Source organism: Janthinobacterium sp. LPB2021202312-11-4, from assembly GCF_037049705.1.
Lineage (GTDB): Bacteria > Pseudomonadota > Gammaproteobacteria > Pseudomonadales > Pseudomonadaceae > Aquipseudomonas.
This window is the reverse complement of the sequence record NZ_JBAGKV010000001.1, coordinates 343,063-399,302: the sequence shown is the minus strand read 5'-3', so window position 1 is coordinate 399,302 and position 56,240 is coordinate 343,063. Positions and strand designations below refer to the sequence as shown.

Below are 56,240 nucleotides of genomic sequence, written 5' to 3'. Positions count from 1 at the left end.
GGATTCTCGATGGCGCGCGGCGGCTGGGCTATGAATGCCCGCAAAGCTGCCGTAATGGCAATTGCCACGTCTGTGCGGCGTTGCTGGTGGAAGGCCGGGTCGAACAGGCCGGCGATGTGCGCGATCACGGCGAGTTCTACACTTGCATAGCAGAGCCGCTGGAAGACTGCATCGTGCTGTGGGATGGCGTGCTCGCGCTGGGAGAATTGCCGGTGCGCAGCCTGTCGTGTCAGGTCATTGAATGCAGGGACGTCGGCGGGGATACCTTTCGGGTTCACCTGCGGGCGCCGGCCGGCAAGCCGCCGCGCTATCACGCCGGGCAGTACTTGATGATCGAGCGCGAGAACGGCGAGAAATCGGCGTTTTCCCTGGCTTCGGCACCCCATGCCGGACGCGACCTGGAAATCCACGTGCTGGCGCGCGAAAGCAGTGCGCTAAGCCTGATCGAGCAGTTGCAACGCAACGCCATGGTGCGCATCGAGCTGCCGTTCGGCGACACCCACCTGGCTGAACTGCCGGACGGTCCGCTGGTGCTGATCGCTGCCGGCACGGGCATGGGCCAGATCCACAGCCTGATCGAGCATTGCCGCGCCAGCGGTTTCAAACACCCGGTGCACCTGTATTGGGGCGTGCGCCGCCCCGAAGATTTTTATGACATCGAACATTGGGACGAATGGCTGAAACTGCCCAATCTGTTCCTGCATAAAGTCGTCAGCGATCAATGCGGCTGGGAAGGGCGTTGCGGGATGCTGCATGAGGCGGTGTGCGAGGACTTCGCTGACCTGAAGTCGTTGCATGTGTACGCCAGCGGCTCTCCGGCGATGGTCTACGGTACGCTGGACGCCTTGGTTAACGCCGGGATGGATGCGCATCAGATGCGCGCCGACGTCTTCGCTTACGCCCCTCGCGCTTAAATCGTTATAACTCCCTATATAGCCGATCGGTATTTATAGATTTATATAAATGCCGGTAGGTTATATGTCATTCAGGCAATAAGTTAAGAAATGTGCCATGGCACTTAAATTGCCTTAAAACATATGTGCCTTATTGTTACAGCGGTGCGTTCTATTAAGTAATTCTTTACCCGCGGGGAGCTGAACGCTATTCGCCATGAGTGTCATTGAATCTGCTTTGTTGAATCTGGCTTACCCTCCGCGGCTCGATCTGGGGCCGCAGCTTACGCACGAACAATTGCTCAGCTCGATGCAATCGACCATGGCGCGCCACAAGGGTGGGCCGGTCTGGCTGTTTGCGTACGGCTCGCTGATCTGGCGCCCGGAATGCCCGGCCGTGGAGCGGGTGCGCGGTCGAGTGCATGGCTACCATCGCGGTTTGTACCTGTGGTCCCACGAACATCGCGGCACCCCGGAAGTCCCGGGGCTGGTGTTTGGCCTGGATCGCGGCGGCTCTTGCAGCGGCTTTGCTTATCGCTTGCCCGAAGAACAACTCGAAGCGTCGCTGTATGCGTTGTGGCAGCGCGAGATGCCATTCCCGTCCTATCGCCCACACTGGCTCAACTGCCGTCTTGAAGATGGCAGCCAGGTGCAGGCATTGGGATTTGTGTTGGAGCGGCACCTGCCCAGCTATGCCGGCAACTTGCCGGATCACGTGCTGAGCCAGGTGTTTGAAAGCGCTTGCGGGCGTTACGGCACCACTCGCGATTATGTCGAGCAGACCGCCAACGCCCTGCGTAGCCACGCCATGCCAGACAAGAATCTGGAGGCGCGGCTCAAGCGCTGCAAATCAAAATCCGATCAGGCGATTGCTTCTTCGCGGGTCTGACTGGCGACTTGCTTGTGCCACAGGGTCGGTGCCAGGCACACCATCGCCAGGATGCACGCGCCGATCAGCAGCACGAAACCGCCGTCCCAGCCGAAGTGGTCCACGGTGTAGCCCATCGCTGCACTGGCCGCGACCGAACCCCCCAGGTAACCGAACAGACCGGTGAAGCCCGCCGCCGTACCGGCGGCTTTCTTCGGCGCCAGTTCCAGCGCTTGCAGGCCGATCAACATCACCGGGCCGTAGATCAGGAAGCCAATCGAGAACAGCGCGATCATGTCGACGGTCGGGTTGCCGGCCGGGTTCAGCCAGTAGACCAGCGTGGCCACGGTCACCAGCGCCATGAACACCATGCCGGTCAGGCCACGGTTGCCACGGAAGATCTTGTCCGACATCCAGCCGCACAGCAGCGTGCCCGGAATCCCCGCCCACTCGTAGAAGAAGTACGCCCAGGACGTCGTGTCGACGGTGAAGTGCTTGGCTTCTTTGAGGTAGGTAGGCGCCCAGTCCAGCACGCCGTAGCGCAGCAGGTAAACGAAGACGTTGGCCATGGCGATGTACCAGAGCATTTTGTTGCGCAGCACGTACTTGACGAAGATTTCCTTGGCGCTGAATTCGTCTTCGTGGCTGGCGTCGTAGCCTTCCGGGTAATCGTTCTTGTACTGCTCGATCGGCGGCAGGCCCACCGATTGCGGGGTGTCGCGCATGGTCACGAACGCAAACACCGCCACGCCCAGCGCCACGGCTGCCGGGACGTAGAACGCCGCGTGCCAGTCATTGAACAAGCCCATGCCCAGCAGGAACAGCGGGCCGATCAAACCGCCACCGACGTTGTGCGCCACGTTCCACACCGACACCACGCCGCCGCGTTCCTTCTGCGACCACCAGTGCACCATGGTCCGGCCACTCGGCGGCCAACCCATGCCCTGGGCCCAACCGTTGATGAACAACAGGATGAACATCATGGTCACGCTGGAGGTTGCCCAAGGCGCGAAACCGAAAATGAACATCACCCCGGCCGACACCAGTAAACCGAACGGCAGGAAGTAACGCGGGTTGGAACGGTCGGACACCAGCCCCATCAAGAACTTCGACAGCCCGTAGGCAATCGCGATGGCCGACATCGCCAGGCCCAGTTGACCACGGGTGTAACCCTCGTCGATCAGGTACGGCATGGCCAGGGAGAAGTTCTTGCGCAGCAGGTAATAACCGGCGTAGCCAAAGAAAATCCCGGCGAAGATCTGCCAGCGAAGGCGTCGGTAAGTGCTGTCTATTTTTTCTTCAGGCAGGGGCGCCTGATGTGCGGCAGGTCGAAAGAAAGCAAACATTCAAGAGCTCCAAATTTCTTGTTTTGACTGCGGATGCGAATGTTACAGTTTCGTTACCGAAAATAGCACCGGTTCGCATTGGCAAAACAGCGGAAATGTGCGGGATCGCGTGTTCCTTTATGAACATGTCGCTCAGGCGTAACTGTAGGGCGGTGTGGGAAAGGTTGCCTAAGCGCCTTTTTGCGGTTTTTCGCTCCGAAGTAGGACGTAGCTTTGGGAAATGTCCTGCGAGGAAAGCGGAAGTCATCACGTTCTGCGAATGGCTTTCGACCCTTAACCTTTGTCCTGTTGCCAGGTTTGGCATTTCGGTCGCGATGGGGTGGGGTTATGCGGTGGTGGGTATGTATCTTTTTGCTGGGTGTATGGGGATGTGCGCAGGCCAGTGAGGTGTTTCTGATCCCGGAGAGCAATCCAAAACCGGTTTATCCCAGGGCGCTGTACAGGGCCGGCGTTACCGGGGACGTTCGGGTCAGGTTCACGGCCAATGCCGATGGTTCGGTGAGCAAGATCAGCATTTTACAAAGTGACCATCCGGACCTGGCCGAGGCCGTCAGGGTCGCGATCGAGCAGTGGCGGTTCAAGCCATGGACGGTTGAGGGCGACAAACCCGCCGAACAGGACGTGGTGGCGCCAATGGTGTTTCGACTCGACCTGGACCTGCCGATTCATGCCAATGCGTGGCTGAAGACCCTGAAATGCCGCGAGGTTTATGGCAATGCCAGTCGGCACATGGAGTCCGCCTGGGTCGACGCGACCGTGTTCAATTACACCCGCGCTTATCTGTCGAACGTGTTTCACACCCAACAATTACCCAACGAGCAACGTTTGGCCCTGATCGCCAAGCTCAACAAACGCGTGCCCGGTATTGTCCGGCGTTGCGGCGGCAGTCCTTCGCTCAAGTACATGAGTTTGTTGCCGCAGGAGATTCAGAAATTGTTTTAGCGGGAGCGGTCCGGCCGGACGGGCCAGACCGTTTCACGGTTTCAGCGCACCTGCACCACCACTTTGCCGACCGCTTTGCGCTGGCCGAGGTCGTTGATTGCCTGCGCCGCATTGCTCAGCGGATACACCTGGGACACCAGTGGCTTCAACTTGCCTTCGGCGAACCAGCCAAACAATTGCTGGAAGTTCGCCGCGTTGTCCTGGGGCTGGCGCTGGGCGAAGGAGCCCCAGAACACGCCGACCACTGACGCGCCTTTGAGCAGGGCGAGGTTCACCGGGAACTCTGGAATGCGTCCGCTGGCGAAACCGACCACCAGCAAGCGACCGTTCCAGGCGATGGCGCGCACGGCCTGGTCGAACAGGTCGCCACCGACCGGGTCGTAGATCACGTCGGCACCGTGGCCGTCGGTCAGGCGTTTGATTTCGTCCTTGAGGCTGGTTTCGCTGTAGTTGATCAGTTCATCGGCACCGGCAGCCTTGGCCACGGCGAGTTTTTCCGCGCTGCTGGCAGCGGCGATCACCCGGGCGCCCATGGCTTTGCCGATTTCCACGGCGGCCAGGCCAACGCCGCCGGACGCACCGAGCACCAGCAGGGTTTCACCCGGTTGCAGGTTGGCCCGTTGCTTGAGGGCGTGCATCGAGGTGCCGTAGGTCATGCTGAACGCGGCGGCGGTGTTGAAATCCATCGACGGCGGGATTGGCAGTACGTTGTAGCCCGGCACGGCGACTTGCTCGGCAAAGCTGCCCCAACCGGTCAGGGCCATGACCCGGTCACCGACCTTGAGGTGGCTGACCTTTTCGCCCACCGCGCTGACCACGCCCGCCGCTTCGCCGCCCGGGGAAAACGGGAAGGGCGGCTTGAACTGGTATTTGCCCTCGATGATCAGCGTGTCCGGGAAATTGACCCCGGCGGCGTGCACGTCCAGCAGGATTTCGTTCTTCTTCGGGGCAGGACTGGCGACGTCTTCCAGCACCAGCGATTCGGCGGGGCCGAAGGCTTTGCATAGCACGGCTTTCATCAGGGCTATTCCTTTGGGAGTGATGGCCGATAAGTGTAGGTGTGTGAGTCATCGGGTCAACGAGCATGCCCGGCCCTGATAGTCCGCCATAAGCTTGTGCTTGCGCGGCGGGTCGTTATGCTAGGCCGCAAACCGGATAAGGAGCGAATTGTGAAAGCGTGGATCATGTTGATGCTGGCCCTGTCTCTGCCCATGGCAGCCATGGCCGAAGAAGCCGCTAAAGAAGGTGAGGCACCGAAAGTCAGCTACCTGACCCTGAGCCCGCCGTTTGTTGGCAACTATGGCCTGGACGGCACGCCGAAGTTGAAAGTCTTCAAGGCTGACGTGGCGTTGCGCGTGACCGGCGAAGAAGCGACCAAACTGGTGAAGGCCAATGAACCGTTGATTCGCAATCAACTGGTCGCATTGTTCACCCAGCAGACCACCGAGGCGATGAACAGCGTCGAGGGCAAGGAAAAGCTGCGTCAGGAAGCCCTGAAACAAACCCAGCAAGTGATGAACGACGAAACCGGCAAGCCAGTGGTTGAGGATCTGTTGTTCAACAACCTGATCATCCAGTAATCCTGGATGCGTAGGCGCAAAGCTTGCTCGCGATGACCTTCTCAAGAACGCCATCGCCAGCAAGCCGTACGCCATACATTCAAGACGCCAGGCTCTTGCGAAACCGCATCAGCGCAATCGCAAAGAACACCAGCCCAATGGCAGTCAGCGCCAGCAAGTCCGGCCAGACCACGCTCAGCCCGGCATCGCGAAACAGAATCGCGGCGCTAAGGCTGACAAAGTGTGTCGACGGCGAACCCTGCATCACCCATTGCAGCCATTGCGGCATGCTGTCCAGCGGCGTACTGCCACCGGATAGCAGCAACATCGGGATGATCACCGGAATCGCCAGCAGGCCGAACTGCGGGGTCGAGCGGGCCAGGGTTGCAAGAAAAATCCCCAACGCCGTACTGGCGAACAGATACACCGCCGTCACCAGCAAAAACAAAGCCATCGAGCCGGCCAGCGGCACGCCCAACGCACCTTTGACGATCACTTCCAAAGAAATCCAGGTGCACAGCACCACCACCAGCATGTTGCTCCAGACTTTCGCCAGCATGATTTCCAGCGCGGTCAGCGGCAGCACCAGCAAATGGTCGAGGGTGCCGTGTTCGCGCTCGCGCAGCAGTGCCGTGCCAGTGAGGATGATGGCTAGGATGGTGATGTTGTTGACGATCTGAATCACCGCCAGAAACCAGCCGCCCTCAAGGTTGGTATTGAACAGCGAACGCGTGGTCAGCAGCGCCGGCGCCTTGCTGGCCGGGTCGGTCTGGCCGCTGTAGGTCAGCAGTTCACGCTGGAAAATCCGCCCGATGTAACCCGCGCCCATGAACGCCTGGCTCATTGCCGTGGCATCGACGTTGACCTGCACCGCCGGTTGGCGCCCGGCGAGCAAATCGGTCTGGAAATTCGCCGGCACGTTGATCACGAAGGTGTACTGGCCGCTGTCCATGACCTGATCGAGTTGCCCGTATTGCAGCAGCACCGGGCGCTGGAACTCCGGTGGTTGCAGGGCCTGGGTCAGTTCCCGCGAGAGGTGGCTGTGATCTTCGTCGACGATGGCCACGCTGGCGTTGTGCACGCCGATGACGGAGCCGGCGGCCGGCATGTAGATCGCCACGGTAAAGGCGTAGAACAGAAACAGCAGCAACACACTGTCGTGGCGCAGGCTGGTCAGTTCCTTGAGGCCCAGCCGCAAGATATGCGCAAGCTTGTGCATCAGGCCTCCTGCTTTTTCAGCATGACCAGGCTCAGCCCGGTGAACCCGAGGAAGAACCCGAACAGCGCCAGGCATTGCGGCCATAACTGGCGCAGGTCCAGCGCTTTGGTGAAGGTGCCGACGGCGATGTCGAGGAAGTACCCGGCCGGGAACAGCATGCCCATCACCGCCGCTGCGCCATCCAGTGACGAGCGCGGCACGATCAGCCCGGAAAACTGGATGGTCGGCAGGCTGGTGATGATCATGGTGCCGAGGATCGCGGCGATCTGAGTGCGGGTGAACGCCGAAATCAGCAGGCCCATGCTGGTGGTGGCCAGCACGTACAGCAAGCCGCCGAAGGCCAGGGTCACGCCGCTGCCCTTGAACGGTACGCCAAACAACCAGCGGTTCATCGCCACCAGCACCGCCAGGTTCACCAGACTGATTGCCAGATACGGCGCTTGTTTGCCCAGCAGGAATTCCAGTCGGGTCAGCGGCGTGGCGTAAAAATTGGTGATCGAGCCCAACTCTTTCTCGCGCACGATTCCCAGCGCGGTGAGCATGGCCGGGATGAACGCGAGGATCAGCGCCATCACGCCCGGGCCGATGGCGTTAACGCTGACCACGTCCTGGTTGTAGCGGAATCGTGTTTCCAGTTTGGCCGCCGCTGGTCGATGAAGCGCGGGGCTGCTTTGCTCGGCCAACTGCTCGATGTTCGCTTGGTGCACCGCTTCCACATAGTTGCGGCTGGTCTCGGCGCGAAACGGCATGCCGCCATCCAGCCACGCCGCCACGGTGGGTTGGCGCCCGGCGTACAAGTCGCGGCCAAAGCCTGGGGGGATCTCCAGCGCCAGTTTGATTTCCGAGCGTTGAAGCCGCCGATGCAGTTCTTTGCTGTCGCGGATCGGTGCTTGTTCGGCGAAGTAGCGCGAGCTGCGGAAGGCTTCCAGATAGGTGCGGCTTTGCGGCGTCTGGTCTTGATCGAACACGGCGAAGGCGAGTTTTTCCACGTCCAGGGAAATCCCGTAGCCGAAGATCACCATCATGAAAATCGCCCCGAGCAGGGCGAACGCCATCCGCACTTTATCGCGCAGCAGTTCCTTGCCTTCGCGACTGGCCACCGCCACCAGGCGCCCGACGCTGAAACCGCGTTCCTTCATAGGCGTGGCGGGCGTGACCGGTGCGTCGGCGGACGCTTGCGGCGTGGGCGTTTCTGCCGGGCCTTGGGCCTGTTCCAGACAGGTGACAAACGCTGCTTCCAGGGTCTGGCCCTTGAACTGTTGTTGCAGCGCCGTCGGGGTGTCGCAGGCCAGCACCTTGCCAGCGTGCATCAGCGAAATGCGGTCGCAGCGCTGGGCTTCGTTCATGAAGTGGGTGGAGAGGAAAATCGTCACGCCTTGTTCGCGGGACAACTCGATCAGCAAGCGCCAGAAGTCATCCCGCGCGGCGGGATCGACGCCGGAGGTCGGTTCGTCGAGGATCAGCACTTCCGGGCGATGCAGCACCGCTACCGCCAGGGACAACCGTTGACGCAAACCCAGCGGCAGGGCGCCGGACTGTTGATCGGCGACGTTGACCAGGTTGAAGCGCTGGATCAGTTCGTCGATGCGTTGGGCGCTTTCAGCTTTAGGCAAATCGAACAGTCGCGCGTGCAAATCCAGGTTCTGCCGCACGCTCAACTCGCCATACAACGAGAAACTTTGCGACATGAAGCCGACCCGTTTGCGGGTGGCCAGGTCCTTGGCGTTGACCGGGTTGCCCAGCAGCGTGGCGCTGCCTTCGCTGGCCGGCATCAGCCCGGTGAGGACTTTCATGGTGGTGGTCTTGCCGCAGCCGTTGGAGCCGAGAAAACCGAAAATCTCCCCGCGACCGATGGCGAAGCTGACCTTGTCCACCGCTGTGAATTCGCCGAAACGCAGCGTCAGGTCGTGGGCTTCGATGGCGATGTCGGTGTTGGCAGCGGTTCGCGGTGGAATCACCAGTGGCTGGTTGTCGTGGCCGCTGTCGCCCTGAAAGTGGGTGAAGGCTTCGTCGAGTTTGCCGCTGGAGGTTACGGCGGCCAACTCGCGGCTCAGGCCCGTGGCGATCAGCTTGCCGCCGTCGAGCATCAGGCAATGTTCGAATTGCTCGGCTTCTTCCATGTACGCGGTGGCGACCAGCAGCGTCAGTTGCGGACGTTGGCGGCGCACATCGTCCACCAATTCCCAGAAGCGCCGACGGGACAAGGGATCGACGCCGGTGGTCGGTTCGTCGAGGATCAGCAAATCGGGTTCATGGATCAGCGCGCAGCAGAGCCCGAGCTTCTGCTTCATGCCGCCCGAAAGTTTGCCCGCCGGGCGGTCGGCAAAGCGCAGCAGATCGGTGGCCAGCAGCAGGCTGTGCATGCGCTGATTGCATTCAGCTTTCGACAGGCCGAACAGGGTGGCGAAAAAGTGGATGTTCTCGCTGATCGACAACTCGGGATACAGGTTGCCGCCCAAGCCCTGGGGCATGAAGGCGATTTTCGGATAAAGGCTGTTGCGATGGCGGCGATCCTGGATCGAGCCGCCCAACACTTCCAACTGACCTTGTTGCAGGGTTTTCACCCCGGCGATCAACCCCAGCAGGCTCGACTTGCCGGCGCCGTCCGGGCCGATCAAACCGCAGCGGGTGCCGGCGGGCAGGCTGAAGGTGATGTCGGTCAGGGCCTGCTGTTTGCCGTAGCGGTGATTAATGCCGGTGGCTTGCAGCGCCAGGTCGGTCATTGCAGGTTGGCCGGCCAGCTAATAGGCGCGGTGCGCACATAACCGGCGCCGGGCATACCGGGTTTGGCCTGGGGCAGGGCGCTTGGGTCGGTCAGGCGAAGTTTGACGCGGAACACCAGTTTCTGGCGTTCGTCGCGGGTCTCGACTTCTTTCGGCGTGAACTGCGATTTGCCGGCGACGAAGGTGATTTTGGCGGGCTGCGGGTGGTCGGGCAGGGCATCGAGCAGGATGCGTGCTTCATCGCCAACCGCCACGCGTCCGGTGACGGAGGCCGGGAGGTAGAGGTTCATGTATTGGTCGTTGGGGTCGATCAGCAGCAACACCCGTCCGCCCGCGCCGAGCACTTCGCCGGGCTCGGCCATGCGCAACTGGATCACGCCATCGATGGGTGCCCGCAGGCTGCTGTCGTCGATTTCGCTGGTCAGCATCGCGACTTGGGCCTGGGCCGCACCAATCGCCGCGCCGACCGCCGAAACCTGGGCCCGTGCCGCTGCGACTGCCGCACTGCCGGTGTCCAGGCGCGCTTGCTGTTGATCGATGATCTGGCCGCTGACGAAACCGTGCTTGAACAGTTCCTGGGAACGCTTGAGCTCTTGTTGGGCGAGCAGTTGTTCGCTTTGGCGCAGTTGCACATTGGCCTGGGCGGCGGAGAGGTTTTCCCGGGCGCGCAGCACCTCGGCTTCGGCCTGATTGCGCTGGGCTTCGAGGGTGCGAGTGTCCATGCGGGCAAGCAGTTGGCCCTTGCTGACCTTGTCGCCTTCATCCACCAGCACCTCGGCCAGGCGCCCCGGGGTTTTGCTGGCGATCTGCACTTCGGTGGCTTCGAGGCGACCGTTGCCGACATACAAGCCTTCGGGCAGACGGTCATGCATCGACTTCCAGTAACCGAATCCACCGGCGGCCAGCAGCAGAACCACTAACGAGCTGGCGAACAAAATCGAAGAGCGACTGTGTGTAGACATGCGGGCTTCCTGCGGCTGTTGCGTCCTAGTCTGGTGGATCAAGCGCCGGGGCGGGTTGATGCCAGTCAACATGCATAGAACTCTATGCGGGAGTCACCTGTAGGAGCTGCCGAAGGCTGCGATCTTTTGATCTTGATCTTCAGCGATGCTGGAATCGCCAAGATCAAAAGATCGCAGCCTTCGGCAGCTCCTACAGGGGGGCAAGCGTAACCCTATTGGGCAGGTAATAGAGGATGACTGGCCGGTTCTGCTATTTTTTTAGCGTAATTGCAGCACTGCGGCCCATTGCTCGGCGGTCACGGGCATCACCGACAGCCGCGAGCCTTTTTGCACCAGCGGCATCTCGGCCAGGGCCGTTTGCTGTTTCAGATAATCGAGCTTCAGGACTTTCGCGAAGGTTTCGACGTGGGCCACGTCGATGGCGCTCCAGGCGTTTTTCTCTGGGGTGGCCTTCGGGTCGAAGTAATGGCTCTCAGGTTCAAGGGCCGTCGGGTCCGGGTACGCCGCTTCGACAATCTTGCCAATCCCGGCAATGCCAGGCTCCGGGCAACTGGAGTGATAGAAGAAAAACTCATCGCCGACCGCCATCGCACGCAGGAAGTTGCGCGCCTGATAGTTGCGAACCCCGTCCCAGCGCGCCTGGCCAAGCCTGGCGAGGTCGCTGATCGAGAGTTCGTCTGGCTCGGATTTCATCAGCCAATAGGCCATGGGTTTTGCTCCTTGCGAGGTGATTGGGCAAGTTGTCGGGCGATTTTATGACAAACCGACGGTCGGTTGACGCCAGTGTTTGCGTGTCGGTTCACGTTGTCGCAAAATGCCGGCCTTCTAAGCTTGACGCTGCTGCACGGCCTACAACGGAAACCGCTGCTGTCATCGTGTTGATGTGCCTTTGGGGGGCAATCGATGAAACGCAAACCGGATTTACTATGGATTTTGGTTATTTTGTTTGGCCTCGGCGTCGTGACCACCGGCTATGCCCAAAGCCTGTGGAACAACAAGGCTGACGCACCGATCGAAATCGCACAGCAACAGCCGTCGGCCTTCAAGCGCTGACTTCCGGACGCCGCACCCGTAGGAGCAAAGCTTGCTCGCGATGACGGCGTCACATTCAACCTCCATGTACCGGACAGACCGCTATCGCGAGCAAGCTTTGCTCCTACAGTGCAGCGCTTGCGAAATACCACGCCTTGTCGGTCACCGTTCCTTGTAACGGCACATCCCAGCTCGCTTGAGCCAATCGTTCGACCTTCTGGCATTCATGGGCCAGCCCCAACAGCGTCGGCTTGCGCCAGGTTTTGCGTCGCGCCATATAGGCCAGGCTGCGGTCGTAGAAGCCGCCGCCCATTCCCAAGCGTCCACCGACATCGTCAAACCCGACCAATGGCAACAGCACCAGGTCCAGCGTCCAGACCTTGCGTTGCCGGGCGAGGTTGGCCCGAGGTTCGAGGATACGGAAACGGTTGGGCTTGAGCTTTTCCCCTGGGCGAATGCGCTGGAACACCATTTTGGTTCGCGGCCAGGCGCTGAGCACCGGCAGGTAGGTGTCTTTGCCCCGACGTTGCGCGGCACGCAGCAGCAGGCGCGGGTCGATTTCACCGTCGGTGGGCAGATAAAGGGAGATATGTTTGGCGCGGCGAAACTGCGGGTGCTGGGCCAATTGCTTATAGAGCCCGCGAGCGGCTTGGCGCTGCTGACTGGGTGTCAGTGCGCGGCGGGCCTTGCGCAGCATGCGTCGAAGTTGCGGGCGGGGAAGCAGCGCAGGTTCGGTCATGGATTCGGGCTTCGGCTGTGCGGGTACACAAAGCGTACCCGTAAAAAAGCCGATGCCGGTATTTAAACCGGCATCGGACTGGAATCAGGCTCCCCGGATGAACCGCTGCTGACTTAGCCCTTGAACCCGAAAGTTCAAGGTGGAAGAAGCAGTAGGCTTTAAGGCTTTCCGTCTAGCGGACATGCACACCAGCCCAACGTGCAACTTCCAGGGTAGTGCGAATCGGCTCAGGGACATCGTCAACTGGCAAGCACCCCAGGGAGTGACGCGAGTATACCCCAAGCATTCGCACGAATCAGCCCTTGGTGACGTCCGGATCAGTCGCCAGCACCAGATCGACGCGGTCCAGCAGGTCGCGAACCTGCTCACGGGTCGAACCGCTGGCCTGTACGTCCGGGCGTTCTTCCTTGTGCAACAGGTCGTGGGTGATGTTCAGCGCGGCCATCACGGCGATGCGGTCGGCGCCGATGACTTTGCCGCTGCTGCGGATTTCACGCATCTTGCCATCCAGGTAACGGGCGGCGCTCACCAGGTTGCTGCGCTCTTCCTGGGGGCAGATGATCGAATATTCTTTGTCGAGGATCTGCACGGTAACGCTATTGCTTGAACTCATGAGTCTTGCTCCAGGGCCTTGAGGCGCGAAATCATCGATTCGACCTTACGCCGGGCGATTTCGTTTTTTTCAATGAGGTGCGCGCGTTCCTCGCGCCAGGTCTTTTCCTGAGCTAATAGGAGTCCGTTTTGACTCTTTAGTTGCTCGACTCGGCTAATTAGTAATTCGAGTCTGGCCATCAGCGCTTGCAGATCGGTGTCTTCCATTGTGTCCACTGAATAGGTGTCTGATGGGTGGCAGGTTCTGTAGGAAACTGCCGACGCGTCGGGCGCACTAGTTTCATACAGCCCCAGGCGGGTGGACAGCCTTTAATAGTCTTGGCGAGTCTGTCGATGTAGGATACAAGGCCTTCATTCTAGACATAGCGCCGTCTGGCGCCTAGCTGCCCATGCCCATTCAGAATTCCCCGTACCAAGCCTTCGCCACCCTGCTGACTTCCAGCGGTCATAACGTCTCGCCTGCCGAACTGCATGGCCTGTTGCTCGGCCGCAGTTGCGCCGGCGCCGGTTTCGCAGCCGACAGCTGGCTGGCCGATGCCGCCGAACTGCTCGAAGGCGAGCCGCAAGACAACGTCCGCAACGCCCTGATCGGCCTGCAAGAGATGGTCAAGGGTGAGCTGACCGGCGACGACATGACCGTCGTCCTGTTGCTGCCCACCGACGATGCCCCGCTGGCCGACCGCGCCGCTGCGCTGGGCCAATGGTGCCAGGGCTTCCTCGCCGGTTTTGGCCTGACCTACCGCGACAACGCCCTGAGCACTGAAGCGACCGAGGTCCTGCAAGACCTGGCCGCCATCGCCCAGGTGCAAGACGCCCTGGAAGAGTCCGACGACGGCGAAAGCGACTACATGGAAGTCATGGAGTACCTGCGCGTCGCGCCGCTGCTGCTGTTCACTGAAACCAAAAAGCCTGCCGAGCCGGCTGCCGCCAAACCGTCGTTGCATTAATCGCCTGCCAGGGAACGCCATCTGCCCATGATTCATATCCCGAAATCGGAATACAGCCGTCGCCGCAAGGCCTTGATGGCGCAGATGGAACCCAACAGCATCGCGATCCTGCCCGCCGCCGCCGTGGCCATCCGCAACCGCGACGTCGAGCACGTCTACCGTCAGGACAGCGATTTCCAGTACCTCAGCGGTTTCCCCGAGCCTCAAGCCGTCATCGTGCTGATGCCCGGCCGTGAGCACGGCGAATACCTGCTGTTTTGCCGCGAGCGCAATGCCGAACGAGAACTGTGGGACGGCCTGCGCGCCGGCCAGGAAGGCGCGATCCGCGACTTCGGCGCCGACGACGCGTTCCCCATCACTGATATCGACGACATCCTGCCGGGCCTGATCGAAGGGCGCGACCGGGTGTATTCGGCCATGGGCAGCAACCCGGAATTCGATCGGCACCTGATGGACTGGATCAACGTGATCCGCTCTAAAGCGCACCTCGGCGCCCAGCCGCCGAACGAATTCGTTGCCCTGGATCATCTGCTGCACGACATGCGCCTGTATAAATCGGCGGCAGAAGTGAAGGTGATGCGCGAAGCCGCACGGATTTCCGCCCAGGCGCATATCCGCGCGATGCAGGCCAGCCGCGCCGGTTTGCATGAGTTCAGCCTGGAAGCCGAGCTCGATTACGAGTTCCGCAAGGGCGGGGCGAAGATGCCGGCGTATGGCTCGATCGTCGCGTCGGGGCGCAACAGCTGCATCCTGCATTACCAGGAGAATGACGCGGTGCTCAAGGACGGCGATCTGGTGCTGATCGATGCCGGTTGCGAGATCGACTGCTACGCCAGTGACATCACCCGCACCTGGCCGGTCAACGGCAAATATTCAGTCGAACAGAAGGCGATCTACGAGCTGGTGCTGGCCTCGCAAGAAGCCGCATTCGCCGAAATCGCCCCGAACAAACACTGGAATCAGGCCCACGAAGCCACGGTCCGGGTGATCACCGCCGGTCTGGTGAAGCTGGGCCTGTTGCAGGGCGACGTTGACGAGTTGATTGCCAGCGAAGCCTATAAAGCGTTTTACATGCACCGCGCCGGCCACTGGCTGGGCATGGATGTGCATGACGTCGGCGAGTACAAGGTCGGCGGCGAATGGCGCGTGCTGGAGGTCGGCATGGCGCTGACCGTGGAGCCGGGCATCTACATCGCCCCGGACAACCCGAACGTGGCGAAGAAATGGCGCGGCATTGGCGTGCGCATCGAGGACGACGTGGTAGTGACCAAAACCGGTTGTGAAATCTTGACCAACGGCGTGCCGAAAACGGTCGCCGACATCGAGGCCTTGATGGCCCAAGCGCGGACACAAGCGGCATGAGTCGAGTCAATCTGGCAATCATCGGTGGCGGTCTGGTCGGCGCGAGTCTGGCGTTGGCGTTGCAGGCCGGGGCCAAGGCCCGCGGCTGGAAGATCATCCTGATCGAACCGTTCGCCCCCGGTGACACCTATCAACCGAGCTACGACGCCCGTTCTTCGGCGCTGTCCTACGGTGCCAAGCAGATTTACCAACGGCTGGGCGTGTGGCAGGACATCTCCCGCCGCGCCGAGCCGATCAAGCAGATTCATGTGTCCGACCGTGGGCGTTTTTCCACGGCGCGACTGTCGGCGATGGAAGAGGGCGTTCCGGCGCTGGGTTACGTGGTGGAAAACGCCTGGCTCGGCCAATGCCTCTGGCAAGGTCTGGACAAGGAAGTGGTCACATGGCGCTGCCCGGCGGAAGTCACCCGCATGGAACCCCTGACCGACGGCTATCGCCTGACCCTCAACGACGAAACCACGCTGGAATGCGACCTCGCGGTGCTCGCCGATGGCGGCCGTTCCGGTCTGCGCGAGCAACTGGGGATCGGCATCAAGGCGCGTCCGTACAACCAGAGTGCGCTGATCGCCAACATCACCCCGAGCGAAGCCCACAACGGCATGGCGTTCGAGCGGTTCACCGATGAAGGCCCGATGGCTTTGCTGCCATTGCCGGACAACCGTTGCGCCTTGGTCTGGACGCGCTTGGGCATGGACGCGCAGCGGTTGGCGGCCCTCGATGAAAAGAGCTTCCTCAGCGAGTTGCAAGGCGTGTTCGGTTATCGTCTCGGCACGTTGAAACAGGTCGGTGCGCGGCATTTGTACCCGCTGACCCTGATCGAAGCCGAAGAGCAGGTGCGTCCGCATCTGGCGATCCTCGGCAACGCGGCCCACAGCCTGCACCCGATTGCGGGCCAGGGTTTCAACCTGTCGTTGCGCGATGCCCAGGCCCTGGCCGATGCGTTGCTGGCCAGCGAGACTGCGCCGGGCGACTTCGCCACATTGCAGGCCTATCGCGAACGCCAGCGCATGGACCAGAACCTCACCGTCGGCTTCTCCGATCAGGTCACCCGGTTGTTCGGCAGTACCCAGCCGCTGGTGTCCCTGGGCCGCAACATCGGCCTGCTCGGCCTCGACCTGTTGCCGCCGGCCAAACGCTGGTTCGCCCGCCAGGCCATGGGTTTGGGTACGCGTCCAGATGCTTAAGTGGCTGACCGCAAAATTCGGCAAGGCGCGGTTGATGCGCTGGGTCATGACCTTCTACCCGCCTTACATCGGCGCCGGGGTTCGGGTTCGGCACATCAGCGATGATTTTCGTGACATCCAGGTGTCCATGGGCCTGGGCTGGTACAACCGCAATTACGTCGGCACCCAGTTTGGCGGCAGCCTGTATTCGATGGTCGACCCGTTCTACATGCTGATGCTGATGGAAAACCTCGGGCACCGTTACATCGTCTGGGACAAAGCGGCCGACATCGACTTTATTTCGCCGGGCAAAGGCCCGGTGTTCGCGCGCTTCAGCATCGACGAGACCTTGCTCGACGAGATCCGCCGGCAGACGGCGAATGGCGACAAATACCTGCCGCAGTTGCAGGTCGATATTCACGACGGCGCCGGCACTTTGGTGGCGCGGGTCGAAAAAACCCTTTACGTGCGGCTCAAGCCGCAAGCGAGACAGGCTTAAAGCATGGACATGCGCGCAGATCTGCTGATTGTCGGGGCCGGAATGGTCGGCAGCGCCCTGGCGCTGGCGTTGCAGGACAGTGGGCTGGAAGTCCTGCTGCTGGACGGCAGCCCGATGAGCGTCAAACCCTTCGATGCACACGCGACGTTTGAGCCGCGAGTCAGTGCCTTGTCGGCCGCCAGTCAGCGCATCCTTGAACGCCTCGGTGTGTGGGAAGGCATCGCCAACCGGCGCAGCAGCCCGTACACCGACATGCAGGTCTGGGATGGCAGCGGCACCGGGCAAATCCACTTCTCGGCGGCCAGTGTGCACGCCGAGGTGCTGGGGCATATCGTCGAAAACCGCGTGGTTCAGGATGCTTTGCTCGACCGCTTGCACGACTGCGATCTCGGGATGCTGGCCAACGCACGCCTGGAACAGATGCGCCGCTCCGGCGATGACTGGCTGCTGACCCTGGCCGATGGCCGCACCTTGCGCGCGCCGCTGGTGATTGCGGCGGACGGCGCCAACTCGGCGGTGCGGCGCCTGACCGGTGTCGCGACCCGTGAGTGGGACTATATGCACCACGCGATCGTGACCAGCGTGCGCAGCTCCAAACCCCATCAGATGACCGCTTGGCAGCGCTTTACCGATAACGGGCCGCTGGCGTTTTTGCCCTTGGAGCGCGACGGTCAGCAGGATTGGTGTTCGATCGTCTGGTCCACCACGCCGAGCGAAGCCGAACGCTTGATGGCACTGGATGACGAAAGCTTCTGCCGCGAGCTCGAACGGGCCTTTGAGGGTCGTTTGGGCACAGTGATCAGCGCCGATCCACGCCTGTGCGTGCCGCTGCGTCAGCGCCATGCCAAGCGTTACGTGGCTGAAGGCCTGGCGCTGATCGGCGATGCGGCGCACACCATCCACCCGTTGGCCGGGCAGGGCGTGAACCTGGGCTTTCTCGATGCCGCCGTTCTGGCCGAAGTGCTGCTGCAGGCGGCTGAGCGCGGGGAGCGCCTGGCGGACGTGAAAGTCCTCAGCCGTTACGAGCGTCGGCGCATGCCGCATAACCTGGCGCTGATGGCGGCGATGGAGGGCTTTGAACGGTTGTTCCAGGCCGATCCGCTGCCGGTGCGCTGGTTGCGTAATGCCGGGTTGAAGATGGTCGAGAAAATGCCCGAGGCCAAGGCGTTGTTTGTGCGTGAAGCGCTGGGCTTGACCGGGGATTTACCGGCGCTGGCCAAGGCCTGAGCCTTTCGCTGGGGCTGATGGCAACCATCCCCCGTAGGAGCTGCCGAAGGCTGCGATCTTTTGATCTTGCTTTTTAAGATCAAGATCAAAAGATCGCAGCCTTCGGCAGCTCCTACGGGGCAGTGATGAGCCCCGCCATTTTTGAGTCATGCAACATCTGGTAACTCCTCCGCGAACTGTTCGATTGAGAAGGTAAATGTGAGTCCTTATCATTTGGCCTCATTTTTCAATCGAGAGACCGCTCCCATGTTGGCACCGAAGCGTCTATTGACCGCACTGGCCCTGACCCTGATCGGCAGCACCGCCGCCCAGGCCGCCGACGAGGTGGTGGTCTACTCCTCGCGTATCGACGAGCTGATCAAGCCAGTCTTCGATGCCTACACCGCGAAAACCGGTGTGCAGGTGAAATTCATCACCGACAAGGAAGCGCCGCTGATGCAGCGCATCAAGGCCGAAGGCGAAAACGCCACCGCCGACCTGCTGCTCACCGTCGATGCCGGCAACCTCTGGCAGGCCGAGCAGATGGGCATCCTCCAGCCGTTCACCTCCAAGACCATCGACACCAACATCCCGCTGCAATACCGCGCGTCTTCTCACGCCTGGACCGGCCTGAGCCTGCGGGCGCGGACCATTGCCTACTCCACTGCGCGAGTGAAACCGGGCGAATTGACGACTTATGAAGGTTTGGCCGACAAGCAGTGGGAAGGTCGCTTGTGCCTGCGCACGGCGAAGAAGGTCTACAACCAGTCGCTGACCGCCACCATGATCGAAGTCCACGGCGCCGATAAAACCGAGCAGATCCTCAAGGGTTGGGTAAGCAACCTGTCCACCGACGTGTTCTCCGATGACATCGCGGTGCTGGAAGCGATCAACGCCGGGCAGTGCGACGTCGGTATCGTCAACACCTACTACTACGGCCGTCTGCACAAACAGAAGCCGGATTTGGCGGTGAAGCTGTTCTGGCCGAACCAGGGTGACCGTGGGGTGCACGTCAACCTGTCGGGTATTGGCCTGACCAAACACGCACCACACCCGGAAGCGGCCAAGGCGTTGGTGGAGTGGATGACCACGCCTGAGGCGCAGAAGATCTTTGCGGATGTGAACCAGGAATTCCCGGCCAACCCGGCGGTTGCACCTTCGGCGGAAGTGGCGAGCTGGGGCAAGTTTGTCGCCGATACGTTGCCGGTCGAGATTGCCGGCAAGCGTCAGGCCGAAGCGATTCGGATGATGGACCGGGCGGGCTGGAACTGAGTCTGCCGCTTTAAAGATCAAAAGATCGCAGCCTTCGGCAGCTCCTACGGGGTGTACATCATCCCAATGTAGGCGCTGCCGAAGGCTGCGATCTTTTTTGCGGTTAACACCTATTCTGTTGATTCACCCCTGAGAGCTTCCCTTGGCCCACCCCGCCCAACGCCGTTGGTATCCCCTGGTCTTCGCCATCGCCGCGCTGGTCCTTTTGCCCCTGAGCGTGCTGTTTCTCTCCTGGCAAACCATCGATCAACAGATCTGGTCCCACCTCTGGGACACCCAGATGCCACGCCTGCTGGGCAACACCCTGACCCTGGTACTCGGCGTCGGTGTCGGCGTGACGCTGTTGGGCGTGAGCCTGGCCTGGCTCACCAGCCTCTGTGAATTCCCTGGCCGGCGCTGGCTCGACTGGGCGCTGATGCTGCCGTTCGCGATTCCCGCCTATGTATTGGCCTTCGTCTTTGTCGGCCTGCTGGACTTCGCCGGCCCCGTGCAAACCTTGCTGCGTGAATGGTTTGGCGCCGGGCTGCGATTGCCGCGAGTGCGCTCTACGGGGGGCGTGATCCTCGTGCTGGTGCTGGTGTTTTATCCCTACGTTTACCTGTTGGCGCGCACCGCGTTCCTGGCCCAAGGCAAAGGGCTGATGGAAGCCGCCCGGGTGCTCGGGCAATCGCCGTGGCAAGCGTTCTGGCGGGTGGCATTGCCCATGGCGCGGCCGGCCATCGGCGCCGGCGTGGCATTGGCGTTGATGGAAACCCTGGCGGACTTCGGCGCGGTGTCGGTGTTCAACTTCGACACCTTCACCACGGCGATCTACAAAACCTGGTACGGCTTTTTCAGCCTCTCGACCGCCGCGCAACTGGCGAGCCTGTTGCTGCTGGTGGTGATGGTCGTGCTCTACGGCGAGCGCCGGGCCCGGGGTGCGAATCGTGCGAGCAACGAGCGGCCACGGGTCAAGGCGCTGTATCACCTGCGCGGTTTCAAGGCGTTGGCGGCGATGAGTTGGTGCGGGCTGGTGTTTGCCTGTGCTTTTGTCATTCCGATGCTGCAACTGATTGTGTGGTTCTGGCAACGCGGGCGTTTCGATCTGGACGAGCGTTACGCCGGGCTGATCGTCCACACCTTGTACCTGGGCGGCATGGCGGCATTGATCACCGTCAGCGTGGCCTTGCTGCTGGCGTTTGCCCGACGTCTGGCGCCGACCCGGGTGATCCGTTCCGGGGTCAGCCTGGCCAACCTCGGCTACGCCTTGCCCGGTTCAGTGCTGGCGGTGTCGATCATGCTGGCGTTCAGTTACCTGGACCGCGAACTGGTGATCCCGCTGTCGAGTTGGCTCGGCGGCGCGGGCAAGCCGTTGCTGCTGGGCAGCCTGTCGGCGTTGTTGCTGGCGTATCTGGTGCGCTTTATTGCGGTGGCGTACGGGCCGTTGGAAAGCAGTCTGGCGCGAATACGGCCTTCTTTGCCCGAAGCAGCACGTAGTCTTGGGGTCAGTGGGCCACGACTGTTTTTCAAAGTGTATCTGCCACTTTTGCTCCCTGGCACCTTGAGCGCTGCGTTGCTGGTGTTCGTCGATGTGCTCAAGGAAATGCCCGCCACCCTGCTGATGCGCCCGTTTGGCTGGGACACGCTGGCCGTACGCATCTTTGAAATGACCAGTGAAGGCGAGTGGGCGAGAGCATCGCTGCCAGCGCTGACCCTGGTTTTGGTCGGGCTGTTACCGGTCATCGGATTGATTCGACGTTCGGCGCATCGAAACGCCTAGGTGCCAGTCCTACACCATGCGGCTACAATGCGCGGCATTCGGTGCGGTCCGTCTGACAGATCAGGTAGCTGAAATCGGCTGTAGGCCTTCTATTTCAAGGCTTTCAACCCGTGCAGTGCCTGTCCGCACCCTCGCCACGCCCGGAAGGAGAAACCCATGGGACAGCGTACGCCTCTGTATGACCTTCATCTCGCCCTCGGCGCGAAGATGGTCGATTTTGGCGGTTGGGATATGCCATTGCATTACGGCTCGCAAGTCGAGGAACACCATCAGGTGCGCCGCGATTGCGGGGTTTTCGATGTATCCCACATGACCGTGATCGATGTCAGCGGCCCCCAGGCCAAGGCCTGGCTCCAGCATTTACTGGCCAATGATGTCGAACGCCTGCACAGCCCCGGCCGTGCGCTCTACAGCACCATGCTCAACGAGCGTGGCGGCATCGTCGATGACATGATCGTCTACCGTCTCGAGGACGGTTATCGCCTGGTGGTCAACGCTTCTACCCGGGATCAGGACCTGGCCTGGATGCAGGCGCATCTTGATGGCTTCGACGTAAAACTCCTGGAGCGTTCCGAGTTGGCGATGCTGGCCATTCAAGGCCCGCAAGCCCGGCACAAGATTGCCGAGCTGGTCACCCAGTCTCGCGGCAACCTGATCCAGATCCTCAAGCCTTTCGAAGGTCAGCCCGACGGCGACTGGTTCATTGCCCGTACCGGTTACACCGGCGAGGATGGTCTGGAAATCGTTTTGCCCGCCAGTCAGGCGCCCGGTTTCTTCAACGATCTGGTCGGCGCGGGCATTTCCCCGATCGGCCTCGGCGCCCGGGACACCCTGCGGGTCGAAGCCGGGATGAACCTCTACGGTCAGGACATTCATCAAGATGTCTCACCGCTGGCCTCCAATATGGCCTGGAGCATTGCCTGGGAACCGGCCACTCGCCGGTTCATCGGTCGCACAGCGCTGGAAGCCGAGCGGGCCGGTGGGGTGAAGCACAAACTGGTCGGTCTGGTCCTTGAAGAGCGCGGGGTTTTGCGTGCGCATCAAGTCGTCCGTATCGCCAATGTTGGCGAAGGGGAGATCACCAGTGGTAGTTTCTCTCCTACGCTTAGCAAGTCGATTGCACTGGCGCGCGTGCCGATGGCGACTGCCGACCGCGCAGAAGTGGAAATCCGTGGCAAGTGGTACCCGGTCCGAGTGGTCAAACCGACCTTCGTCCGCCATGGCAAAACATTGATTTAACCCTTTTCTGGCGGGCAACGACCGCTGACATTTTTCTTGAGGACACAGAACATGAGCGATATCCCTGCCGACCTGCGTTTTGCCGAAAGTCACGAATGGGCCCGCCTGGAAGCCGACGGCACCGTCACCGTGGGCATCAGCGATCACGCTCAGGAAGCCTTGGGCGATGTGGTGTTCGTTGAGCTGACCGAAGTCGGCACCGTGTTTGCCGCCGCCGATCAAGCCGGTGTGGTTGAGTCGGTTAAAGCCGCCTCCGACATCTACTCCCCGATTGCCGGTGAAGTGATTGCGGTCAACGAAGACTTGAGCGCCAGCCCGGAGTCGCTCAACTCCGACCCGTACGGCGCGTGGATCTTCAAGCTCAAGCCAAGCAACGCGGCTGATCTGGAAAAACTGCTCGACGCCGCCGGCTACAAAGCCGCTATCGGCGAATAATCTTCGCCCCGCGTAGGAGCTGCCGAAGGCTGCGATCTTTTGACTTTCTAGATCAAAAGATCGCAGCCTTCGGCAGCTCCTACGCTTGTTTACGGCTTCAGTACGGCTTTGACCGCTGCCACCGATCGCTCGACGTCTGCCTTAGTCATCGACGTAAACATCGGCAACGACACAATCAGGCGACCCACGCGCTCCGCCACCGGGAACATGCCTTCCTTGAACCCGCGTTCGCGGTAAAGACTCAGCAGGTGAATCGGCGGGTAGTGATAACCGATGCCGACGCCCAAGGCCTGCATCTGCTCCATGAACGTGGCCCGTGCCGGTTGGCCGTCCTGGCGCTCAGGCAGCACCAGTTGGAACAAGTGCCAGTTGCTGTTCTCGAAATCCGCCGGCGGCAGTTGCGCGCCGTATTGCGCTTCGAAATCCTCACCAAAACACGCGAAATAATGCCGGGCCAGCTCGCGGCGATGGGCTGTGATCGCTTCGATGTGCGCGAACTGCCCCAGGCCAATGGCCGCCGCCACATCGGTCATGTTGAACTTGCCGCCCAGCACGTCCACATCCAGACCATCGAAACCATTGCGGGTAACGCCCTGCAAACGGTACTTCTCCGCCAGTCGCACCTCCTCCGGCGTGTTCAGCACCAGACAACCGCCCTCTGACGAGGTGACGTTTTTGTTCGCCTGAAAACTGAATGACACGAAGTCGCCGGTGGCGCCGATGCGTTGGCCGTTCCAGCTCGAACCCAAGGCTTGCGCGGCGTCTTCGACAATCCGCAGGCCGTGTTTTTTGGCGATTGCATACAACCGGCTCATATCAACCGGCAAACCGGCCAGGTACACCGGGATGATCGCCTTGGTGCGCGGGGTGATCGCGGCTTCCAGTTGATCGAGGTCGATATTGCGGGTGACCGGATCGATGTCGGCAAACACCGGCGTGGCGCCCACTTCCAGAATCACGTTGGCGGTGGCGACCCAGGAAATCGGCGTGGTGATCACCTCATCCCCCGGCCCGATGCCGGCGATGCGCAGGGCGATTTCCAAGGTGCAGGTGCCGGAATTGAACGTGCGCACCGGGCGCCCGCCGAAGAACTCCGAGAGTTGCGCTTCAAAGGCCTGGACCTTGGGGCCGCTGGTGATCCAGCCCGAACGCAATACATCACCGACCGCCGCAATCGTGGCTTCGTCGATGACGGGTTTGGAAAACGGCAGAAATGGCAGTTGGCTCATAAACAGTAGACACCCGATAGCGGACGTTAGGGAGACGGCGAACATGATGAGCCGGATCGAGCGGCGGCGCCACGCCATCCGCTCGGGTATCGACTGCTATGCTGGTTTGACCGTGTTGCATCGACGCTGAGCGCCAGTCAAGAGAGAGCCCGTCATGTCCCAGTTGCCGTCCTTGAGTCAGTTACGCGACCCCAATGCTTTCCTGCGCCGCCACTTGGGCCCCGATGCCGCCGAGCAGCAGGCGATGCTCGACAGCCTCGGCCTGGGTAGCCGGGTCGAGCTGATCGAGCAGACCGTACCGCCGGGCATTCGCCTCAACCGTGAACTGGACCTGCCGCCGGCCCTCGACGAGGAGGCTGCGCTGGCCAAGCTGCGCGGCTATGCCGAACAGAACCAGGTCTGGACCAGCCTGATCGGCATGGGCTATCACGGCACCCTGACGCCTACCGTTATCTTGCGCAACGTCCTGGAAAATCCCGGTTGGTACACCGCATACACGCCGTATCAGCCGGAGATTGCCCAGGGCCGGCTCGAAGCGTTGCTCAATTTCCAGCAACTGACCATCGACCTTACCGGCCTGGAATTGGCCAACGCCTCGCTGCTGGACGAAGCCACGGCGGCGGCGGAAGCCATGGCCCTGGCCAAGCGCGTAGCCAAGTCCAAGAGCAATCTGTTTTTCGTCGATGAGAACTGCCATCCACAGACCATTTCCGTGGTCCGCACCCGGGCCGAAGGCTTCGGTTTCGAGTTGATCGTCGACGCTGTGGATAACTTGAAGCAGCACCCGGTGTTCGGCGCGTTGCTGCAATACCCCGACACCCACGGCGAGATCCGCGATCTGCGGCCGTTGATCGATCACCTGCATGCCCAGCAGGCGTTGGCCTGTGTCGCGACCGATCTGCTGAGCCTGTTGTTGCTGACACCGCCGGGGGAATTGGGCGCCGACGTGGTGTTCGGTTCGTCCCAGCGCTTTGGCGTGCCCATGGGTTACGGCGGCCCGCATGCGGCTTTTTTTGCCAGTCGCGATGAGTACAAACGGGCGATTCCGGGGCGAATCATTGGCGTGTCAAAGGACGCTCGCGGCAACGTCGCCCTGCGCATGGCCCTGCAAACCCGCGAGCAACATATTCGCCGGGAGAAGGCCAACTCGAACATCTGCACCGCTCAGGTGTTGCTGGCCAATATCGCCAGTTTCTACGCGGTCTATCACGGGCCGGAAGGGCTGAAACGGATTGCCCAGCGTGTGCATCGGCTGACTTGCATCCTCGCCACCGGCCTGGAGCGCCACGGCATTACCCGCCTCAACAGGCATTTTTTCGACACCCTGACCCTGGAGGTCGGCGGCGCCCAGACCGCGATCATCGAAAGCGCCCAGGCCGCGCAGATCAATGTGCGCATTCTCGGGCGCGGGCAATTGGGCCTGAGCCTCGATGAAACCTGCGACGAAACCACGGTGACGAAGCTGTTTGATGTGTTCCTCGGTGCCGATCATGGGCTCAACGTCGACGAACTTGACGCCGAAACCCTGGTTTCCGGCATTCCCGAGGGCTTGCTGCGCACCACGCCTTACCTGCGTCACCCGGTGTTCAGCGCCCATCACAGCGAAACCGAGATGCTGCGCTACCTCAAGCAACTGGAGAACAAAGACCTGGCGCTGAACCAGTCAATGATCCCGCTGGGCTCCTGCACCATGAAACTCAACGCCACCAGCGAGATGATCCCCATCACCTGGCCGCAATTCGCCAACCTGCATCCGTTTGTTCCGAGGGAGCAGGCTGTGGGTTACGCGCTGATGATTGAGGAACTGGAGCGCTGGCTCTGCGCGATCACCGGTTTCGACGCGATCTGCATGCAGCCCAACTCCGGCGCCCAAGGCGAATACGCCGGGCTGCTGGCGATCCGCAAATACCACGAGAGTCGCCATCAGGGCGCTAGGGATATCTGTCTGATCCCGTCCTCGGCCCACGGCACCAACCCGGCCTCGGCGCAAATGTCCGGGATGCGGGTGGTGATCGTCGAGTGCGATGAGGCGGGTAACGTCGATCTGGAGGACCTGAAAGACAAAGCCTCAGCGGCGGGGGACAAACTCGCTTGCCTCATGGCGACGTATCCCTCGACCCACGGTGTGTATGAGGAAGGCATCAGCGAGATCTGTGAAGTTATCCACAACCACGGCGGTCAGGTTTACATGGATGGCGCCAACCTCAACGCCCAGGTCGGTTTGGCGCGGCCGGCGGACATCGGCGCCGACGTGTCCCATATGAACCTGCACAAAACCTTTTGCATTCCCCACGGTGGTGGCGGACCGGGCATGGGGCCGATTGGCGTGCGCGCGCACTTGGCGCCGTTCGTGGCCAATCACCCGGTGGTGCCGATCGACGGGCCGCAACCACAGAACGGCGCGGTCAGTGCCGCGCCGTGGGGCAGTGCGAGCATTCTGCCGATCAGTTGGATGTACGTCGCCATGATGGGGCCGCAACTCGCGGATGCCAGTGAAGTGGCGATCCTGGCGGCGAATTACCTGGCGCAGCATTTGTCCGGTGCCTTCCCTGTGCTCTACACCGGGCGTAACGAGCGGGTGGCCCATGAATGCATTCTGGATCTGCGGCCGCTCAAGGCGTTGACTGGCATCAGCGAAGAGGACGTGGCCAAGCGTCTGATGGATTACGGCTTCCATGCGCCGACCATGTCCTTTCCGGTGCCGGGAACCTTGATGGTCGAACCGACCGAGAGTGAATCCAAGGCTGAACTGGACCGGTTTATCGGCGCGATGCTGAGCATCCGCGCCGAAATCACCGAAGTGCAAAACGGTAACTGGGACGCCGAGGACAACCCGTTGAAGCGCGCCCCGCATACCCTGGCCGATATCACCGGGGTCTGGGAGCGGCCCTACAGCATTGAGCAAGCGGTGACGCCGGATGCACACACCAAGGCGCACAAGTATTGGCCAGCGGTGAACCGGGTGGATAACGTCTACGGCGACCGCAATCTGTTCTGCGCTTGCGTTCCGGTGGATGATTACCGCTGAGCAAGATCAAAAGATCGCAGCCTTCGGCAGCTCCTACAGAGCAATGCAATCCCATGTAGGAGCTGCCGAAGGCTGCGATCTTTGCTTTTGGGTTTTGGCATCGGCAGCTATAGGAAAGTGCAGTGCAGTTTTCCCGGCCCATAAAAAATGCCGCTCAGATGAGCGGCATTTTTCACATCGGTAAAGCTTAGTCCGAAGCGACGGCATTCTTCGCCAGGATCGCATTCGCCAGTTCCATGTCCGTGGCTTGCAGGCCCGGGTTGTCGGCGCGGACTTTCTGCATCGCGGCTTCCAGGTAAGGGCCACGGATGCCGCCGTCACTGGCGACAAAGCTGCCGGCATCGTCCTGGGCCGCGACGATCAGCTTGTGATCCTTGAAGGTCAGGTAGGTCGAACCGGTGGTGGCACCGGACGAAATGACGTTACGCCAAAAGCTGTCGGCCATCGCTGAACCAACGGGCAGGGACAGCAAGGCAAGGGTAGCGACAGCAAGTTTGAGACGCATGATGGGTGACTCCACTGAGTTAACTACGGGGTTTGATCGCCATTTACCCAATCGAGTTCCATGACCGCTCAGTCCGCCGGTTCCACCAGCAGAATCGCCCCTTGCTGGCTGATCACCCGCACCCGGCTGCCCAGCGCGGCGTCCGGCCCGCGAGCCATCCACACGCCATCGGCGACCTTGATCTTGCCCCGGCCATCGATAATCGCTTCATGCACCACAAAGGTTTTGCCGATCAGTTCCTGGCCTCGAAGATTCAGGTTGGGCTGGTCGCTCTGCCTCACGGCGCTGCGCTGGCGTCGCCACCAGTACAGAGCGGTGGCAATCGACAGCAGGCCGAACAGCAAAAACTGCATTTCCCAGGACAGGCCGGGCAGCACAAAGGTCAGCACGCCAACCGCTGCCGCCGCCAAGCCAATCCACAGCAGATAGCCACCGGCGCCGAACACTTCAAGAATCAGCAGCACTGTGCCGAGCCCCAGCCAGTCCCAGAACGACAAATGTTGCAGGAATGCCCACATGGCGCGCCTCAGGCTTTCTTGTTATCGAAGGTGGCCTTGACGATTTCGCCGATGCCGCCGACCGCGCCGATCATCGAACTGGCCTCCAGCGGCATCAGGATCACTTTGCTGTTGTTGGCCGAGGCCAGTTTGCCCAGCGCATCGATGTATTTTTGCGCGACGAAGTAGTTCACCGCCTGCACGTTGCCGTTGGCGATGGCTTCAGACACCACTTTGGTGGCCTGGGCTTCGGCCTCGGCCTGACGCTCCCGGGCTTCGGATTCGAGGAACGCCGCCTGACGGCCACCTTCGGCTTCGAGGATCTGCGCCTGTTTCTTGCCTTCGGCGGTCAGGATCGCGGCGGCTCGCAGGCCTTCGGCTTCGAGGATTTGCGCACGCTTGATCCGCTCGGCTTTCATCTGGCCAGACATCGCGGCCATCAAATCTGCCGGCGGGCTGATGTCCTTGATTTCGATCCGGGTGATCTTGATGCCCCACGGCGCCGTGGCTTCATCCACCGTGCGCAGGAGTTTTTCGTTGATACCGTCACGCTGGCTGAGCATCGCGTCCAGCTCCATCGAACCGAGTACGGTACGGATATTGGTTTGCAGCAGGTTGCGAATGGCGTGTTCGAGGTTGTTCACCTCGTAGGCGGCCTGGGCCGTGTTGACCACCTGGAAGAAGCACACGGCGTCGATCTGCACCGTGGCGTTGTCGGCGGTGATGACTTCCTGGGGCGGAATATCCAGCACGCTTTCCATGACATTCATCTTGCGACCAATGCGGTCCACGATCGGAATGATGATGTTCAGCCCGGGCTTGAGGGTGTTGGTGTAACGGCCGAAACGCTCGACCGTCCACTGGTAACCCTGGGGCACCACCTTGAAACCCATGAACAGAATGGCGACGACCAGGCCGACGAAGAGTAAAAGCACACTACCGATCTGCATAACGATTCCCTGTTGAAGTGTGGATCAATGAAATGGCGATGTTTCTGAGTGTAAGGGCAAAAGCCTCACAGGGCTGTACCTGGGAAATCTCATCCATCGCAAAATGTAACCATGTCTGGCAAACGGTTGAATGAATCAGCTATTTTGAAAGCCTGATTGAGGAAGAAAACATGATCACGCAAGAGAAAACGCTGTGCTATCTGGAGTCGCATATACCTGAAATGGCGGCGTCGGCCGTTACTCAGGCGTATTGGCAAGCGCTGGCGTCCGGCAACGCTGTACTGGAAAGTGAAAATGGTGCGCTTTATGAGATTTCCCCGGATGGCTCTCGGAAAAAACTGAAAAACATTGCAGCTCCAACCACCGTCGTCCGCGGTGAAAAGCGGCGCTTGAAATGACAGCAGTACCCCGGATGCGCATGTTCGCTGGACCGAATGGCTCCGGTAAAAGCACTATCAAGTCAGTCATAGGGCCTGAGCTTCTTGGGATCTATATCAATCCGGATGAGATTGAGAAGGACATCCGTGATACCGGCTTTCTTGATCTGAAAAAGTATGGTGTGAGTGACACCGGTCAGGCGCTATTGAGCTTTTTCAGTCAATCGACATTGCTGGAGAACGCAGGCTTGGTGATCGAGTCTCAACAGGTCCGGCTAAATCACGATGTAGTGGATTTTTCCGGGATTACGGTCAACTCCTACTACGCCTCTGTGGTATCGGATTTCCTGCGGCACAAGCTCTTGGACAGAGGCGCGTCGTTTACCTTCGAAACTGTCATGTCCTCCCCCGATAAAGTGGCGCTGCTGTGTAAGGCTCAAGAAAAAGGTTTTCGAACCTATCTCTACTTTGTGGCCACGGATGATCCACTAATCAATATTTCCCGCGTTCAAAACAGGGTTCGTCTTGGCGGTCATCCTGTGCCGGAAGATAAGATTGTTAGCCGTTATGCCCGCTCTCTCGATCTGCTTCTTGACGCCATTCGCTTTAGCGATCGTGCCTACATCTTCGATAACTCCAGCCACGAAAGTACCTGGTTGGCGGAAGTCACCAATGGCGAGGATCTGGAGTTGAGAACAGAGCAAATCCCAGCCTGGTTCAAGTTGGCAATCTGGGACAAGCTCTGAGTCGATAGACTTACTTTTGCTCACTCTGCGGCGTCACCCGCAACACCTCCTCAATCGTGGTCAGCCCCGCCGCGACTTTCTGCGCTCCCGACAACCGCAAGCTGCGCATGCCTTCCTTGAACGCCTGACGCCGAACCGCCAGCAAGTCGGTGTCGGGGGTGATCAGCGCTTTGACGCTGTCGGTCAGTTGCATGATTTCGTAGACCCCGGCGCGGCCGCGATAGCCGGTGTCGCGGCATTCCAGGCAACCGATGGCGCGTTGGGCGTTGGTCGGCAGCGGTGCTTGCCAGGGGCGGGTCAGGGTTTGCCAATCGTCTTCGCCCAGGGTCAGCGGCGCCTTGCAATGCGGGCACAAGGTGCGCACCAGCCGTTGGGCCATGACCCCGAGCACCGTAGCTTTGATCAGGTAATGCGGCACGCCGAGTTCCAGCAAACGGCTGATGGCGCTCGGTGCGTCGTTGGTGTGCAGGGTCGAGAGCACGAGGTGGCCGGTGAGCGCAGCCTGGATCGCCATTTCGGCGGTTTCGAGGTCGCGGATCTCGCCGATCATGATGATGTCCGGGTCTTGCCGCATCAGCGCGCGCACGCCGGCAGCGAAGGTCAGGTCGATGTTGTGCTGGACCTGCATCTGGTTGAAGGCTGGCTCGACCATTTCAATCGGGTCTTCGATGGTGCAGAGATTGACCTCTGAGGTCGCCAGTTTTTTCAGCGTTGTATAGAGCGTGGTGGTCTTGCCCGAACCGGTCGGCCCGGTCACCAGGATGATGCCGTTGGGCTGGCGGGTCATGTCCTGCCAGCGGCGCAGGTCATCGGTGGAGAAGCCCAGTTGATCGAAGTCCTTGAGCAGCACTTCCGGGTCGAAGATCCGCATGACCATTTTTTCGCCGAACGCCGTGGGCAAGGTCGATAGCCGCAGTTCGACTTCGCCGCCGTCCGGGGTCTTGGTCTTGACCCGGCCATCCTGGGGTTTGCGTTTTTCCGCGACGTTCATCCGGCCCAGGCTTTTCAGGCGGCTGACGATGGCCATGGTCACCTGGGGCGGGAATTGATAGACGTTGTGCAGCACGCCGTCGATGCGAAACCGCACGGTGCCTTGCTCGCGCCTGGGTTCGATGTGGATATCACTGGCGCGCTGCTGGAACGCGTACTGGAACAGCCAATCGACGATGTTGACGATGTGCGCGTCGTTGGCGTCCGGCTCCTGGTCGCTGGCGCCGAGGTTGAGCAGTTGTTCGAAGTTACCGAGGGTGCTGGTCTGTTGATCGGCGTTAGTCGCGCCGGTCACCGATTTGGCCAAGCGGAAAAACTCCACGCTGAAGCGCTGGATGTCCGCCGGGTTGGCCACCACGCGTTTGATCGGCAGCTTCAGCACGTGGGTCAGGTCGGCTTCCCAGCCTGTGACGTAGGGCTGGGCGCTGGCCACGGTCACGGCGTCGCGATCGATGGAAACCGCGAGAATCTTGTGGCGCTGGGCGAAGGCGTAGGACATCAGCGGCGTGATGGCCGCGACGTTGATCTTCAGTGGATCGATGCGCAAATAAGGCTGGCCGGCCTGTTGCGACAGCCACAGGGTCAGGCTTTCCAGGTCGAGGTGTTTGCCGGGACGGCTGAGGTCGTCGAGGTGCTGTCCGGCAATAAACTCCAGCGGGTGCAACTGGCCATTGGCGGCATGCCGGCGTCGGGCGTTGAGCGCGAGTTCGGCCGAATCCTGATTGATAAAGCCCTGGGCGACCAGTTCTCGCAGCAAATCATTGAGATCCAGCCAGCGGTCCTGAGTGGCAAGTTGAACGGACATGCGGGTTCCTTATGAACATTCCTGCAAACAGCGATCTAGACCGCAGTGTGCAAAGGATAGTCGCGGACCCGCAGACCGTTGGGCCACTACCCGACGAAGCCGTTTCCAGTTCTTTCAGCCCACTGCCTGTGCCTGTTCATCCCACGTCGCATCGGCACTTTGCAGGTTCACCGAGCAGACGCTGATCAGGTTACGCAGTTTTTCCGCGATCACTTCGGCACGGTGCCAGCTCAGGCCGTCGATCACGATATCGACCGACAGCAAATCGTCCATGCGCTGCACGTTGACTTGCTCCGGAGTCAAAAACTGCAAGGCGAACAGGTTGAGTGCGCGGCACAGCACATCCGGTTCGGCTTCGGCCAGCAGTTGGTACTGCACGCGGCAATGGGCATTGCTGACATTCCACACATCGGCGCGGGTCGGCGGGGTGTTTACGGCTTCAAGGTGCGGCATGGTCGGTCTCCAAAATCATTGGAGGAATTTTTACATTCGGCGCCGGGCATTTCTTGGCTATGATCGGGCGTAATGGCGATTTATCGAATCGTTTGATCCAACAAGTCATCAACCAAAGGTTTTTTTATGCACGCCGAGCTGGATGGCTACGACCGCAAGATTCTCGCGTTGCTGCAAGAGGACGCTTCGCTTTCCAGTGCGCAGATCGCCGAGCAGGTCGGGCTGTCGCAGTCGCCGTGCTGGCGGCGGATTCAGCGGATGAAGGAGGAGGGGATCATTCGCGGTCAGGTGACGTTACTCGATCGCAAGAAAATCGGCCTGAACACGCAGATCTTTGCCGAGATCAAACTCAACGCCCACGGGCGTTCGAACTTCACCGAGTTCACCGAGGCGATTCGCGGTTTTCCCGAAGTGCTGGAGTGTTATGTGCTGATGGGGTCGGTGGATTTTTTGCTGCGGATTGTGACGGCGGACATCGAGGCGTATGAGCGGTTTTTCTTCGAGAAGCTGTCGATGGTGCCGGGGATTCAGGAAGTGAACTCGATCGTGGCGCTGTCGGAGATCAAGTCCACGACGAGTTTGCCGGTGTTGCGGTAAAGCAAAAGATCGCAGCCTTCGGCAGCTCCTACAGGGGAATGTGTACACCCGTAGGAGCTGCCGAAGGCTGCGATCTTTTGGCGGTATTACATACGCAACAACATTCTCCAGTTACGGTTCTGATACACCGCAATGGCTTACGGCAGCTCCTGCAGGGGAATGTGTACACCCGTAGGAGCTGCCGAAGGCTGCGATCTTTTGGCGGTATTACATACGCAGCAACATTCTCCAGGCACGGTTCTGATACACCGCAATGGCTTACGGCAGCTCCTACAGGGGAATGTGTACACCCGTAGGAGCTGCCGAAGGCTGCGATCTTTTGGTGGTATTACATACGCAACAACATTTTCCAGGCACGGTTCTGATACACGGCAATCGCCTGCTGCTTACGCGCATCCAGGCTTTCGTCGGTGATCGGCTCGTTGGCCAGTTGCGCCAGTTTGTTCAGCTCGCCATACAGGCGATCCATTTCCGGAATGTCCAGCACACCACGGGCATGGTGCATCCAGGCCTGGATGCGTTCGATGCGCGGCAGTTGCTCGGCCAAGTCTTCTGGCTGTTGCTGATAACGCTGCAATTGCAGGGACGTGGCTTCCTCGCCCAGCAGGCGCGGCAACCAGTTGGCCAATTGTGCAGCGCCTTGACGATTGCCACGCACGTTACGATCGGCCGCCCAGGTGCGCGCCAACAACCAGCGCGACGTGTTCAGCGAGAACAAGCCCCAGCGCGGATCTTCCAGTTCTTCGAGGAACTGCTCCGGCGCAGCTTTACGCACGTCTTCGTCGTCCAGGCCGGCCTGAACCAGTGGACGCCAGTCTTCCAGCAAGGCGTCGAGGGCCACGCGCAGATCGTGAGTCGACTGACGCGGTGCGGCTTGACCGAGGCTGCTGAGCAGTGCGCGCAGTTCACCGAGGTTTTCGACCCAGTCCTGCAGCAAACGCCAGTGGCCATTGAAGCGATACTGCTCAGCCAGACGCTGGCTGCTGCCGAGCAAATGCCAGCTCAGGGCGGCGAACGCGTCGTCCAGCGGCATTTCGGCGGTGATCTGCGGCGCCGGCAGGCTCAGGGAGTAGCTGTTGGCGTCGTACAAACGATAACCGCGCTCGGCCTTGCTGATGTCACACGGCATCAGGGGCAGGGTCGCGGCCAGTTCGGCGGCCAGTTCCAGCAGCGCGGCAGGTTCGCCTTCGCGCAATTCCAGTTCCAGTTCGCAGATTTCTTCTTTCTGCTTGCCGACCACCACGTGACCGAAGTCCAGCGCCGCTTCGATGACCACTTTGGTCTTGCCACGGCCCCAGGCGATTTCCGCGCGTTCACGCACGAAATCGGTGGTGAAGATTGCTTTCAGGGTTTTCTTGTCCAGCTCGGCCAGTTCTTCAGGCCAGCATTCGCCGTCAAGTTTTTTCACGTCGAGCTTGGCTTTGGGCAGGTTCCAGTCGTACTCGTTACGCTCGGACAGACCGGCGATGCTCTGGCCGCGAGTCTTGAGGGTCTGGATGACTTCTTCGCCGTCCTTGCGCAGGCGCAGGGCAACCTTGGCGCGGGCCAGGTCGCGCTCTGGCGTGTCGAAGTATTGGTTCATCAACTCACGGCGTTCCCAGCCACTTTTGTTGCGTTTTTTCAGGAGCGGGTGCTCGCGCAGGGCGGCGAGGGTTTCGCGGCTGACGCGGAGTTTGATTTCGGTTTCTTTCTGCATGGCCGGAAAATCCAGGATCGGGAGCGCAGCCGGGGGAATGTGTGGCTGCCAAGGTCGTGCAGTGTACAGGACTGGACGTTCCTACGTGCCTTGGCGGTTTATTCCTGTCGCAGGATGGTTCTATGATGGGCTTCACATCGGGAGTTGGGAGTCAGCGATGCCTTTGCCGTCCATGAAAGATCAGTTCGCTGCGCTGATCGCCGCACCGTCCGTCAGCTGTACCCAGCCGAGCCTGGATCAAACCAATCGCCCCGTCATCGATTTGCTGGCGACCTGGCTCGGTGATTTGGGTTTTGCCTGCGATATTCAGCAGGTCAGCCCCGGCAAATTCAACTTGCTCGCCAGTTTTGGTTCCGGCCCCGGTGGCCTGGTGCTGGCCGGGCACAGCGACACCGTGCCGTTCGATGGCGCGTTGTGGCAGACCGATCCGTTGAAACTGACGGAAGTCGACGGCCGCTGGGTCGGCCTCGGCAGTTGTGACATGAAGGGCTTTTTCGCCCTGGCCATCGAAGCGGTCATCCCGTTGCTCGACCAACCGTTCAAGCAACCATTGATGATCCTCGCCACTTGCGATGAAGAAAGCTCCATGTCCGGGGCTCGGGCCTTGGCCGCCGCCGGGCGTCCGTTGGGGCGGGCGGCGGTGATTGGCGAGCCGACCGGCCTCAAGCCGATCCGCCTGCACAAAGGCGTGATGATGGAGCGTATCGATATTCTCGGGCGCAGCGGCCATTCCTCCGACCCGAGCCTGGGCCACAGCGCTCTCGAAGCCATGCACGATGCCATCGGCGAACTGCGCGGCTTGCGTCTGTCGTGGCAGCGCGAATTCCGTAATCCACAGTTTGGCGTGCCGACGCCGACCATGAACTTCGGCTGCATCCACGGCGGCGACAATCCCAACCGCATCTGCGGCCAATGCTCGCTGGAATTCGACCTGCGACCGTTGCCGGGCATGGACCCGAATGCCCTGCGCGCCGCGATTTTGCAGAAGCTCAATCCGATTGCCGAACGGCATCAGGTGAAGATCGATTACGCGCCGCTGTTCCCGGAAGTGCCGCCGTTCGAGCAAGCCGAAGACGCAGAATTGGTCCGGGTCGCGGAAAAGCTCACCGGCCATCGTGCCGAAGCAGTAGCGTTCGGCACCGAAGCGCCTTATCTTCAGCGTCTTGGCTGCGAAACACTGGTCCTCGGCCCGGGCGACATCGCCTGCGCTCACCAACCGGGGGAATACCTCGAAATGTCACGTTTGCAGCCTACCGTGCATCTATTACGACAACTGATTGAACATTACTGCCTGACGCCGGCCCAAACCACGATGCCCGTGGGTTGAAATACAACCCCCGTAGGAGCTGCCGAAGGCTGCGATCTTTTGATCCTGATCTGAAAAACAAGATCAAAAGATCGCAGCCTTCGGCAGCTCCTACGGGGTGTAAATTGCCGGTGTCCAAAACCGTACTTATGAGGAGAGCTCGCGTGTCGCCAAGCCTGTTCCGACGATAACCACCAGCCCGTTGTGCGTTTCCAGTTTCGCCCATTTTTTGGCTGCTATTTATTACAGGCCCAGGTTCATGCCCGACTACGTTAATTGGCTTCGTCACGCGTCCCCTTACATCAACGCCCACCGCGATTGCACCTTCGTCGTCATGCTGCCCGGCGACGGCGTGGAGCATCCGAACTTCGGCAATATCGTCCACGACCTGGTGCTGTTGCACAGCCTGGGCGTGCGACTGGTGCTGGTTCACGGTTCCCGTCCGCAAATCGAAACCCGTCTCGCCGCTCGCGGCCTGATCCCGCATTACCACCACGGCATGCGCATCACCGATGCCGCGACCCTGGAGTGCGTGATCGATGCGGTCGGCCAACTGCGCATCGCCATCGAAGCGCGGCTGTCCATGGACATGGCCTCGTCGCCGATGCAGGGCTCGCGCTTGCGCGTGGCCAGCGGCAACCTGGTGACGGCGCGGCCGATCGGCGTGCTCGAAGGCGTCGACTATCATCACACTGGCGAAGTGCGTCGGGTCGACCGCAAGGGCATCAACCGGTTGCTGGACGAGCGCTCCATCGTGCTGCTGTCGCCGCTGGGTTACTCGCCGACCGGTGAAATCTTCAACCTCGCCTGTGAAGACGTCGCCACCCGCGCGGCCATCGACCTGGGCGCGGACAAACTGCTGCTGTTCGGCGCCGACCTCGGCTTGATCGATGAACACGGTCGTCTGGTTCGCGAGTTGCGTCCGCAACAAGTCCCGGCGCATCTGCAACGCCTGGGCAGCAACTATCAGGCCGAGCTATTGGATGCAGCGGCGGAAGCCTGCCGTGGCGGCGTGGCCCGCAGCCATATCGTCAGCTACGCCGAGGACGGTGCGCTGCTGACCGAGCTGTTCACCCGTGGCGGTGGCGGTACGCTGGTGGCCCAGGAGCAATTCGAACTGGTGCGCGAAGCGGCGATTGAAGACGTCGGCGGTTTGCTGGACTTGATCAGCCCGCTGGAAGAGCAGGGGATTCTGGTACGGCGTTCGCGGGAAGTGCTGGAGCGCGAGATCGAGCAGTTCAGCGTGGTCGAGCGCGAAGGGATGATCATTGCGTGTGCGGCGCTGTATCAGATTGCCGATTCGGATGCCGGGGAACTGGCCTGTCTGGCGGTGAACCCGGAGTATCGCCATGGCGGTCGCGGCGATGAATTGCTCGAGCGCATTGAAACCCGCGCCCGGGCGCTGGGGCTGAAAACCTTGTTCGTGCTGACGACCCGGACCGCTCACTGGTTCCGCGAGCGCGGCTTCGAGCCAAGCAGCGTCGAGCGCCTGCCGTCGGCGCGGGCGTCGCTGTACAACTATCAGCGTAATTCGAAGATCTTCGAAAAAACCCTCTGACCCCATCGCCCCCGTAGGAGCTGCCGAAGGCTGCGATCTTTTGATTTTGGCGATTATGAAATCGCAAGAAGATCAAAAGATCGCAGCCTTCGGCAGCTCCTACGAGGGGGTGTGTTTATTCCTGTACGAACTTCGCGCTCACATACGGCGAGTAATCCGGCAGCACTGTTTCTACCTTGCCTTGCTCCTTCAAGAACTTCGCCGTTTCACCAATCGCCTTGGCCGTGCCGCCATCCAGCAGCGCGGTGCCTTGTTGCGCCTTGGCGTCCGGGAAGGTTGAGCCGGCCAGCAACTCCGGCACATCGGCGGCATTGGCACCGGTCAGTTTGGCGATTTTCTGCACAGGCACAGAATCGGCCGTCCAGCTGTCTTTATGGGCGGCATAGTCGGCGAACGAGTCCAGGGTGACCTTGGCGAATCGGGCCACCACGTCTGGATGCTTCTCGGCGTAATCCTTGCGGGCGACCCAGACCTCAAAGGTCGGCGCACCCCATTGGCCAACCTGTGCGGCGTCGGTCAACGTCTTGCCAGTCTTGCGAATTTCCCCCAGGGCCGGCGACCAGACAAACGCACCATCGATGTCACCACGCTTCCAGGCGGCGGCGATTTCTGCCGGTTGCAGGTTGACCACTTTGACTTGCGAGGTGTTCAGGCCCCAATGCTTCAAGGCGCCGAGCAGGCTGTAATGGGAGGTCGAAACGAAAGGCGTGGCGATGGTTTTACCGATCAGATCTTCCGGTTTATTGATGCCGCTGCCGTTGCGCACCACCAAGGCTTCGGCGGCGTTGATTTGCGCGGAAACAATGAACGCCACGATCGGCAGGTTGCGCGAGGCGGCTGCGGCCAGTGGGCTGGAACCCAGGTTGCCGATCTGCACGTCGCCGGAAGCAATGGCGGTTACTACTTCCGGACCACTATTAAAACGACGCCAGTCAATTTTCTGGCCGAGGGTTTTCTCGTACAGTCCATCGGCTTGCGGGACTTTGCTTGGGTCGATACCGGTTTGATAGCCCACGGTGAGGTTGGCGGCTTGGGCGCCACAGGAAATTAATATCGATATACAAACTGTAACAATTTGACTGGATAGTGCGCGTTTGGCCATGATGGCGTCGCCTTTTCGATAGGGATTGACGTATGGAAGATGCGTCAAAGCTAATCGATCTAAAAAAAGGCTAATAAATACCATTTAGTAATTAGCTTATGAGCCGATACCTGATGTCCCGGCTCGGTTTTGCAGTGATGAGCTATATTCCATTGCGGTATGAAAAAGAATGAAATAATTCTTTTTGGGTTTATGAGAAATTCATTACCCTGCAGGGACCAAATCACTGTGGTTAGACCTTGGTCGTAGACACACAAGGTTACGATTGACTTGTCAGTCACGGTCTGGCGCTAATCGCGCATCTTAGGATTCAGGGCATTCGACCCCGGACCAGGAACACAAGAATTAGAAACGAGAGGAGCGAAACATGAATAAGTCCACCTTGGCCCTGGCTGTGGCCGTAGGGGTTTTGGCGCAGCAGGCAGGCGCCGCCGGTTTTATCGAAGACAGCAAGGCTACCTTGGGTCTGCGTAACTTCTACATCAACAACGATAACCGTGACAGCGCTGCTGGCTCGGCTGCCAACCAAAAGGCTGGCGTTCAGAGCAAAAACGAAGAATGGGGCCAAGGCTTTGACCTGCGCTTCATCTCCGGCTACACCCAAGGCACTGTTGGCTTTGGTGTTGATGCCATCGGCCTGTTGGGCATCAAGCTGGATTCGGGCGGCGGCACCAACGGCGCTACCGCTACTTCTTACGGCGGCACGGTTTTCCCAAGCAAGTCCAACGGCGAAGCGGTTGATGACTTCTCCAGCCTGGGCCTGACTGCCAAAGCCAAGATCTCCAAGACCGAACTGAAGCTGGGTACCTTGCAGCCTAAGAACCCGGTTATCGTGACCAACGACGGTCGTCTGCTGCCGCAGACCTGGCAGGGTGGCCAGATCACTTCCAACGACATCACAGACTTGACGTTGGTTGGCGGTAAGATCGAACAGGTTAAAGGTCGTAACTCCAGCAACAACGAGCAACTGTCGATCTCGGGTGCCAACAGCCCTACTTCGACCGGTCGCGACAGCAACAACTTCATCTATGCCGGCGGCGACTACAAGATCACCAAAGATCTGACCGCTCAGTACTACTACGGCAAGCTGGAAGACTTCTACAAACAGAACTTCCTGGGCCTGGTGCACAACTGGTCCATCGGTCCTGGCGTCCTGAAATCTGACTTGCGTTACTTCAACAGCAAGGACGACGGTGCCAACGGCAACGACAAGAACTACTTCACCACCGGTTACTACGGCGGCACGGTCACCAAGGGTAAAGTCGACAACAACCTGTACAGCGGCCTGTTCCTGTACTCGGTTGCCGGTCACACCTTCGGTGGCGGTTACCAGGTCAGCAATGGCGACAGCGACTTCCCGTGGCTGAACCAGGGTGACGGCTCGTCGAACGGCACCATCACCGACATGCAGATCCAGAAGTTCGGCCGTGCCGGCGAACGTACCTGGCAAGGTCGCTACTCGTTTGACTTCGCCAAGGTTGGCCTGCCAGGCGCGACTGCCGGCATCGTCTACCTGCGTGGCGATAACATTGATAACGCTGCCGGTGACAAGACCGAGTGGGAACGCGACCTGACCCTGGCTTACGTTGTGCCAGAAGGTACGTTGAAAAACCTGGGCTTCATGTGGAAAAACGCCATGTGGCGTAACAACATCCCAGGCCAGCGCGACCAAGACGAAAACCGTCTGATCGTCAGCTACTCGATCCCGCTGTTGTAACAGCGCGCTCTTGTAAGCCTGCGTTAAAAAAAGCCCCGCCCGGCACCTCGCCGGGCGGGGCTTTTGCGTTTCAGAGCAGAGTCACCCCCGTAATCCCGCCCCGAAACATTCCCTCTTTTGCAGCAACTCAAGGCCTTCTCGAACCTTGTGGGCGATGTTCGTCCCGATGGCTGCAGAGGTCCAGTGAACAGATGTTTAATATTCTTTTGTGATCTAAATAAATCGATATTTATTCTTTTTAATATCTAGGAAACGCAGGCACAGTTGAGCTCATCAAGCACTCACCAGGAGCAGCACCATGAGCCTCAGACTTGGCGACATCGCCCCCGACTTTGAACAGGATTCCAGCGCCGGCACCATCCGTTTCCACGAATGGCTGGGCGATAGCTGGGGCGTGCTGTTTTCCCATCCGGCGGACTTTACCCCGGTGTGCACCACCGAACTGGGCTTTACCGCCAAGCTCAAGGACGAATTCGCCCAGCGCGGCGTCAAAGCCATCGCCCTGTCCGTGGACCCGGTGGACTCGCACCACAAGTGGATCGAGGACATCAACGAAACCCAGAACACAATCGTCAACTTCCCGATCCTGGCTGACGCCGATCGCAAGGTTTCTGACCTGTACGACCTGATTCACCCGAACGCCAGCGACACCCTCACCGTGCGCTCGCTGTTCGTGATCGACCCGAACAAGAAGGTGCGGCTGACCATCACTTACCCGGCCAGCACCGGTCGCAACTTCCATGAAATCCTGCGGGTGATCGACTCGCTGCAACTCACCGACAACTACAAAGTGGCCACTCCGGCCAACTGGCAGGACGGTGATGAAGTGGTGATCGTGCCGTCGCTCAAGGACGAAGACGAAATCAAGAAGCGCTTTCCCAAAGGTTATCGCGCGGTGAAACCGTACCTGCGCCTGACGCCGCAGCCGAATCGTTGAAGATCAAAAGATCGCAGCTTGGGGCGGCTCCTACATGGATTGACGTACACCCGTAGGAGCTGCCGAAGGCTGCGATCTTTTTCAGGCATCCACAAAGCAGGGGATTTCAGGCCGTTTTTAACGGCCTATTTTTTTGTCCGGGAAAAGATGATTCACATAGATCTGTAAGGAATAACTAAATGAATAAATATGATTTATGGATATATAAATCACCTGTTAAGGTCACTTCCATCGAAGCGAGATCGCGCACTGCGAATCGCCAACACCGTTCAAGGAATCGCCTGAATGCTGGTCGTCTCACTCGGTGGCAGCCCTAGCCAACGCTCTCGTTCCGGGGTGTTGCTGGAGCGTTCTCAACGCTGGTTGCAGGAACAAGGTGTGGAAGTAGTGAGTTACCAGGTACGGGACTTCCCGGCCGAAGACTTGCTGCACGCACGCTTCGACAGCCCGAAGGTGATCGACCTGTTGCAACAGATTGCCAACGCCGATGGGCTGTTGATCGCCACGCCGGTCTACAAAGCGTCGTTCTCCGGCGCCTTGAAAACCGTGCTGGATCTGCTGCCCGAACGCGCCCTGGCCCACAAAGTGGTATTGCCAATGGCCACCGGCGGCAGCATCGCCCACATGCTGGCGGTGGATTACGCGCTCAAACCGGTGCTCTCGGCATTGAAAGCCCAGGAAATGCTCCACGGGATTTTCGCCGTGGACAGCCAGATCGCTTATGGCGAAGGCAGTGCCCAGGCGCAATTGGCGCCGGAGCTGGAACAACGACTGAATGAATCCCTGGAGCTGTTTTTCAGCGCCATGGCGCGACGGCCGAAGCCGATCGATCCGAACCTGCTAAACGAACGTTTATTGAGTGCACGCTGGAGCATTTAAGCCGGCACTTGAGCCACACCTGAATTTGAAGTCCTCACCTTACTCAGCCGCTAACGGCCAAGCAGGTGCAGCCAAAACCCAACAGCAAATAGGAGAGCGCTATGCGCACTGTCATTTTGCGTCGTGGTCTGGTCGCTCTGTTTGTGGCGGCTGTGTCCTTCGGCGTTATTTCTCAAGCACAAGCCGAGACACTGCGAATCGGTTATCAAAAGTACGGCACCCTGGTGCTGCTCAAGGCCAAAGGCACGCTGGAAAAACGCCTCGCCGCCCAAGGCGTGGATGTGCAATGGACTGAGTTCCCTGGCGGGCCGCAGTTGCTGGAAGGCCTGAACGTCGGCTCCATCGACTTCGGCGTCACCGGCGAAACCCCGCCCGTGTTTGCCCAGGCGGCCGGCGCCGATCTGCTCTACGTCGCCTACGAACCGCCAGCGCCCCACAGCGAAGCGATCCTGGTGCCGAAGGACTCACCGATCAAATCGGTGCAGGACCTCAAAGGCAAGAAAGTCGTCCTGAACAAAGGCTCCAACGTTCACTACCTGCTGGTCCGCGCGCTGGAAGACACCGGCCTCAAGTACACCGACATCCAGACCGTATTCCTGCCACCCGCCGATGCCCGCGCCGCGTTCGAGCGCGGCAGTGTCGATGCCTGGGTCATTTGGGACCCGTACCAGGCCGCTGCCGAACAGCAACTGCAAGCACGCACCCTGCGTGATGGCCAAGGCATCGTCGACAACCATCAGTTCTACCTGGCGACCAAGCCTTACGCACAGAAAAATCCCGAGGTGATCAAGACCCTCGTTGAAGAAGTGCGCGCCGTCGGCGAGTGGTCCAAGGCCAACCCGGACGACGTGACCAAACAAGTGTCGCCACTGCTTGGCCTGTCGCCGGAGATCACCCTGACGTCGGTGAAACGCCAGGGCTACGGCGCGTTGTTCCTGACCCCGGAAGTGGTCGCCGCCCAACAGAAAATCGCCGACAGCTTCTACCAGCTCAAGCTGATTCCCAAGCCCCTGAGCATCAAAGACGTGATCTGGACACCACCGGCAGCCGTTGCCAACGCGCAGTAATTCGAATTCCCAAGGAGACCACTCCATGAGCCTCAATATTTTCTGGTTCCTGCCTACCCACGGCGACGGCCATTACCTTGGCACCGCCGAAGGCGCTCGCGCCGTTGACCACGGTTACCTGCAACAGATCGCCCAAGCGGCGGATCGCCTGGGCTTCGGCGGGGTGTTGATCCCCACCGGTCGCTCCTGCGAAGACTCGTGGCTGGTGGCTGCGTCGCTGATTCCGGTGACCCAGCGTTTGAAATTCCTCGTCGCCCTGCGCCCCGGGATCATTTCCCCGACGGTGGCGGCGCGGCAAGCGGCGACCCTGGATCGCTTGTCCGGCGGTCGTGCGTTGTTCAATTTGGTCACCGGTGGCGATCCCGATGAATTGGCCGGCGACGGTTTGTTCCTCAGCCACGAGGAGCGCTATCAAGCCTCGGTAGAGTTCACCCGCATCTGGCGCCGGGTGCTGGAAGGCGAAACCGTCGATTACGACGGTCAGCACATCAGCGTGAAAGGCGCGAAGTTGCTCTATCCGCCGATCCAGCAACCGCGTCCGCCGCTGTACTTCGGCGGTTCGTCGGAAGCGGCGCAGGATTTGGCCGCTGAACAGGTCGAGATGGTGCTGACCTGGGGCGAACCGCCGGCCGCTGTCGCCGAGAAGATTGAACAAGTGCGCGCCAAAGCGGCGAAGCTCGGGCGTACCGTGCGTTTCGGCATTCGCTTGCATGTGATCGTTCGTGAAACCAACGAAGAGGCATGGGCCGCAGCGGATCGGCTGATCTCCCACGTGGACGACGAGACCATCGCCCGGGCCCAGGCGTCCCTGTCGCGTTTCGATTCGGTCGGCCAGCAACGCATGGCCGCACTGCACGGTGGCAGTCGCGACAACCTGGAAGTCAGCCCGAACCTGTGGGCCGGTGTCGGCCTGGTGCGTGGCGGTGCCGGTACGGCGCTGGTGGGCGACGGTCCGACCGTGGCCGCGCGCATGAAGGAATACGCCGACCTGGGCATCGACACGTTCATCTTCTCCGGTTATCCACACCTGGAAGAGGCGTATCGCGTCGCCGAGTTGCTGTTCCCGCACATTGATGTGCAGCGCCCGGAACTGCCGCAAGGCGCCAACTACGTCAGCCCGTTTGGCGAGATGGTGGCCAACGACATCCTTCCCAAAGCCGCGTCCCAGAGCTGAGGCGCTGCCATGAAAAGAATTATCCACAACCTCGCACCGTGGGCGTTGCCGGTGTTGCTGCTGGCGGTGTGGCAGTTGTCGGTGTCGGCGGGCTGGTTGTCGACACGGATTCTGCCGGCGCCCATCGCGGTGATCGAAGCCGGCGTCAGCCTGGTACGCAGCGGTGAAATCTGGACTCACCTGGCCATCAGCGGCTGGCGTGCAGCGCTGGGTTTCACCATTGGCGGCGGCATCGGTCTGGCGTTGGGTTTCATCACCGGTCTGTCGAAGTGGGGCGAACGCCTGCTCGACAGTTCGGTGCAGATGATCCGCAACGTGCCGCATCTGGCGCTGATTCCGCTGGTGATCCTGTGGTTTGGCATCGATGAGTCGGCGAAGATTTTCCTGGTGGCGCTGGGCACGCTGTTCCCGATCTACCTCAATACCTATCACGGCATCCGCAACGTCGATCCGGCGCTGGTGGAGATGGCGCGCAGTTATGGCTTGTCCGGCTTCAGCCTGTTCCGTCAGGTGATCCTGCCGGGCGCGTTGCCGTCGATTCTGGTCGGTGTGCGGTTTGCCCTGGGATTCATGTGGCTGACGCTGATCGTGGCCGAAACCATTTCCGCCAGCTCCGGCATTGGCTACCTGGCGATGAATGCCCGGGAGTTCTTGCAGACCGACGTGGTCGTGCTGGCGATTCTGTTGTACGCGGTGCTCGGCAAACTGGCCGACCTCGCGGCCCGTGGGCTTGAGCGTGTCTGGCTGCGCTGGCATCCGGCCTATCAAGTGAACAAGGGAGGTGCCGCATGACGGCTCAACAACCTCCACGCCTGCTGCGCGGGATTCCGCTGGCAGTGCGCAAGCTGCAAAAGACCTTTGGTTCGCGGCAAGTGCTGCGGGGAATCGATCTGCACATTCCGGCCGGGCAGTTCGTTGCCGTGGTCGGTCGCAGCGGCTGTGGAAAAAGCACCTTGCTGCGCTTGCTGGCCGGTCTCGACCAACCCACGGGCGGCGAATTGCTCGCCGGTTCTGCGCCGCTGAGTGAGGCCCGGGAAGACACGCTACTGATGTTCCAGGAAGCGCGCCTGCTGCCGTGGAAAAAGGTGATCGACAACGTCGGCCTCGGGCTCAAGGGCAACTGGCGGCCGCAAGCCCTGGAAGCACTGGAGTCGGTGGGGCTGGCGGATCGCGCCAATGAGTGGCCAGCCGCGTTATCCGGTGGGCAGAAGCAACGTGTGGCCCTGGCCCGCGCGCTCATCCATCAACCGCGCTTGCTGTTGTTGGACGAGCCTTTGGGCGCGCTGGATGCCCTGACCCGAATTGAAATGCAGCAACTGATCGAACGGCTCTGGCAAAAGCACGGTTTCACCGTGTTGCTGGTGACCCACGACGTCAGTGAAGCGGTAGCGATTGCCGACCGGGTGATCCTGATCGAAGAGGGCGAAGTCGGCCTCGACCTGTTGGTGGAACTGCCGCGCCCCCGGGTTCGTGGCTCCCATCGGCTGGCGGCGCTGGAAACCGAAGTCCTCAACCGCGTGCTGTCTCTGCCGGGCGAACCGCCGGAACCGGAACCTGTTTCACCATTGCCTACGCAACTGCGTTGGGCGCAATAACTTACGCCTCACCTCAACTGACAGGAATCAAATCATGACTATTAAAGCCATCAACGTTCGTAACCAGTTCAAAGGCTCGATCAAGGAAATCGTGCTGGGTGACGTGCTGTCGGAAATCGACGTTCAGACCGCGTCCGGCATCGTCACTTCGGTGATCACTACCCGTTCGGTGAAGGAGCTGGAATTGGTGGTCGGCAGCGAAGTGATCGCCTTTGTGAAATCCACCGAGGTGTCGATCGCCAAGTTGTAAGCGTGGGCATTGCGAACAACTCCGGAGGGTGTGAGCCCTTTGGGGGTTTTTTTGAAGATCAAAAGATCGCAGCCTTCGGCAGCTCCTACAGGGGAATGCGTACCCCCGTAGGAGCTGCCGAAGGCTGCGATCTTTTAAAGCACGACGCGTTTGGGCAGATACGGCGGCAGATAAAGCCCCAGATACGCATCAAACACCCGCATCCCTTCTTCGGCCATGCGCGATGTGATTTGCCCATGCAACTGAATCGAGCGCGCATACACTCGGTCCCCCAGCTCCATGGCCAAGGCAAACACATCCACATCGGTCGGCAACCTCGGCAGTTCGAAATGATGATCGAACAGCTTGTGCATCAGGTCGCCGAGTTCGATGTCGTGCTGGCGGTCGGCCTGGGTGACTTCAGTCAATCCGTGCTGGGCGAGGATCAGTTGGCGGGCGGCGGCGTCTTCGTCGTAGATGTCGAGCATGCGTTGTTCCACCAGCCGCGACAGGTCACGCCAGCCGTTGAGGGCCGCGTGGTCGATCGGCGCTTGCAGGCAGGCACGGAACGCGGCGTGGACGTCGGCGGTCAGGGCTTCGAGCAGGGCCGGGACGCTGGCGAAGAAGTGGTAGACCGAGGACGGCGGAATTTCCGCACGCTCGGCGACGCTGTAGATCGACAGGCTGGCCACGCCCTCGGCGGCCAGCAGCGTGCGGGCGGCATCGAGGATCGAATCGATCCGCGCCTGGCTGCGTGCGCGGGGTTTGCGGATGGGGGCGGGGCGGGTCATTGGCGTCTCCTGCGGGGCAGGGGGGCATTGTACGAGCAGGGTTTGATGTTGTCTTGTAGGACGCCTTCGCGGGCAAGCCTCGCTCCTACGGGTCATGCGCCAATTTGAAAATGGCGCACAACCCGTAGGAGCGAGGCTTGCCCGCGAACCGCCGAAGGCGGCCATAAAAAAAACGCCGTCAGCTTTATCAGCTGACGGCGTTTCTTTTTTACTGCACCCGCTTAAACGGTATGCAGGTACCAGTTGTACTCAAGGTCGGAGATGGAGTGTTCAAACTCTTCCAGCTCGCTTTCCTTACAGGCCACAAAGATATCGATGTATTTCGGATCGATGTACTTGGCCATGACTTCGCTGTCGTCCAGCTCACGCAATGCATCGCGCAGGTTGTTCGGCAGGCTTTGCTCGTTCTGCTCGTAGGAGTTGCCTTCCACGGGCGCGCCCGGCTCGATCTTGTTGGTCAGGCCGTGGTGCACGCCTGCCAGAACCGAGGCCATCAGCAGGTACGGGTTGGCATCGGCACCGGCAACGCGGTGTTCGATACGCACGGCATCGGACGAGCCGGTCGGGACGCGAATCGCCACGGTACGGTTGTCCAGGCCCCAGCACGGCGAGTTCGGCACGTAGAACTGTGCGCCGAAACGGCGGTAGGAGTTGACGTTCGGGCAGAGGAACGCCATCTGCGCCGGTAGGGTCTCGAGCACACCGCCGATCGCGTGACGCAGTGCGGCGTTCTGCTCGGGATCCTCGCTGGCAAAAATGTTTTTGCCTTCTTTATCAAGAATCGAGATGTGGACGTGCAGCCCGTTACCCGCCTGGCCTGGGTAAGGCTTGGCCATGAAGGTGGTGTCCATTTCATGGTCGTAGGCGATGTTCTTGATCAGGCGCTTGAGCAGTACCGCGTAGTCGCAGGCCTTGATCGGGTCGGCCACGTGGTGCAGGTTCACTTCGAACTGCGCCGGGGCACTTTCCTTGACGATGGCGTCGGCCGGGATGCCTTGCTCTTTGGCACCTTCCAGAATGTCCTGGAGGCAATCGACGTATTCGTCGAGGTCGTCGATCAGGTAGACCTGTGTCGAATGCGGGCGTTTGCCGGAGATCGGCGAGCGCGGCGGTTGTGGGCGACCGTTCACGTTCTCCTGGTCGATCAGGTAGAACTCCAGTTCGAACGCGGCGCAGATCGTCAGACCCAGGTCGTCGAACTTGGTCACGACTTGTCGCAAGACTTCGCGAGGATCGGCGAAGAAAGGTTCACCTTCGATTTCGTGCATGGTCATTAACAGTTGCGCGGTAGGGCGCTTCTGCCAAGGCTCATTGCACAGGGTGTCGGGGATTGGATAGCAGATTCGGTCAGCATCGCCGATGTCCAGACCCAGGCCGGTGCTTTCCACCGTCGAGCCATTGATATCCAGAGCAAATAGAGAGGCCGGCAGGTTGATGCCTTTCTCGTAAACCTTGTGGAGGCTGGTGCGTTCAATGCGCTTGCCGCGCACCACACCATTCATATCCGCAATCAGAAGGTCAACGTACAGAACCTCAGGATGTTCCTTAAGGAACGCGTTCGCTTCGTTAAGCTGAACGGCACGCGGGGGTACCGACATGATGCAACACCTTTGTTGTTAAAAATATCAATCATTGATCTCTTCGGGTTTCAGTCAACCCGAACGGCATGCCGAAGTCAAGCGAGGCCTTTTTTGCCCTAAAAAAGCGCTCGCAGGGCTTTTTTGAGGCACTTTGGGGCGTTTTTATGCCATTGGACGCTTTGGCGCCCGCGGGCTTGAGCGGGCCGTGTTGTATTTTTTACGGGGGTGTTGTGTAAAAAAATGAACAAGGCTAAGCTCGATTCAAACCCATAACAGCAATAATACCGGGGTGCTTCATGTCTCGCCTGCCGTTAATCGGCGTCACCGTCTGCTCTAGCCAGATCGGTCTGCATGCTTATCACATCAGTGGCGACAATTACGTACATGCCATGGCATCCATTGCCAAAGGCCTGCCGTTGAATCATTTGTCCCCGGCGGAATCGCTGGCCCCGTCCGATATTCTGGACGGTCTGGACCGCATTCTCTTTACCGGCTCTGCATCCAATATAGAACCGTTTTCCCTTGGCAGCCCAGCCAATACGCCGGGCCCTGCTCATGATTCTGCACGCACAACTACTCTATCGTTGAGCCTTTCCAGGGTGGCGACGGGTATTTGTGCCCGGCGATTGCAGTGGCAATCTGTATCACGCGGCGCCGACGCGTCAAACAACGCCTGACTTATAAGAGTCAGGAAACTCAGCCTAGAGGCATTTATGAGTAACAACCTCGACCAGCTCACCGATTGGTTGAAAGACCACAAGATCACAGAAGTCGAATGCATGATCGCCGACTTGACCGGGATCACCCGGGGCAAGATTTCGCCGACCAACAAGTTCATTGCCGAAAAAGGCATGCGCCTGCCCGAGAGCGTTCTGTTACAGACCGTGACCGGCGACTATGTCGAAGACGACATCTATTACGAACTGCTCGACCCGGCCGACATCGACATGATCTGCCGCCCCGACCAGAACGCGGTGTTCCTGGTGCCGTGGGCCATCGAGCCCACCGCCCAGGTCATCCACGACACCTACGACAAGCAGGGCAACCCGATCGAGCTGTCGCCGCGCAACGTGCTCAAGAAGGTTCTGAAGCTCTATTCTGACAAGGGCTGGCAGCCCATCGTGGCGCCGGAAATGGAGTTTTACCTGACCAAGCGCAGCGACGATCCGGACTATCCGTTGCAACCGCCAATTGGCCGTTCCGGCCGCCCGGAAATCGGTCGCCAGTCGTTCTCGATTGAAGCGGCGAACGAATTCGACCCGTTGTTCGAAGACGTCTACGACTGGTGCGAATTGCAGGAGCTGGACCTCGACACGCTGATCCACGAGGACGGCACGGCGCAGATGGAAATCAACTTCCGTCACGGCGATGCCCTGTCCCTGGCCGACCAGATCCTGGTGTTCAAGCGCACCATGCGCGAAGCCGCGCTCAAGCATGACGTGGCCGCGACCTTCATGGCCAAGCCCATGACCGGCGAGCCGGGCAGTGCGATGCACTTGCACCAGAGCATCATCGACATCGAAACCGGCAAGAACGTCTTCTCTAATGAAGACGGGACCATGAGCCAGTTGTTCCTGCACCACATCGGTGGCCTGCAGAAACTCATTCCGGAATTGCTCCCGCTGTTCGCGCCGAACGTGAACTCGTTCCGCCGCTTCCTGCCGGACACTTCGGCACCGGTGAACGTGGAGTGGGGCGAAGAGAACCGTACCGTGGGCCTGCGCGTGCCGGATGCCGGCCCGCAAAACCGTCGGGTGGAAAACCGCCTGCCGGGCGCCGACGCCAACCCGTACCTGGCGATTGCCGCGAGCCTGCTCTGCGGTTATGTCGGCATGGTCGAAGGCTTGAACCCGAGTGCGCCGGTAGTGGGGCGCGGCTATGAACGCCGCAACCTGCGCCTGCCGCTGACCATCGAAGACGCGCTGGAACGGATGGAAAATAGCGCGACCATCGAGAAATACCTGGGCAAGAAATTCATCACTGGCTACGTCGCGGTCAAGCGGGCCGAGCATGAAAACTTCAAGCGCGTCATCAGTTCGTGGGAGCGGGAATTCCTGCTGTTCGCCGTCTGATGCGCCGGGCGTCGCTGCTTCTGGCGGCGCTTTAACCCATAACAAGGAGAATTCGCATGACCAGCAATAACCCGCAAACCCGTGAATGGCAGGCCCTGAGCAACGATCATCACCTGGCCCCGTTCAGCGACTTCAAACAACTCAAAGAGAAAGGCCCGCGCATTATCACCAGCGCCAAGGGCGTTTACCTTTGGGACAGCGAAGGCAACAAGATCCTCGACGGCATGGCCGGCCTGTGGTGCGTAGCGATTGGTTACGGTCGCGATGAACTGGCCGACGCCGCCAGCAAGCAAATGCGCGAGCTGCCTTATTACAACCTGTTCTTCCAGACCGCTCACCCGCCTGTGCTGGAGCTGGCCAAAGCAATCGCCGACATCGCGCCGCAAGGCATGAACCACGTGTTCTTCACCGGTTCCGGCTCCGAAGGCAACGACACCATGCTGCGTATGGTTCGCCACTATTGGGCGATCAAAGGCCAGCCGAACAAGAAAGTCATCATCAGCCGCAAGAACGGTTATCACGGTTCCACCGTGGCTGGCGCGAGCCTGGGCGGCATGACTTATATGCACGAACAAGGCGACTTGCCGATCCCGGGCATCGTCCACATCGCCCAGCCGTACTGGTTCGGTGAAGGTGGCGACATGAGCCCGGAGGAGTTCGGTATCTGGGCCGCCAATCAACTGGAAGAGAAAATTCTGGAAATCGGCGTGGACAACGTCGGTGCCTTTATTGCCGAGCCGATCCAGGGTGCCGGTGGCGTGATCGTTCCGCCTGACAGCTACTGGCCGCGCATCAAGGAAATCCTCGCCAAGTACGACATCCTGTTCGTGGCGGACGAAGTGATCTGCGGTTTCGGCCGTACCGGTGAGTGGTTCGGTACCGATTACTACGACCTCAAGCCCGACATGATGACCATCGCCAAAGGCCTGACCTCCGGCTACATCCCGATGGGTGGCCTGATTGTGCGTGATGAAGTAGTGGCCGTGCTCAACGAGGGCGGCGATTTCAACCACGGTTTCACCTACTCCGGGCACCCGGTAGCCGCTGCGGTGGCCCTGGAAAATATCCGCATTCTGCGCGAAGAAAAAATTATCGAGCGCGTTCACGCAGAAACGGCACCTTATTTGCAAAAGCGTCTACGGGAACTGAACGATCACCCGTTGGTGGGGGAAGTGCGCGGCGTAGGCATGTTGGGGGCCATCGAACTGGTCCAGGACAAGGCCACGCGCAAACGTTACGAAGGCAAGGGCGTGGGCATGATTTGCCGCACCTTCTGCTTCGACAACGGCCTGATCATGCGCGCCGTGGGCGACACCATGATCATCTCGCCGCCGCTGGTGATTACCAAGGCCGAGATCGATGAGTTGGTGACCAAGGCACGCAAGTGTCTGGACCTGACCCTGAGTGCATTGCAGGCCTAAGTGCTAGGCTCTGGGCGGGGTGCGAAGACGGCACTTCGCCCGGTGCAAACAAAGGATGGGTCTTTCCTTGAAAGCCTGCCTTGTAACTTGCCAGACTACCGGTTGTTCGGATGCCCAGTAACAGGCCGCTGAGCACGTGGTTAAAAAGAAAAATTGGAGCATTACCCATGAAGGCATTAGGTATGAAGATAGCTGGCAAGACCCTCCTCGCCATGTCCCTGATGGGCGTGATGGCGGGTGCAGTACAGGCCGATGACAAGGTGCTGCACATCTACAACTGGTCCGATTACATCGCACCGGACACCATCGCGAACTTCGAGAAAGAGTCCGGGATCAAGGTGGTTTACGACGTTTTCGACAGTAACGAAACCCTGGAAGCCAAGTTGCTGGCAGGCAAGTCCGGCTACGACGTGGTCGTGCCGTCGAACAACTTCCTTGCCAAGCAAATCAAGGCCGGTGTTTACCAGGAGCTGGATAAGTCCAAGCTGTCCAACTACGGCAACCTGAACAAGTCGCTGCTTAAAGCGGTTTCGATCAGCGACCCGGACAACAAACACGCCTTCCCGTACATGTGGGGCTCGATCGGCATCGGTTACAACCCGGAGAAGGTCAAGGCTGCGCTGGGCGTCGACACCATCGATTCCTGGGACATTCTGTTCAAGCCTGAAAACATCGCCAAGCTCAAGAGCTGCGGTGTGAGCTTCCTCGATTCGCCGACCGAAATGCTCCCGGTCGCGCTGCACTACCTGGGCCTGCCTACCGACAGCCAGAAGAAAGAAGACATCAAGAAAGCTGAAGACCTGTTCCTCAAGATTCGTCCTTCGGTCACCTACTTCCACTCCTCCAAGTACATTTCCGACCTGGCCAACGGCAACATCTGCGTAGCCGTCGGTTACTCGGGTGACGTGCAACAAGCCAAGTCCCGTGCTGCCGAAGCCGGTGACAAGGTCAAAGTCAGCTACGCCATTCCGAAAGAAGGCGCTGGCAGCTTCTACGACATGGTCGCGATTCCGAAAGACGCGGAAAACGTCGACGGTGCCTACAAGTTCATGAACTACCTGTTGCAGCCGAAAGTGATGGCCGACATCACCAACGCCGTGCGTTTCCCTAACGGCAACGCCGAAGCCACCCAGTACGTGAACAAGGAAATCACCTCGGACCCGGGCATCTACCCGTCCGCCGAAGTGCAGGCCAAGCTGTATGCGATCGCTGATTTGCCAGCGGCCACCCAGCGTGACCTGACCCGTAGCTGGACCAAGATCAAATCCGGTAAATAAGCCGGTTTGAAGCGACAACCTGTTGCCGCCGCCTGCGCGGTGGCGGCAACAGGAACAATTAAATGACAGAAAGTTTTGCTGGAATGGTTTATCGAGGGTAAGTTGCGCGCCGGTTTTGTTGCCAGGCAGCCATGGCTGTCATGTAACGCGGGGCAACTTGGGCCCAACTAATTTTAGAGGACCTCCACTTGCCTATTTTTTCTTTGTTGCGCAATGCCTTGCTGGTCGGCGCCGGGCTGACGATTGCCGTCAGTGTCCAGGCTGCCCCCACGGTGCATATTTATAACTGGTCGGATTACATCGCCCCGAACACCCTGGCCGACTTCCAGAAAGCCACCGGCATCAAACCGGTGTACGACGTGTTCGATTCCAACGAAACCCTGGAAGGCAAGTTGCTGGCCGGGCGTACCGGGTATGACGTGGTCGTGCCGTCCAACCACTTCCTCGGCAAGCAGATCAAGGCTGGCGCGTTTCAGAAACTCGATCGCTCGCAACTGACCAACTACGCCAACCTAGACCCGGTGCTGCTCAAGCGTCTGGAACAGAATGACCCGGGCAACCAGTACGCCGTGCCGTACCTGTGGGGCACCAACGGCATCGGTTACAACGTCGACAAAATCAAAGAAGTGCTCGGCGTCGACAAGATCGACTCCTGGAGCGTGCTGTTCGAGCCGGAAAACATCAAGAAACTGCACAGCTGCGGCGTCGCGTTCCTCGATTCCGCCGATGAAATGATGCCGACGGTCCTCAACTACATGGGCCTGAACGCCAACAGCACCAACCCCGAAGACTACAAAAAGGCCGAAGCCAAGTTGCTCGCGGTGCGGCCTTACGTGACCTACTTCCATTCGTCCAAGTACATCTCGGACCTGGCCAACGGCGACATCTGCATCGCGATCGGTTTCTCCGGTGACATGTTCCAGGCCCGTAACCGCGCCGCCGAAGCCGGCAAAGGCGTGAACGTGGCGTACACCATTCCGAAAGAGGGCGGTGCGCTGTGGTTCGACATGCTGGCCATTCCGAAGGACTCGGCCAACGTCAAGGAAGCCCACGCCTTCATCAACTACTTGCTCAAATCCGAAGTAATTGCCCAGGTCAGTGATTCTGTCGGCTATGCCAACCCGAACCCCGGGTCGGACAAGTTGATGGAGCAGTCGATCCGCACCGACGCGTCGGTTTATCCGCCGCAAGCGGTCCTCGACAAGACCTACGTGTCGGTCGAGTTACCACCGAACATTCAACGTTTGATGACCCGCAGCTGGACCAAGGTCAAGTCGGGTAAATAGCTTCAAAGGCTCAAACTATCCAAGGTTGGCTCACCTTGAGCGAACTGCACTCTTTTTTTTCGGGAGTTTCGTAAATGGCAGTTGCCTCCGGCGCCTATAAGAAAGCCCTCGAGGGCGACCAATCACCGAAACAGGTGTTGGTCAAAATCGACCGGGTCACGAAGAAGTTCGACGAGACGATTGCCGTGGACGATGTGTCCCTGGAAATCAAGAAAGGCGAGATTTTCGCCCTGCTCGGCGGTTCGGGATCGGGCAAATCCACGTTGCTGCGCATGCTCGCCGGGTTCGAACGGCCGACGGAGGGGCGCATTTACCTCGACGGCGTCGACATCACCGAGATGCCGCCGTACGAGCGCCCGATCAACATGATGTTCCAGTCCTACGCCTTGTTCCCGCACATGACCGTGGCGCAGAACATCGCCTTCGGCTTGAAGCAGGACAAGATTCCATCGTCGGAAGTCGATGCCCGCGTGACCGAAATGCTCAAACTGGTGCAGATGAGCCAGTATGCCAAGCGCAAGCCGCATCAGTTGTCCGGCGGCCAGCGTCAGCGTGTGGCATTGGCCCGTTCGCTGGCCAAGCGGCCGAAGCTGTTGCTGCTCGACGAGCCGATGGGTGCACTGGATAAAAAACTCCGTTCGCAGATGCAACTGGAGCTGGTGGAGATCATCGAGCGCGTCGGCGTGACCTGCGTCATGGTGACCCACGACCAGGAAGAGGCCATGACCATGGCCGAGCGCATCGCGATCATGCACCTGGGCTGGATCGCCCAGATCGGCAGCCCGATCGACATCTACGAAACCCCGACCAGTCGCCTGGTCTGTGAATTCATCGGCAACGTCAACATCTTCGAAGGCGAAGTGATCGACGACGCCGAAGGCCACGCGACCATCACCTGCAAAGACCTGGACCGCCAGATCTACGTCGGCCACGGCATCAGCACTTCGGTGCAGGACAAGTCGGTCACCTACGCGATCCGCCCGGAAAAACTGCTGGTCACCGCCGAAATGCCGACCTGCGAGTACAACTGGTCCAGCGGCAAGGTGCACGACATCGCTTACCTCGGCGGCCATTCGGTGTTCTACGTCGAATTGCCGAGCGGCAAGCTTGTGCAGTCGTTCGTCGCCAACGCCGAGCGCCGTGGCCAGCGTCCGACCTGGGGCGACCAGGTCTACGTGTACTGGGAAGATGACAGCGGCGTGGTACTTCGCTCATGAACATGCGCAAATTCAAACGTCGCCTCAATCGAATAATTCCCGGTGGCCGCCAACTGGTCATCGGGGTTCCGTTTATCTGGCTGTTCATGTTCTTCATGCTGCCGTTCTTCATCGTCTTGAAGATCAGCTTCGCCGAAGCCGATGTGGCCATCCCGCCGTACACCGAGATCTACAGCTTCATCGACCAGAAGCTCCAGGTGCTGTTGAACCTGGGTAACTACGCGATGCTCGGCGACGACGAGTTGTACATCGCCGCCTACCTCGGCTCGTTGAAGATGGCGCTGATCAGCACCGTCCTCTGCCTGCTGATCGGCTACCCGATGGCCTACGCCATCGCCAGCGCCCGTAAAGAGCTGCAAACGGTGCTGGTGCTGCTGATCAT

At 60.0% G+C, this 56,240-nt stretch carries 54 protein-coding genes and 1 other RNA gene (2 of these 55 only partly in view); 35 read left to right on the top strand and 20 right to left on the bottom strand.

Annotated elements, in window-relative coordinates; genetic code table 11:
• Positions 1-914, top strand: partial view of a CDP-6-deoxy-delta-3,4-glucoseen reductase gene (locus V5E99_RS01815; RefSeq protein ID WP_499800464.1) — the 3' portion only. It extends 55 nt beyond the left edge of the window; 914 of the gene's 969 nt are visible here — the last part of the coding sequence; the start codon falls outside the window, past its left edge; it ends in the stop codon at positions 912-914.
• 196 nt (positions 915-1,110) lie between these two features.
• The gene (locus tag V5E99_RS01810; RefSeq protein WP_499800463.1) at positions 1,111-1,782 is read left to right on the top strand and encodes a gamma-glutamylcyclotransferase; all 672 of its coding nucleotides are present in this window, start codon (positions 1,111-1,113) and stop codon (positions 1,780-1,782) included.
• Here the strand turns inward: V5E99_RS01810 and glpT are convergent.
• On the bottom strand, positions 1,755-3,107 hold the full coding sequence (gene glpT / locus V5E99_RS01805) for a glycerol-3-phosphate transporter (RefSeq protein ID WP_499800461.1): 1,353 nt from the start codon (positions 3,105-3,107) through the stop codon (positions 1,755-1,757). The genes V5E99_RS01810 and glpT overlap by 28 nt on opposite strands.
• A 327-nt stretch (positions 3,108-3,434) precedes the next feature.
• Here glpT and V5E99_RS01800 point away from each other — a divergent pair, with 327 nt between their 5' ends.
• Positions 3,435-4,049, top strand: coding sequence for an energy transducer TonB (locus V5E99_RS01800; RefSeq protein ID WP_499800460.1), 615 nt, complete (start codon positions 3,435-3,437; stop codon positions 4,047-4,049).
• Between the two features lie 41 nt (positions 4,050-4,090).
• Here V5E99_RS01800 and V5E99_RS01795 read toward each other — a convergent pair whose 3' ends face one another.
• Positions 4,091-5,068: an NADPH:quinone oxidoreductase family protein gene (locus tag V5E99_RS01795; protein WP_499800458.1), complete on the bottom strand. Its 978-nt coding sequence runs from the start codon at positions 5,066-5,068 to the stop codon at positions 4,091-4,093.
• Between the two features lie 150 nt (positions 5,069-5,218).
• Between V5E99_RS01795 and V5E99_RS01790 the strand changes: the two genes are divergently transcribed.
• Positions 5,219-5,629, top strand: a complete 411-nt coding sequence (locus tag V5E99_RS01790; RefSeq protein ID WP_403027538.1) for a flagellar basal body-associated protein FliL — start codon at positions 5,219-5,221, stop codon at positions 5,627-5,629.
• Between the two features lie 79 nt (positions 5,630-5,708).
• Here V5E99_RS01790 and V5E99_RS01785 read toward each other — a convergent pair whose 3' ends face one another.
• The 4 genes from V5E99_RS01785 to V5E99_RS01770 form a co-directional block, all read right to left on the bottom strand.
• The gene (locus V5E99_RS01785; protein ID WP_499800457.1) at positions 5,709-6,827 is read right to left on the bottom strand and encodes an ABC transporter permease; all 1,119 of its coding nucleotides are present in this window, start codon (positions 6,825-6,827) and stop codon (positions 5,709-5,711) included.
• Positions 6,827-9,550 carry a ribosome-associated ATPase/putative transporter RbbA gene (gene rbbA / locus V5E99_RS01780; RefSeq protein ID WP_499800456.1) on the bottom strand — a complete coding sequence of 908 codons (2,724 nt, stop codon included), beginning with the start codon at positions 9,548-9,550 and terminating at the stop codon, positions 6,827-6,829. The genes V5E99_RS01785 and rbbA overlap by 1 nt, the downstream gene beginning before the upstream one ends.
• Positions 9,547-10,512 (bottom strand): HlyD family secretion protein, encoded by a 966-nt coding sequence (locus V5E99_RS01775; protein WP_499800454.1) that lies wholly within the window; start codon positions 10,510-10,512, stop codon positions 9,547-9,549. Before V5E99_RS01775 ends, rbbA begins: the two co-directional genes overlap by 4 nt.
• Positions 10,513-10,770: 258 nt before the next feature.
• Positions 10,771-11,220, bottom strand: a complete 450-nt coding sequence (locus V5E99_RS01770; protein WP_499800453.1) for an EVE domain-containing protein — start codon at positions 11,218-11,220, stop codon at positions 10,771-10,773.
• A gap of 195 nt (positions 11,221-11,415) precedes the next feature.
• Here V5E99_RS01770 and V5E99_RS01765 point away from each other — a divergent pair, with 195 nt between their 5' ends.
• Positions 11,416-11,565, top strand: coding sequence for a hypothetical protein (locus V5E99_RS01765; RefSeq protein WP_499800452.1), 150 nt, complete (start codon positions 11,416-11,418; stop codon positions 11,563-11,565).
• Between the two features lie 103 nt (positions 11,566-11,668).
• Here V5E99_RS01765 and V5E99_RS01760 read toward each other — a convergent pair whose 3' ends face one another.
• The 4 genes from V5E99_RS01760 to V5E99_RS01745 form a co-directional block, all read right to left on the bottom strand.
• Positions 11,669-12,283 carry a 5-formyltetrahydrofolate cyclo-ligase gene (locus tag V5E99_RS01760; protein WP_499800451.1) on the bottom strand — a complete coding sequence of 205 codons (615 nt, stop codon included), beginning with the start codon at positions 12,281-12,283 and terminating at the stop codon, positions 11,669-11,671.
• 86 nt (positions 12,284-12,369) lie between these two features.
• Positions 12,370-12,548: non-coding RNA, 6S RNA (gene ssrS / locus V5E99_RS01755), on the bottom strand.
• A gap of 30 nt (positions 12,549-12,578) precedes the next feature.
• Positions 12,579-12,896 (bottom strand): cell division protein ZapA, encoded by a 318-nt coding sequence (locus V5E99_RS01750; RefSeq protein WP_007942435.1) that lies wholly within the window; start codon positions 12,894-12,896, stop codon positions 12,579-12,581.
• A complete protein-coding gene (locus V5E99_RS01745; RefSeq protein WP_007942437.1) occupies positions 12,893-13,102 on the bottom strand; it encodes a TIGR02449 family protein in 210 nt (69 codons plus the stop codon). Before V5E99_RS01745 ends, V5E99_RS01750 begins: the two co-directional genes overlap by 4 nt.
• Before the next feature lie 182 nt (positions 13,103-13,284).
• Here V5E99_RS01745 and V5E99_RS01740 point away from each other — a divergent pair, with 182 nt between their 5' ends.
• The 9 genes from V5E99_RS01740 (at position 13,285) to gcvH (ending at position 22,777) form a co-directional block, all read left to right on the top strand.
• Positions 13,285-13,842: a YecA/YgfB family protein gene (locus V5E99_RS01740; protein ID WP_213937910.1), complete on the top strand. Its 558-nt coding sequence runs from the start codon at positions 13,285-13,287 to the stop codon at positions 13,840-13,842.
• Positions 13,843-13,869: 27 nt separating this feature from the next.
• The gene (gene pepP / locus V5E99_RS01735; RefSeq protein ID WP_499800450.1) at positions 13,870-15,204 is read left to right on the top strand and encodes a Xaa-Pro aminopeptidase; all 1,335 of its coding nucleotides are present in this window, start codon (positions 13,870-13,872) and stop codon (positions 15,202-15,204) included.
• Positions 15,201-16,388, top strand: coding sequence for a 2-octaprenyl-6-methoxyphenyl hydroxylase (gene ubiH / locus V5E99_RS01730; protein ID WP_499800448.1), 1,188 nt, complete (start codon positions 15,201-15,203; stop codon positions 16,386-16,388). The genes pepP and ubiH overlap by 4 nt, the downstream gene beginning before the upstream one ends.
• Complete coding sequence (locus V5E99_RS01725) at positions 16,381-16,866, top strand: DUF4442 domain-containing protein (RefSeq protein ID WP_499800447.1); 486 nt, start codon at positions 16,381-16,383, stop codon at positions 16,864-16,866. Before ubiH ends, V5E99_RS01725 begins: the two co-directional genes overlap by 8 nt.
• 3 nt (positions 16,867-16,869) lie before the next feature.
• On the top strand, positions 16,870-18,093 hold the full coding sequence (locus tag V5E99_RS01720) for a 2-octaprenyl-3-methyl-6-methoxy-1,4-benzoquinol hydroxylase (RefSeq protein WP_499800445.1): 1,224 nt from the start codon (positions 16,870-16,872) through the stop codon (positions 18,091-18,093).
• A 246-nt stretch (positions 18,094-18,339) separates the two neighbouring features.
• Positions 18,340-19,344, top strand: a complete 1,005-nt coding sequence (locus V5E99_RS01715; RefSeq protein WP_499800444.1) for an extracellular solute-binding protein — start codon at positions 18,340-18,342, stop codon at positions 19,342-19,344.
• Between the two features lie 142 nt (positions 19,345-19,486).
• Positions 19,487-21,103: an ABC transporter permease gene (locus V5E99_RS01710; RefSeq protein WP_499800443.1), complete on the top strand. Its 1,617-nt coding sequence runs from the start codon at positions 19,487-19,489 to the stop codon at positions 21,101-21,103.
• Positions 21,104-21,259: 156 nt separating this feature from the next.
• On the top strand, positions 21,260-22,342 hold the full coding sequence (gene gcvT / locus V5E99_RS01705; protein WP_499800442.1) for a glycine cleavage system aminomethyltransferase GcvT: 1,083 nt from the start codon (positions 21,260-21,262) through the stop codon (positions 22,340-22,342).
• Positions 22,343-22,393: 51 nt separating this feature from the next.
• Positions 22,394-22,777, top strand: coding sequence for a glycine cleavage system protein GcvH (gene gcvH / locus V5E99_RS01700; protein ID WP_499800441.1), 384 nt, complete (start codon positions 22,394-22,396; stop codon positions 22,775-22,777).
• An 89-nt stretch (positions 22,778-22,866) separates the two neighbouring features.
• Here gcvH and V5E99_RS01695 read toward each other — a convergent pair whose 3' ends face one another.
• Positions 22,867-24,006, bottom strand: coding sequence for a DegT/DnrJ/EryC1/StrS family aminotransferase (locus tag V5E99_RS01695; RefSeq protein ID WP_499800440.1), 1,140 nt, complete (start codon positions 24,004-24,006; stop codon positions 22,867-22,869).
• Between the two features lie 154 nt (positions 24,007-24,160).
• Between V5E99_RS01695 and gcvP the strand changes: the two genes are divergently transcribed.
• Positions 24,161-27,034 (top strand): aminomethyl-transferring glycine dehydrogenase, encoded by a 2,874-nt coding sequence (gene gcvP, locus V5E99_RS01690; RefSeq protein WP_499800439.1) that lies wholly within the window; start codon positions 24,161-24,163, stop codon positions 27,032-27,034.
• A 187-nt stretch (positions 27,035-27,221) separates the two neighbouring features.
• Here gcvP and V5E99_RS01685 read toward each other — a convergent pair whose 3' ends face one another.
• The 3 genes from V5E99_RS01685 to V5E99_RS01675 all read right to left on the bottom strand — a co-directional run bounded on the left by V5E99_RS01685 (position 27,222) and on the right by V5E99_RS01675 (position 28,986).
• Positions 27,222-27,539 carry a DUF2388 domain-containing protein gene (locus V5E99_RS01685; protein WP_123403978.1) on the bottom strand — a complete coding sequence of 106 codons (318 nt, stop codon included), beginning with the start codon at positions 27,537-27,539 and terminating at the stop codon, positions 27,222-27,224.
• A gap of 68 nt (positions 27,540-27,607) precedes the next feature.
• On the bottom strand, positions 27,608-28,057 hold the full coding sequence (locus V5E99_RS01680) for an NfeD family protein (protein ID WP_499800438.1): 450 nt from the start codon (positions 28,055-28,057) through the stop codon (positions 27,608-27,610).
• Between the two features lie 8 nt (positions 28,058-28,065).
• A complete protein-coding gene (locus V5E99_RS01675; protein WP_499800437.1) occupies positions 28,066-28,986 on the bottom strand; it encodes an SPFH domain-containing protein in 921 nt (306 codons plus the stop codon).
• A gap of 170 nt (positions 28,987-29,156) precedes the next feature.
• Between V5E99_RS01675 and V5E99_RS01670 the strand changes: the two genes are divergently transcribed.
• Entirely contained in the window at positions 29,157-29,384 is a 228-nt protein-coding gene (locus V5E99_RS01670) for a hypothetical protein (RefSeq protein WP_499800436.1), read from the top strand.
• The gene (locus V5E99_RS01665) at positions 29,381-30,109 is read left to right on the top strand and encodes an ATPase (protein WP_499800434.1); all 729 of its coding nucleotides are present in this window, start codon (positions 29,381-29,383) and stop codon (positions 30,107-30,109) included. The genes V5E99_RS01670 and V5E99_RS01665 overlap by 4 nt, the downstream gene beginning before the upstream one ends.
• Before the next feature lie 10 nt (positions 30,110-30,119).
• Here the strand turns inward: V5E99_RS01665 and tfpB are convergent, their stop codons facing one another.
• Both tfpB and V5E99_RS01655 read right to left on the bottom strand, forming a co-directional pair.
• Positions 30,120-31,904, bottom strand: a complete 1,785-nt coding sequence (tfpB, locus tag V5E99_RS01660; RefSeq protein ID WP_499800433.1) for a type IV pilus assembly ATPase TfpB — start codon at positions 31,902-31,904, stop codon at positions 30,120-30,122.
• 114 nt (positions 31,905-32,018) lie between these two features.
• Positions 32,019-32,357 (bottom strand): ACT-like domain-containing protein, encoded by a 339-nt coding sequence (locus tag V5E99_RS01655; RefSeq protein WP_499800431.1) that lies wholly within the window; start codon positions 32,355-32,357, stop codon positions 32,019-32,021.
• 126 nt (positions 32,358-32,483) lie between these two features.
• On the opposite strand from V5E99_RS01655, the gene V5E99_RS01650 reads away from it, so the two are divergent.
• Complete coding sequence (locus V5E99_RS01650) at positions 32,484-32,954, top strand: Lrp/AsnC family transcriptional regulator (RefSeq protein WP_109502952.1); 471 nt, start codon at positions 32,484-32,486, stop codon at positions 32,952-32,954.
• A gap of 328 nt (positions 32,955-33,282) precedes the next feature.
• Here the strand turns inward: V5E99_RS01650 and V5E99_RS01645 are convergent, their stop codons facing one another.
• The gene (locus V5E99_RS01645) at positions 33,283-34,650 is read right to left on the bottom strand and encodes a CYTH domain-containing protein (RefSeq protein ID WP_499800430.1); all 1,368 of its coding nucleotides are present in this window, start codon (positions 34,648-34,650) and stop codon (positions 33,283-33,285) included.
• A gap of 157 nt (positions 34,651-34,807) precedes the next feature.
• Between V5E99_RS01645 and argE the strand changes: the two genes are divergently transcribed.
• Positions 34,808-35,977 carry an acetylornithine deacetylase gene (gene argE, locus V5E99_RS01640; RefSeq protein ID WP_499800429.1) on the top strand — a complete coding sequence of 390 codons (1,170 nt, stop codon included), beginning with the start codon at positions 34,808-34,810 and terminating at the stop codon, positions 35,975-35,977.
• Positions 35,978-36,215: 238 nt separating this feature from the next.
• Entirely contained in the window at positions 36,216-37,514 is a 1,299-nt protein-coding gene (gene argA, locus V5E99_RS01635) for an amino-acid N-acetyltransferase (protein WP_499800428.1), read from the top strand.
• A 115-nt stretch (positions 37,515-37,629) separates the two neighbouring features.
• On the opposite strand, the gene tauA is transcribed toward argA, so the two are convergent.
• Positions 37,630-38,616 carry a taurine ABC transporter substrate-binding protein gene (tauA, locus tag V5E99_RS01630; RefSeq protein ID WP_499800427.1) on the bottom strand — a complete coding sequence of 329 codons (987 nt, stop codon included), beginning with the start codon at positions 38,614-38,616 and terminating at the stop codon, positions 37,630-37,632.
• Between the two features lie 367 nt (positions 38,617-38,983).
• On the opposite strand from tauA, the gene V5E99_RS01625 reads away from it, so the two are divergent.
• From V5E99_RS01625 to V5E99_RS01590, 8 genes are all read left to right on the top strand, one after another.
• Entirely contained in the window at positions 38,984-40,333 is a 1,350-nt protein-coding gene (locus V5E99_RS01625) for an OprD family porin (protein WP_499800425.1), read from the top strand.
• Between the two features lie 298 nt (positions 40,334-40,631).
• Positions 40,632-41,270, top strand: coding sequence for a peroxiredoxin (locus V5E99_RS01620; protein WP_499800423.1), 639 nt, complete (start codon positions 40,632-40,634; stop codon positions 41,268-41,270).
• A gap of 285 nt (positions 41,271-41,555) precedes the next feature.
• The gene (gene ssuE, locus V5E99_RS01615) at positions 41,556-42,149 is read left to right on the top strand and encodes an NADPH-dependent FMN reductase (protein ID WP_499800421.1); all 594 of its coding nucleotides are present in this window, start codon (positions 41,556-41,558) and stop codon (positions 42,147-42,149) included.
• Between the two features lie 101 nt (positions 42,150-42,250).
• Positions 42,251-43,216: a sulfonate ABC transporter substrate-binding protein gene (locus tag V5E99_RS01610; protein ID WP_499800419.1), complete on the top strand. Its 966-nt coding sequence runs from the start codon at positions 42,251-42,253 to the stop codon at positions 43,214-43,216.
• Positions 43,217-43,241: 25 nt separating this feature from the next.
• On the top strand, positions 43,242-44,390 hold the full coding sequence (ssuD, locus tag V5E99_RS01605; RefSeq protein WP_499800418.1) for an FMNH2-dependent alkanesulfonate monooxygenase: 1,149 nt from the start codon (positions 43,242-43,244) through the stop codon (positions 44,388-44,390).
• A gap of 9 nt (positions 44,391-44,399) precedes the next feature.
• Positions 44,400-45,182: an aliphatic sulfonate ABC transporter permease SsuC gene (gene ssuC / locus V5E99_RS01600; RefSeq protein WP_499800416.1), complete on the top strand. Its 783-nt coding sequence runs from the start codon at positions 44,400-44,402 to the stop codon at positions 45,180-45,182.
• Positions 45,179-45,985 carry an aliphatic sulfonates ABC transporter ATP-binding protein gene (ssuB, locus tag V5E99_RS01595; RefSeq protein ID WP_499800414.1) on the top strand — a complete coding sequence of 269 codons (807 nt, stop codon included), beginning with the start codon at positions 45,179-45,181 and terminating at the stop codon, positions 45,983-45,985. Before ssuC ends, ssuB begins: the two co-directional genes overlap by 4 nt.
• 34 nt (positions 45,986-46,019) lie before the next feature.
• The gene (locus V5E99_RS01590; protein WP_003229256.1) at positions 46,020-46,235 is read left to right on the top strand and encodes a TOBE domain-containing protein; all 216 of its coding nucleotides are present in this window, start codon (positions 46,020-46,022) and stop codon (positions 46,233-46,235) included.
• 134 nt (positions 46,236-46,369) lie between these two features.
• On the opposite strand, the gene V5E99_RS01585 is transcribed toward V5E99_RS01590, so the two are convergent.
• Positions 46,370-47,005 (bottom strand): TetR/AcrR family transcriptional regulator, encoded by a 636-nt coding sequence (locus V5E99_RS01585; protein ID WP_499800412.1) that lies wholly within the window; start codon positions 47,003-47,005, stop codon positions 46,370-46,372.
• 221 nt (positions 47,006-47,226) lie between these two features.
• Positions 47,227-48,603: a glutamine synthetase family protein gene (locus V5E99_RS01580; RefSeq protein WP_499800411.1), complete on the bottom strand. Its 1,377-nt coding sequence runs from the start codon at positions 48,601-48,603 to the stop codon at positions 47,227-47,229.
• A 278-nt stretch (positions 48,604-48,881) separates the two neighbouring features.
• Between V5E99_RS01580 and V5E99_RS01575 the strand changes: the two genes are divergently transcribed.
• The 7 genes from V5E99_RS01575 to V5E99_RS01545 form a co-directional block, all read left to right on the top strand.
• The gene (locus V5E99_RS01575; RefSeq protein WP_499800409.1) at positions 48,882-49,262 is read left to right on the top strand and encodes a gamma-glutamyl-gamma-aminobutyrate hydrolase family protein; all 381 of its coding nucleotides are present in this window, start codon (positions 48,882-48,884) and stop codon (positions 49,260-49,262) included.
• A gap of 36 nt (positions 49,263-49,298) precedes the next feature.
• Complete coding sequence (locus tag V5E99_RS01570; protein WP_499800407.1) at positions 49,299-50,657, top strand: glutamine synthetase family protein; 1,359 nt, start codon at positions 49,299-49,301, stop codon at positions 50,655-50,657.
• A gap of 56 nt (positions 50,658-50,713) precedes the next feature.
• Positions 50,714-52,078: an aspartate aminotransferase family protein gene (locus V5E99_RS01565; RefSeq protein ID WP_499800405.1), complete on the top strand. Its 1,365-nt coding sequence runs from the start codon at positions 50,714-50,716 to the stop codon at positions 52,076-52,078.
• A 167-nt stretch (positions 52,079-52,245) separates the two neighbouring features.
• The gene (locus tag V5E99_RS01560; RefSeq protein ID WP_499800403.1) at positions 52,246-53,355 is read left to right on the top strand and encodes a polyamine ABC transporter substrate-binding protein; all 1,110 of its coding nucleotides are present in this window, start codon (positions 52,246-52,248) and stop codon (positions 53,353-53,355) included.
• 188 nt (positions 53,356-53,543) lie between these two features.
• Positions 53,544-54,641, top strand: a complete 1,098-nt coding sequence (locus tag V5E99_RS01555; RefSeq protein WP_499800402.1) for a polyamine ABC transporter substrate-binding protein — start codon at positions 53,544-53,546, stop codon at positions 54,639-54,641.
• Positions 54,642-54,715: 74 nt separating this feature from the next.
• Complete coding sequence (locus tag V5E99_RS01550; protein ID WP_499800399.1) at positions 54,716-55,858, top strand: ABC transporter ATP-binding protein; 1,143 nt, start codon at positions 54,716-54,718, stop codon at positions 55,856-55,858.
• Positions 55,859-55,860: 2 nt separating this feature from the next.
• Positions 55,861-56,240 carry the beginning of an ABC transporter permease subunit gene (locus V5E99_RS01545; RefSeq protein ID WP_499800536.1) on the top strand. 535 nt of this gene lie beyond the right edge of the window, so 380 of the gene's 915 nt are visible here — the first part of the coding sequence; the start codon lies at positions 55,861-55,863; the stop codon falls past the right edge of the window.

Coding starts and splice junctions, on each gene's coding strand:
- V5E99_RS01810 (WP_499800463.1), top strand. CDS start 1,111: ATGAGTGTCATTGAATCTGCTTTGTTGAATCTGGCTTACCCTCCGCGG.
- glpT (WP_499800461.1), bottom strand. CDS start 3,107: ATGTTTGCTTTCTTTCGACCTGCCGCACATCAGGCGCCCCTGCCTGAA.
- V5E99_RS01800 (WP_499800460.1), top strand. CDS start 3,435: ATGCGGTGGTGGGTATGTATCTTTTTGCTGGGTGTATGGGGATGTGCG.
- V5E99_RS01795 (WP_499800458.1), bottom strand. CDS start 5,068: ATGAAAGCCGTGCTATGCAAAGCCTTCGGCCCCGCCGAATCGCTGGTG.
- V5E99_RS01785 (WP_499800457.1), bottom strand. CDS start 6,827: ATGCACAAGCTTGCGCATATCTTGCGGCTGGGCCTCAAGGAACTGACC.
- rbbA (WP_499800456.1), bottom strand. CDS start 9,550: ATGACCGACCTGGCGCTGCAAGCCACCGGCATTAATCACCGCTACGGC.
- V5E99_RS01775 (WP_499800454.1), bottom strand. CDS start 10,512: ATGTCTACACACAGTCGCTCTTCGATTTTGTTCGCCAGCTCGTTAGTG.
- V5E99_RS01770 (WP_499800453.1), bottom strand. CDS start 11,220: ATGGCCTATTGGCTGATGAAATCCGAGCCAGACGAACTCTCGATCAGC.
- V5E99_RS01765 (WP_499800452.1), top strand. CDS start 11,416: ATGAAACGCAAACCGGATTTACTATGGATTTTGGTTATTTTGTTTGGC.
- V5E99_RS01760 (WP_499800451.1), bottom strand. CDS start 12,283: ATGACCGAACCTGCGCTGCTTCCCCGCCCGCAACTTCGACGCATGCTG.
- V5E99_RS01750 (WP_007942435.1), bottom strand. CDS start 12,896: ATGAGTTCAAGCAATAGCGTTACCGTGCAGATCCTCGACAAAGAATAT.
- V5E99_RS01745 (WP_007942437.1), bottom strand. CDS start 13,102: ATGGAAGACACCGATCTGCAAGCGCTGATGGCCAGACTCGAATTACTA.
- V5E99_RS01740 (WP_213937910.1), top strand. CDS start 13,285: ATGCCCATTCAGAATTCCCCGTACCAAGCCTTCGCCACCCTGCTGACT.
- pepP (WP_499800450.1), top strand. CDS start 13,870: ATGATTCATATCCCGAAATCGGAATACAGCCGTCGCCGCAAGGCCTTG.
- ubiH (WP_499800448.1), top strand. CDS start 15,201: ATGAGTCGAGTCAATCTGGCAATCATCGGTGGCGGTCTGGTCGGCGCG.
- V5E99_RS01725 (WP_499800447.1), top strand. CDS start 16,381: ATGCTTAAGTGGCTGACCGCAAAATTCGGCAAGGCGCGGTTGATGCGC.
- V5E99_RS01720 (WP_499800445.1), top strand. CDS start 16,870: ATGGACATGCGCGCAGATCTGCTGATTGTCGGGGCCGGAATGGTCGGC.
- V5E99_RS01715 (WP_499800444.1), top strand. CDS start 18,340: ATGTTGGCACCGAAGCGTCTATTGACCGCACTGGCCCTGACCCTGATC.
- gcvT (WP_499800442.1), top strand. CDS start 21,260: ATGGGACAGCGTACGCCTCTGTATGACCTTCATCTCGCCCTCGGCGCG.
- gcvH (WP_499800441.1), top strand. CDS start 22,394: ATGAGCGATATCCCTGCCGACCTGCGTTTTGCCGAAAGTCACGAATGG.
- V5E99_RS01695 (WP_499800440.1), bottom strand. CDS start 24,006: ATGAGCCAACTGCCATTTCTGCCGTTTTCCAAACCCGTCATCGACGAA.
- gcvP (WP_499800439.1), top strand. CDS start 24,161: ATGTCCCAGTTGCCGTCCTTGAGTCAGTTACGCGACCCCAATGCTTTC.
- V5E99_RS01685 (WP_123403978.1), bottom strand. CDS start 27,539: ATGCGTCTCAAACTTGCTGTCGCTACCCTTGCCTTGCTGTCCCTGCCC.
- V5E99_RS01680 (WP_499800438.1), bottom strand. CDS start 28,057: ATGTGGGCATTCCTGCAACATTTGTCGTTCTGGGACTGGCTGGGGCTC.
- V5E99_RS01675 (WP_499800437.1), bottom strand. CDS start 28,986: ATGCAGATCGGTAGTGTGCTTTTACTCTTCGTCGGCCTGGTCGTCGCC.
- V5E99_RS01670 (WP_499800436.1), top strand. CDS start 29,157: ATGATCACGCAAGAGAAAACGCTGTGCTATCTGGAGTCGCATATACCT.
- V5E99_RS01665 (WP_499800434.1), top strand. CDS start 29,381: ATGACAGCAGTACCCCGGATGCGCATGTTCGCTGGACCGAATGGCTCC.
- tfpB (WP_499800433.1), bottom strand. CDS start 31,904: ATGTCCGTTCAACTTGCCACTCAGGACCGCTGGCTGGATCTCAATGAT.
- V5E99_RS01655 (WP_499800431.1), bottom strand. CDS start 32,357: ATGCCGCACCTTGAAGCCGTAAACACCCCGCCGACCCGCGCCGATGTG.
- V5E99_RS01650 (WP_109502952.1), top strand. CDS start 32,484: ATGCACGCCGAGCTGGATGGCTACGACCGCAAGATTCTCGCGTTGCTG.
- V5E99_RS01645 (WP_499800430.1), bottom strand. CDS start 34,650: ATGCAGAAAGAAACCGAAATCAAACTCCGCGTCAGCCGCGAAACCCTC.
- argE (WP_499800429.1), top strand. CDS start 34,808: ATGCCTTTGCCGTCCATGAAAGATCAGTTCGCTGCGCTGATCGCCGCA.
- argA (WP_499800428.1), top strand. CDS start 36,216: ATGCCCGACTACGTTAATTGGCTTCGTCACGCGTCCCCTTACATCAAC.
- tauA (WP_499800427.1), bottom strand. CDS start 38,616: ATGGCCAAACGCGCACTATCCAGTCAAATTGTTACAGTTTGTATATCG.
- V5E99_RS01625 (WP_499800425.1), top strand. CDS start 38,984: ATGAATAAGTCCACCTTGGCCCTGGCTGTGGCCGTAGGGGTTTTGGCG.
- V5E99_RS01620 (WP_499800423.1), top strand. CDS start 40,632: ATGAGCCTCAGACTTGGCGACATCGCCCCCGACTTTGAACAGGATTCC.
- ssuE (WP_499800421.1), top strand. CDS start 41,556: ATGCTGGTCGTCTCACTCGGTGGCAGCCCTAGCCAACGCTCTCGTTCC.
- V5E99_RS01610 (WP_499800419.1), top strand. CDS start 42,251: ATGCGCACTGTCATTTTGCGTCGTGGTCTGGTCGCTCTGTTTGTGGCG.
- ssuD (WP_499800418.1), top strand. CDS start 43,242: ATGAGCCTCAATATTTTCTGGTTCCTGCCTACCCACGGCGACGGCCAT.
- ssuC (WP_499800416.1), top strand. CDS start 44,400: ATGAAAAGAATTATCCACAACCTCGCACCGTGGGCGTTGCCGGTGTTG.
- ssuB (WP_499800414.1), top strand. CDS start 45,179: ATGACGGCTCAACAACCTCCACGCCTGCTGCGCGGGATTCCGCTGGCA.
- V5E99_RS01590 (WP_003229256.1), top strand. CDS start 46,020: ATGACTATTAAAGCCATCAACGTTCGTAACCAGTTCAAAGGCTCGATC.
- V5E99_RS01585 (WP_499800412.1), bottom strand. CDS start 47,005: ATGACCCGCCCCGCCCCCATCCGCAAACCCCGCGCACGCAGCCAGGCG.
- V5E99_RS01580 (WP_499800411.1), bottom strand. CDS start 48,603: ATGTCGGTACCCCCGCGTGCCGTTCAGCTTAACGAAGCGAACGCGTTC.
- V5E99_RS01575 (WP_499800409.1), top strand. CDS start 48,882: ATGTCTCGCCTGCCGTTAATCGGCGTCACCGTCTGCTCTAGCCAGATC.
- V5E99_RS01570 (WP_499800407.1), top strand. CDS start 49,299: ATGAGTAACAACCTCGACCAGCTCACCGATTGGTTGAAAGACCACAAG.
- V5E99_RS01565 (WP_499800405.1), top strand. CDS start 50,714: ATGACCAGCAATAACCCGCAAACCCGTGAATGGCAGGCCCTGAGCAAC.
- V5E99_RS01560 (WP_499800403.1), top strand. CDS start 52,246: ATGAAGGCATTAGGTATGAAGATAGCTGGCAAGACCCTCCTCGCCATG.
- V5E99_RS01550 (WP_499800399.1), top strand. CDS start 54,716: ATGGCAGTTGCCTCCGGCGCCTATAAGAAAGCCCTCGAGGGCGACCAA.